This is a genomic window from Lactobacillus sp. WILCCON 0149, from assembly GCF_057197965.1.
The window spans coordinates 1,207,665-1,265,335 of record NZ_JBUBHO010000001.1 but is presented as its reverse complement, the minus strand read 5'-3'; the positions used below and the strand labels follow the sequence as shown (position 1 = coordinate 1,265,335).

The window sequence follows — 57,671 nt, the reverse complement described above, 5'->3', positions numbered from 1 at the left end:
GCAATTTTCTATAGAGATGACCAGTCCGTGGAGTTATCCACGGACCGGCGATATCACAGTGGTGCTTGACCGCGTCAAGCAGCGCCTCGAAGTTCATAAGCTGATCACTAGCAAACGCTACAGCAACGATTCAAAGAAGGCGATCGGCATTGACAAGGGGCTTGCCACCTTGCTTTCCTGCAGCAGCGGCAATGAATATGGTAAAAATTTCTGTAAGCTTGCAAATGCCATCGTTGACAAATATGGCAAGCGAAACGCAAATCGGCAGCCATATATGAGTCTGCGCTGGCTGCTCAATCAGCAGCTTGAGCAACTGGAAAAGGCAGATAAACCTTTGTCTAAGACAGCTTCGAAGAAGAAAAGAAAACTGCTTGGCAAGCTTAAGAATCTGGAGCAAAACAATATCGGCAGAAAGTCGTATGAAAAGAGCTACCGCTCAGCTCAAGAAACCGTCCGAAGCTTTATCAACTGTGCGATAAACAGGATGATTGAGAAAGAGCATCCGGCGGTCATTGCCAAGGAAGACTTGACATTCGTAAAAGAAAAAGGCGTCAAATCAGATAACAGCAGATTCGCAAAAAAGATGCGCAAGCGCTTGAATTCATGGACTAAGGGCCAGTTGGATGAACGCATTGAATATCTTTCAAGCAAGAACTCGATTGAAACTCATGATGTCAATCCGGCATATACTTCTCAGTACTGTCCGATCTGCGGGCAGCATTTTGAGGAAAGATACGGCAGTCATCATGAACTGACTAAATGCAAGAAATGCGGCGAGATGAATGCGAATATCGCCGCAGCAAAAAATATATTGAGTAGATTAACTGACGAAGAAATCACGCTTTACACGCCTTACAAGCGAGTTAAGGAAATTCTTGACAGTCGGATAAAAGAAGCATAAGCCTAGTAATACTACAAAGTTGAAGGCTCTAGCATGTAAGAGCAGTCAGCTTTAACGAACTCAGTTCGGGGTATTAAAATCGCGGCTTGACTGCTTCGAGAAGGCATCACGATATGCTTGCCTGCTTTTTTGCGGGCAAGATGCCTTCAAGACTGCCATGCTAAAAGTTTTCAGTGGGGCAGATAAAAAGCTATTGGATGACGCCATCCGGCGTTGTTTGACAGCCAACCGTACTCACTGACCTTAACTTCAAAAGGTTAAAAATCTGATTTCTTTTGCCAAGTTGAATCTACCCATAGATTTCACTAGAAAGGAATATCAGAAAAACTTACCAATACTGATGTGATTATCAAGATTTAGTAAGTTTTATGATTCGGGATATGTCCAAGCAGGTGCTGAACTCGAAGTTAAGAACCCGGTTGATAAGGTCGTTGTCATTGGAACCAAGGAAAGCAACTAATCTACAGAGAAGGAACTAATCAAACCATACACTAACAAACCGCATCCCACGCATGGGGTGCGGTTTTGTGTAAGCACCCAATAGCGCGGTATCTATCAACCCCCGGGCAATAGTCATATACTGTTCTTAACAATTGAATACGGAGGAACACGATATTATGACTGAACATCCAATCGTACCGCTCGAGCTGCCGAAGGGCAAACTCAGAACTAGGAATAAGCTTCCAAAGAACAGGCTCGTTCTCAATCTGAAGTCCAATGGAGTTGAGCTGTCATTTTACAGTGATGCCACTAACGAGCTTATGCTCGAAGTCGTGGACAGGTTCTTGAGCCATGATTAATCTGGCTGAATTAGGTCGAGTGTTCATTGTTTGCGGTAAGACCGACATGCGCCGGGGAATTGATTCGCTTGCTTACATAGTTAAGAAGAGCTTCCATCTCGATCCCTTCTCTGGAAGTGTCTTTCTCTTCTGCGGCAGCCGAAGAGATCGCTTCAAAGCACTTTATTGGGACGGCCAGGGATTCTGGCTGCTCTATAAACGCTTTGAGAACGGGAAGCTGGCCTGGCCAAACAATGAAGACGAAGTTCGAGAGTTGTCTGATGAACAAGTCATGCGCTTGATGCAAGGCTTTACCATTGATCCTAAAATTAATACCGCAAGAGCTCGTGAATTCTATTGATTTCACGAGCTTTTCTGGTATTCTTATGATTATGAATCAAGGAGGGACAGCGATCATGACCGAAAAAGAAACTTTAGCTTTAATTGAAACGCTTAAAGCTAATATCGAAGCGCTCAAAGCAAATAACGAAGAATTGCTCAAGCAGGTTGCCCTTCTTACTGAACAAGTTGCTTATTTGACTAATAAGCTTTACGGCAAGTCTTCCGAAAAGAGAGCTGTCAACCCAGATCAACTGAGCCTTTTCGAGGAAGACAATGCCTCTCAAGATGACGAGGACTTACCCTCGCGTTACCGAAACTATTACCTATAAGAGACGCAAGCAAGTCGGCAGAAAGCAAGATATCTTAGATTCTCTGCCGGGCGAGGAAGTTCATCATCGTTTGGATGATCTTACCTGTCCAGACTGCCAGCACGAGCTGAAAGAGATCGGCAGCTTCTGTGCTAGAAAAGAGCTGCTCTATATTCCAGCCCAGGTTAAACGAATCGATCACATCCAGCACTCTTACAAGTGCCAGCACTGCAGTGATGAGGCACCAGCTGACAAGATTATCAAAGCACCTGTACCCAAGGCACCATTAACCAACAGTCTTGGCTCAGCTTCTTTGATCGCTGATACGATCTATCAGAAGTATGTCCTCAAGGTTCCTGCCTACCGGCAAGAGAAAGACTTGCGGCGCATGGGCCTTCCGCTTGATCACAAGACGGTTTCGAATTGGCATATCAAAGTCTGCGAGTACTACCTCTCCAGCCTTTACGAGCTCTTGAGAAAAGAGCTGCTAAAGCTGGATGTCATTCACGCAGATGAGACGCCATATCGAGTCTTAGACAGCGAAAGAGCTAAAGACTACGTCTGGACCTTCTTATCAGGCAAGCATGCCGAGAAGCCGATTGTCCTGTATCACCATGGATCACGAAAAGGTGCCGAAGCGTGGGATTTCCTCACAGGCTTCAGCGGATACCTTCATTGTGATCAATATCCTGGCTATTTACGATTAAGCCAACAGGATGTGACTCTTGTAGGCTGTATGGCTCATGCAAGACGTAAATTCCATGATTCCTTGCCTAAAGACAAGGCTAGAGAATCAGACGCAACTTCAGTGGCTAATCAAGGGATCCACTACTGTAATCAAATGTTTAGCCTGGAGCACGCTTGGGAAGATCTTTCCGCTGAAGAGAGATACGAGAAGCGTCAGTCTGAATTAAAGCCTCTGCTAGAGAAGTTTTCCGACTGGTGCTCCAAGAAATCAATCTCCGTGTTGCCTTCCGGCAAGCTGGGGACGGCCTTCCAGTATTGCATAAAGCACATGGACAAGTTCATGAACGTTCTAAAAGATGGTCGCCTTGAACTGTCCAACAACAGAGCAGAACGAGCAGTCAAAGAGATCGTCATGGGACGCAAGAACTGGCTCTTTTCACAGAGCAGTTCCGGCGCCAAGTCCATGGCTATCATTATGAGCATACTCGAAACTGCCAAGCAAAATGGCTTGGATCAATTCAAATATATCAACTATCTTCTAGACAAGCTGCCCAATGAGCTGTCATTATTAGACGATCAACGTCTGGAAGCCTATTTACCATGGGCTGAGAATGTTCAGCTCCACTGCAAGTAAAGTCCCATAAACTGATTAATCCCATCTTAGCATTGCTAGGATGGGATTTTAATATACTCTGCTATTGGGTGCTTACGGTTTTGTAATCTAAGGGACTATACCTTTCATGAATACCAATATACAAGCTAAGTAATCGCCAAAATTATAGCTAAAGGCTACAATAATCATAAAGAATATTAGCGAATTTTTACAAGAGAAAGCGAGAAAAAATGAAAGCAGCATATTTCGTTAAAAAGGGCCTGGTTGAAGCCCGGGAAGTTGAAGACGCGACACTTGAACAAGACACCGACGCGGTGGTTCGCGTAATTAGAGCCTGCGTCTGCGGTTCAGACCTGTGGTGGTTCAGAGGCATCTCTGACCGGCCTGAAGGCACGGTTGGCCACGAAGCCATCGGGATCGTGGAAGCAGTCGGTGACAAGGTCGACAATGTCAAGGTTGGTGACTTTGTTATCGCTCCCTTTACTCACGGCTGCATGAAGTGCAAGATCTGCAAGGCTGGTTTTGATGGCAACTGTCCTAACGTAGAAGCCGGCGGCAACAAGGGCTACCAGGCAGAAAAGCTGCGTTTTAAGAACGCCAGCGCCTTGGTGAAAATCCCTGGCCAGCCAAGCGACTACACTGAAGAGCAATTGAAAGACCTGTTGACTTTATCAGACGTTATGGCAACCGGCTACCATGCTGCGGCTAGCGCGGAGGTTAAGCCGGGGGATGCGGTAGCAGTTATCGGTGACGGCGCGGTTGGCTTGTGCGGGGTTATCGCGGCTAAATTGCTCGGTGCTGAAAAGATCATTTTGCTCAGTCACCACGAAGACCGGGCAGCCTTGGGTAAGGAATTCGGCGCAACTGACATCGTTAGTGAACGCGGTGAAGACGCGGTCAAGAAGGTTTTGGAACTGACTGGCGGCTACGGCGCTGACGCTGTTTTGGAATGCGTTGGGGCAAGCAGCTCTATTGACCAGGCTGGTCAGATTGCCCGTGCTGGTGCGGTTGTCGGCCGGGTAGGGGTTCCGCAAAAGGAACCGGAAACCAACAAGTTCTTCTGGAAGAATGTCGGCTGGCGTGGCGGGATCGCTAACGTCACTACTTACGACCATGAAGTATTGCTGGACGCTGTTTTAAAGGGTGAAATCCACCCAGGCAAGGTCTTCACTAAGAGTTTTGACCTTGATCATGTGCAAGACGCATACGATGCAATGGACCAGCGGCAAGCAATTAAGTCATTGCTGGTTGTGGCAGACAAGTAATTTTTTTATGGGTGATAAAAATGGCAGAAAAACAAACTGCAGGCCGCGATCGTTTGGGCAAGTTAGCACCAAAGTTCGCGGAGCTGAACGATGACGTTTTGTTTGGGGAAGTTTGGTCAAGAGAAGACAAATTGTCGGCTAGAGACCGGAGCATGATTACCATTGCCGCACTGTTTTCCGCAGGCTTGTACCCGCAACTGAAGAGCCACTTGGAATTGGGCAAAAAGCATGGAATCACCAAGGAAGAGGCAGTGGAGATTGTCACTCAGCTGGCTTTCTACTGCGGCTGGCCTAAGGCGTGGAGTACTTTCCCTTTGATTGAAGAAGTTTACGGAGACTAAACCAGAATATGCAAAAAAGATCGTCAGACCACATGGGTGGAATGACGATCTTTGTTTTTGCTGATTACTTGTAGCGGGAAGGGATGACGAAGTACTTACTGTTGTATGCCGCGGCAATCCGTGGATATACATATACTTTTCCGCCCTTAAGAGTGTAATTCATCTTAGAAGCATGCGTGGTGCGTAAGTACTCATCGTCAGCCCCAAGGTCTACAGCGCCATAATAGAGTTGTGTGCCTATACTACTTTTATCGCCTTCCGCAACATCGAAAACAGTAAGCTTTTTTCCAGTCTTAAGGGAGTAGGTCCAACTACCTGTAAAGTAAGTAGCGCTTCCGCCAATATTATAATCTTGACCGTATCTAAAGGAGATAACGCCATTTTTATTGTAGGTTGCACGTGGCTTTACAATATCATCGTAGGTTGTATGAGTACCTACATGCTTGGAATCCCATTTTGCGAACTCAAATAATTCCTTCTTGTGCTTAAGTTCAGCCGTATAGCTTTTTCGTAAAGACTCATTGATTTTCTTGATGGCAGCTGAATTGCCTTTCAATTGTGGTAGTTTGTAGGCAAAAATAGCTTTAATCCCATGCTTGTATTTTCTAACTGTTTTATATTGCTTAAAGTAGTACTTCGCAGAGCTGCTAGCTTCTGCTTTGGAACTGGTAACTAATCCTACAGACAGAGCCAATGCAAGGGCACTAGCGACAACATATTTCTTTTTCATGTTATTTCTCCAATTAGCTATTACTTGTACCGAGCAGGCAGGGTGAAGGACTTAAGCATGGTTGGGCCATTAACTTGTGGGTACACATATACCTTGCCGTTCTTCAAAACAAAGCTCAGATCCTTTAAATCCATTGACTTAAAGTAGTAACTTTCGGCCCCAAACTTTTTGGCGCCTTTAACAAGCTTCTTTTTCACACTCGCACGACTGCCTTTAGCCACGTCATAAACGTTCAACTTCTTGCCAGTTTTAAGTGAGTAAGTCAAGCTGTCTAAGGTGTCTCGCCTGACACCGCCAGCCCACCATTTCTTATAAGTCCGAAATGATATAACTTTTCTCTTGTTATAGGTTGCCTTTGCGATTATCGTATCGAAATAGCTTTGGTTAGAAAAATCAGCCGCGTCTTGTTTAGCGAAGTGGAAGACCGTCTTCGAATTCTTCTTCTCGGTACTATAGCTCTTCTTCATGTCCTTGTTGATCTTCTTTACCGCGGCGGAGTTGCCTTTCAGTTGCGGCAGTTGGTAGGAAAAAGTCGCCTTCATCCCATGCCTATACTTCCTAACCGACCGGTATTGCTTGATCGTGTACTTAGCTGAGTTGGCTTCTGCCTTAGGAGCAGCCACCAAACCAAGAGTTACAGCTGCGACAAGTGCACCAGTTATCACACTTTTCTTCATAAACTCACTCCTCGTATGTTTGAAACAAATATTACCACTTCATATTGTACTACTGAAACTGAACTTAAAAAATCTAACTTACGAAAAAACGTCAGACCTCACATGAGAAGTCTGACGAAACTTGTTTTATCAACTTTTTCAAAAATCATCAAAGAGAATTAGTCTAACTTTTTGCATTTCAGCCAGCTCTTTAAAAGAAGGGCTGCTCTCTTTGACAAAGAAGTAGAGATGAGTTTTCGTGATGCCGAATTTCGAACTAAGCAGTGCCGCGCGGCTGCGCAAGGTATCTAGCATTTGCGGGCTCAGCTTCTCTGCCTTGCGCCACTTGCATTCACCAATAATCGCTTCTTTTTTGTCATAACTCACGGCAACCAAATCGACTTCTTCTTGTCGTTTAAGGGCAGGATTGTAGCCCCACCAGCTGCTAATTTCCTGCGGGTCGAAGGGGAGGTCGTCTTGTCTCCAGGTCCATTCCCTGCAGGCTTTCTCAAAAACTGGTCCTAAAAAGTTTGGCAGATCCGCCATGATCCTTGTTAAGAGACCACTTGTCCGGCCAAGTGAAATCTTATCCTGCTGGCCTGAAATATATTGGAACCAGAACTGAAACATTGTGTCTGAGATGTGGTAGATGGCATTCTTGGTATTTTTCTCAAGGATAGGCAACTTCCTTTCAACCATTTCTAGTTCTTGCAAGCGGCTGAGGTAGGGGCTCAAGCTAGATGCACTGTTCAAACCGATCGCTTTGTAAATTTCATTTGGCTTTGTTTTCCCTTGTGCTAAAGCAACCAGGATCGAATAGTAGGTTGCCGGCTTCCGGAGTTCTTCTTGCAACAGGACATTCGGCTCGTCTTGCAAAATGGCATTATTCCGCAAAAAAAGCCGGTTGATATTCTCTTCAATGCTTTTGTCTTGATCGATAAAGCTGAGATACTGCGGAATCCCGCCGGTGATGCCGTAGTAGGCTAGAAGGTCCTCATTCTTGACAAGGGGGAGCATTTTCTTAGTGTCAAAAATATCAAACGGCCGTATTTTAAACTGGCCAGTTTTTCTGCCGTAAAGTGGACTTTGATGGCCTAATACTTGGTGCTGCATAAAGGACATTGATGATCCGCACAGAATCAGCATGATGTTGTCATACTCTTTAAAAACGTGGTCAATGGCAAACTGGAGAACCGAGCTGATTTCTGGGGCTGATTGGGCGAAGTAGGGGAATTCATCCAGGACAAAAATCAATTTGCGATCTTGCATGTTCGCCAGGTCCTGTACCTTGCTAAAAATATCCCGGAAATTGCTATAGCTAAAACTGCGATCTAAACGGTTAGGATTTTCGAAGTCCAGAACCGCATTGGTCAGATAGTTTAAGTTGAGTTCTTTTGTTGCTTCAATTCCTTTTGCATAAATTGCTGGCTTGTCTTTAATTAATTCTTTGATCAGAGATGTCTTTCCAACTCTGCGCCGGCCATAGATAACCGCCATTTCAAAGCGAGGACTCTGATACATGTCAGCCAGGCTCGCAAGCTCTGCTTCCCGGGCAATAAAAGTTTGACTCATTATGTTTACCTCTAATCATGATTAATATAATCGTGTTTAGTCTAATCGTAATTATTATAATCGTAATTATAGTCATCAGCAAGAATTTTGCCGAAAACAAAATTTTTTTGCAAAAAGCTCTTGCACGTTTCTGAAAATCGTCTTAAAATGTAATCAACTTCAAAAGAAAAGACAAATTTAGAAAGGAACGATTAAAATGACTGTACGTAAACTTTGGCAAGACTGGCGTGACTAAGTGAGGCTGCATGTTATATGGTGTAGACTCACTGATTGCAATAATCTAGGGAGTCTATGCCAGGACAATCGTTTCTGAAGAAATCAAAGGACTGTTTGGCATAGTTGGTCAGACAGTCTTTTTTTGTACTCAAAATTAGATATACATGTATAGGCTCCAGCAAAACATAGTTAGAAATAAATTAAAAATAGCAAACTATCAAACAAGGAGAACTATCATGACTGAAGCAACTGCAGAAAAGAAGGAAATGTTTTACGGCGAATTTGGTGGCCAGTACGTGCCAGCTGAAATCCAGGCAGCACTTGATGAAATCGCGGATGAATTTGAAAAGGTGAAGGATGACCCGGACTTTAACGCCGAATTGAACCAGCTGCTTCGCGATTACTCAGGCCGGGCAACTCCGCTTTACTTCGCTGAATCATTGACCAAGCGCCTGGGCGGGGCAAAAGTTTACCTTAAGCGCGAAGACCTTAACCACCTGGGTGCCCACAAGATCAACAATGCCTTAGGCCAAGTCCTGATCGCCAAGCGTCTTGGCAAAAAGCGGATCATCGCTGAAACTGGGGCTGGCCAGCACGGTGTCGCTACTGCCGCTGTCGCTGCCCGCTTCGGAATGAAATGCACTATCTACATGGGGGCAAAAGACTGTGAACGGCAAAGATTGAACGTCTTCCGGATGCGCCTTATGGGGGCTGAAGTAACTCCAGTCACCGCCGGCACCCAAGTTCTGGAAGATGCAGTTGCCGCAGCCTTCCAAGACTTGGCCCAAAACCTGGACACTACCTTCTACCTGGTCGGTTCAGCCGTTGGTCCATACCCATACCCGCAAATGGTTGAACGTTTCCAAAGAGTCATCAGCAAGGAAGCAAGACAACAATTTCTGGACCAGGTCGGCCGCCTGCCGGATGCCGTCATTGCCTGTGTGGGCGGCGGTTCCAACGCTATCGGGGCCTTCGGTGAATTCATCCCTGACAAGGAAGTCCGCTTGATCGGGGCAGAAGGGGCCGGCAAGGGGGCTGACACCCCGGAAAACGCCGCAACCTTGACCAACGGCAAGGTCGGTATCAACGACGGGATGAAGAGCTACGTTTTGCAAGATGATGAGGGAAAAATCTTGCCGGCTTACTCAATCTCAGCCGGCCTGGACTACCCAGGCATCGGGCCAGTTCATTCCTTCCTTAAGGACAGCGGCCGGGCAGAGTACTACCCAGTAACTGATGATGAAGCAGTCGCTGCCTTCAAGCTGCTGTCTGAAACGGAAGGGATCATCCCCGCTTTGGAAAGCTCCCACGCCTTGGCTCAAGCTATCAAGATGGTGCCAGAAATGGATCCTGACCAGATTGTCATGGTCAACCTGTCAGGCAGAGGGGACAAGGACGTTAACCAAGTTGCTGCCTACCTGGGCGAAGAAATTTAAGTGAAATAATATATAAGACCGGAAAGAGTCAGCATTCTCTTTCCGGTCTTCTTTTTGCCTGAAGATACGCAAGGAATTATATTGTTATCACTTTTTTCTCCTAAAGATTAGAGCAATTTTTCTATAGGTAAAAACTGGTGAAAGGTGTATTTTCGCTTTATATCGACTTTGACTAACAATTTGATAATTTATAATCTATTCTAGTTCCCTAAAAGTGCTTATTTTCCGTTAGTAGAATAACTACAATCTAATAATATTATTATTGACAATCCAAACATTCTTGCTTTATGCTAAAGATAGATATACGAATAAATAAGTATTATAAATTAGCAATAAAAGAGGGAATGAATATGTTGGTGCCTAAGGCAAAAAAATTCAATGCTCGGCAAACAGAAGATGCCAAGCAACGGTTTAGTATCAGAAAGTACAGTTTTGGTGCTACCTCAGTATTGCTGGGCTTCTCCTTCATGCTGATGGGGGCGGGCAGCGTTTCCGCCGACACGACCACTCCAGCAGAAACCAGTACAGAACTGGTTGCTGACGCCGCGGCAAACAGCGGATCCCAGCAGACAACGAGTGAATCAACTGAAGACAGCACGAAGACTGACGCGGCAAGCACGACTGCTGCAATTACCAGTACGGAAAACTCTGCAGCGACTACACAAACTGCTTCTGCTACTGAAAGCACAAATGATGCGGCATCTACTCAGACCGCAGAAAAGAGCAGCACAGACAGCACCAGTTCTGACAGCAGCGCAACTGAGGCAAAGGAAAGCACTGATTCAAGTGCAACCGCGGCAAGTACTGAAACTGCAGAGTCAAGTGCAACTTCAGCAAGTACGGAAAGCACTGACCAGGCAGCGGCAACTACTGCTAGCCAAAGCACTGAAGAAGAAAAGGCAGCATCTACCACTGACACAGCTTCTACTACTGCAGAAAAGACGGAAGACGAAACTGCGGTACAAGCCAAGCAAACGGCTACTGTAAGCAATAATTCAGAAGACCGCCTGGTACAAGGCAAGTCTTTGACCTTGTCCAGCGACAAAATCGGCTATACTTCTGAAAATGGAGAAACTACTGGTAATAGAAGCTCAATTACAGCTACTATTTCCTTCACTGGGGAAGTAGGAGACAAGTTCACGTTAACGGTCCCAGCAAACGTTACTGGTGAGGATATGTCAATTTTGTATGGCATCAATTCTTACACCAAGTCCAGTATCGCGGATACCACTGTAACGCAAGACAACGCAGCAGGTTACTTCTACATTACCAGTGTCTTAAAGGAAGCCGGCAGTCTGACTCAGAACGTTGTCTTTACATCGGTAAAAAGCCAAATGACCACTATCGGCGATAAGATGGTGGACTCTGATTCAATTGGCAGCCGGGAGATGCAGATGATTCTGTCGGCTGAAGATGCCGATGGCAATAGTTTGGGCTCAGTCAGTGAGACTTTTACCCAAATCATGAAGCCAACGGTTGATCCGCAGCTGACCCGTACCCCAGACAAGAAATATCAGGCAACTATCCAGCCAAACAAGGACTACACTTACTCCTTGAGTCTGAATGAGCTGCTTGGTATCAATAATGCCAGTGACGTCGGATCATTCTCCAGCAACCGGGTAATCAGAAGCATTAACTATGGCACTGAAATCCGAATCCCTGTACCGGCCCAGTTTGAGTTGAACGCTTCAGATACTGCAACCAAAAATGCTTTTAGCGATCAAACCACGATTACTCAAGATGGGATTGGGGCAGATGTTGTAATCACTGTGCCTAAGGGTTCGGGTAACAATGTTGATACATACGATGCTCGGCAGACGCCATACTACATTGTCGGCAAGTATGTTTTTGACGGCAGCGTCAATCAAACAGTTACTGCAGACAAACCTATTACAATCACTCAGTATCTTGATGATGCACAAACCAAGACCTTGACCGGGAACCTTGACATTACCTGGAGCGAAAACGTCAATTCAGAAATCACAAAAGGGAACGCCAGCCTTGGGGGCTACGGTGCCTGGACTGGCAACGAACTGGTCTTAAAGGATACGGCTGACAGACTGACTACTTTTGCATTTGGCAACCTGTCCAGTTATGACTTGACCGACGTATCATTTGATATCAAGGTAGCCGATGGTTTTAACGCAACTGGTATTACTACGCCTAAAGTAGATGGCACTAACAGTTACAGCTATGTTTTGACCTACGCCGATGGCACTACCAGCACTGGTACAGTGACCGCGGGTGAAGCGATCAAGGCTACGGGCAACAGCCCGATCCGGGAAGCCGTTTTGACGGCAGACTATTGGAAGGCAGGAGCCAAAACCGATGGTGCCGGCGTGGCAATGGATCCGAATACCCAGCTGCAGCGCTTTACGATTACTGGGAACTTGTCTGATACTTATGACGATGGCAGCGCGGTGAAGACTGGCGACAGTCTGACCAACTCCATGACGGTTTCTTCTGACTACTTGAAGGGGGCGACGCAGAAAGTAACGCAGAATATTGTCCCAGAGTACATGAGCAGCTTCCGCATCTATGAAGATGGGGGGATCGGCTTGGCAGGCGAAAGCCAGAAGCTGACTATTCTCAGCAACACGGACTTGAGCTTTGTTAAAAATGTCAATCTGGACAAGCCAGTCATTTATGTGGTTTTGCCGCAATACGCAGTCTACAATGAAAACGCATCTACCTTCTATGGTGATCCGACTGTCTCAACTTTCTACGTCAATGATGGGGCAAATCAAGTAGTTAAACTGGACTACAGCCAATCAGAGTATCAATACAATATCCGTAACAATAATTACAAGATTGTCGCGGACATCAGTGACGATGCTTTGCCAGGAACATATACCAGTCACTTCTTTGTCAGAACTACGACAAAGATGATGTATATGACGTCCGTCAACTACAATCAGCTCTACAAGCCAGAATACACTGAAGGCGATTCAACGAATGTCTGGACAAACGGGATTTCAACCAACAAGTTTAGCTTGACCGTCCTCACTCCAACTGAAGAATTCACCATGGGTGCCATGAGTCAAGGTAACCTGGATACAACTTTCCAGAATACTGGCAAATCCTTCTCGACTGATTTTGAGGACATGCAGTTCAAGATCACGCCGAAGAATTTGACCAAGGGTGATTTGACCAATGTCCGCATCTACTCCAACTTGCCGACTGAAGGGGATGTACAGCTGACTGGACCGGTAACGACCACCGATACTAATGCTAAAACTTACTATTCAACCAGTCTAGTCGACCTCAGCAGCAATGAAGAAGACAATGTTACTTGGCTGAGCGAGGATGAAGTGACTGATTGGTCAACAATCAAGAGTATCAAGGTCCAAGAAGATACGCTGGCTCAGTCAACGCCGTCCAACCTGTTTTCAATCGTTATTCCAGCCAAAGATACCAGCTTAACAGGCGATGTGGGCAAGTACTTGAATTTAGGCTACAAGGCATATGCTGACCAGTTTGTTACCCCAATTAAAAAGTCCATTGCGACCAGCATTCTGGTTTTGGGGCCGACGGTAGAAAGCAGAACGGTTACTAGAACCATCAATGTCCATCTGCCATCTGGTGAAGTGCAGACCACTAAACAGGAAGCAACAATTACCAGAACAGGGGTTGTTGATAAGACTGGCAACACGACTTACTCAGACTGGACCACGTCTTCATGGGATGAATTTAGCAATGTCCCAGAAGTTGCCGGTTTTACCCCAAGTCAAAAAGTGGTTGAGGAAGCAAGGGTTGATTCAACTACTAGCGACGTCACGATCGATATTACCTACACTGGCAATACCCAAAAAGCCCTGGTTAACTATGTCGATCAAGACAAAAACAATGCGGTGATTGAAAACTCTGGTGACTTAACTGGCGCTTCAACGACTGCAATCGGCTACAGCACTGCTGATACGATCAAGAAATTGGAAGAAGCTGGCTATGTCTTTGTATCAAGCGACTACCCGTCAGATGCAACGTACGACACTGACGACAATGTTGATCAAGTCTACACGGTTGTACTTAAGCACGGCCAAGCAGCTACTAGCCGTGACCAAAAGGTAACCCGGACGGTTGTTTACGAAGTACCAGCTGGCTTTGATACTCCAGCGTCAGTAGAAGAGACTCTGTCCTTCACTCAGAATGGTGATCAAGACCTGGTAACCAAGGAAATCACTTGGAACCCGGTTGACTCACAGAGTTTGCAAACTGTAACTAGTCCGAAGATTGCTGGCTTGACTGCTGACAAGAAGGAAGTTGCTTCTGAAGAAGTAACGCCAACTTTTGATGGTGACAAGTCAACTACTGTCGTAGTTGTTTACACGCCAAACGTTCAAAACGCTTTGGTCAACTACGTGGACGAAGACAAGAACAACGAGTTGATTGAAGACTCTGGTAACTTAAGCGGTCTGTCCAAGGACACTATTGCTTACAGTACTGCGGACACGATTCAAAAACTCGTTGATGCTGGTTACGTATTCGTATCAAGCGATTACCCAACTGACGCCGCTTACGACACTGATGACAACACTGACCAAGTTTACACTGTGGTTCTGAAGCACGGGCACAAGTCTGTTGATCGTGACCAGAATGTAAAGCGGACTGTAGTTTACGAAGTGCCAGCCGGTTTTGAAGCGCCAGAATCAGTAACTGAAACTGTATCCTTCACTCAGACTGGTGACCAAGACTTGGTAACCAAGGAAATCACTTGGAACCCAGTTGACTCACAGAGTTTGCAAACCGTAACCAGTCCAAAGATTGCTGGCTTGACTGCTGACAAGAAGGAAGTTGCTTCTGAGGAAGTAACTCCAACTTTTGATGGTGATAAGTCATCAACTGTCGTAGTTGTTTACACTCCAAACCTGCAAAATGCTTTGGTCAACTATGTAGATGAAGATAAGAATAACGAACTTATCGAAGATTCAGGCAACTTGAGCGGCTTTTCAAAAGATATGATCGGCTACAGTACTGCCGACACGATCAAAAAGTTGGTGGACGCTGGCTACGTATTTGTATCAAGCGACTACCCAGATGATGCAACCTACGATACTGACGACAACACTGACCAAGTTTACACTGTAGTTCTGAAGCACGGTCATAAGACTGTTGACCGTGACCAGAATGTAAAGCGGACTGTAGTTTACGAAGTTCCAACAGGTTTTGATACTCCGGCATCAGTAGAAGAGACTTTGTCCTTCACTCAAACTGGTGACCAGGACCTAGTAACCAAGGAAATCACTTGGAATCTAGTTGATCCTAAGAGCTTGAAGACTGTGACTAGTCCAACTATCTCTGGTTTGACTCCAGACAAGGACGAAGTAGCTTCACAAGAGGTTGTACCAACTTTCGACGGTGACAAGGAAACCACTGTGAAGGTTGTCTACACTGCCAACAAGCAGAAGGCCTTGGTAAACTACATTGACCAAGACAAGAACAACGAATTGATCGAAGACTCTGGTGAACTTACCGGTCTTTCAAAGGACTTGATTGGCTACAGCACTGAAGATACGATCAAGAAGCTCGTTGACGCAGGTTATGTATTCGTATCAAGCGATTACCCAACTGACGCCGCTTACGACACTGATGACAACACTGACCAAGTTTACACTGTGGTTCTGAAGCACGGGCACAAGTCTGTTGATCGTGACCAGAATGTAAAGCGGACTGTAGTTTACGAGGTTCCAGCAGGCTTTGACACTCCAGAATCAGTAGAAGAGACTTTGTCCTTCACTCAGACTGGCGACCAAGACTTGGTAACCAAGGAAATCACTTGGACCCCGGTTGATTCACAAAGTCTGAAGAGTGTAACTACTCCAACCATCTCTGGCTTGACTCCAGACAAGGACGAAGTAGCCTCACAAGAAGTTGTTCCGACCTTCGATGGTGACAAGGAAACCACTGTGAAGGTTGTCTACACTGCTAATAAACAGAAGGCCTTGGTAAACTACGTTGACCAGGACAAGAACAACGAAGTAATCGAAAACTCCGGTGATCTTACTGGCCTTTCAAAGGACTTGATTGGCTACAGCACAGAAGACACAATCAAGAAGTTGGAATCAGCAGGTTACGTATTCGTATCAAGCGACTATCCATCAGACGCCGCTTACGACACTGATGACAATACTGACCAAATCTTCACCGTTGTATTGAAGCACGGCCACCAGAGCGTTGACCGCGATCAGAATGTGACCCGGACTGTTGTCTACGAAGTGCCAGCAGGCTTTGACGCTCCAGAATCCGTAGAAGAGACTTTGTCCTTCAATCAGACTGGTGACCAAGACTTGGTAACGAAGGAAATTACTTGGAACCCAGTTGATTCTAAGAGCTTGAAGACGGTCACTAGTCCAACTATCTCTGGTTTGACTCCAGATAAGGACGAAGTAGCTTCACAAGAAGTAGTTCCAACCTTCGATGGTGACAAGGAAACCACTGTCAAGGTTGTCTACACTGCCAACAAGCAGAAGGCTTTGGTAAACTACGTTGACCAAGACAAGAACAACGAATTGATCAAAGACTCTGGTGAACTTACCGGTCTGTCAAAGGACTTGATTGGCTACAGCACTGAGGACACCATCAAGAAGTTGGAAGTAGCAGGCTACGTATTTGTATCAAGCGACTACCCAGATCACGCTGTTTACGATACTGATGACAACACTGACCAAGTTTACACTGTAGTTCTGAAGCACGGCCACAAGACAGTTGACCGTGACCAGAATGTAACCCGGACTGTTGTTTACGAAGTGCCGGCTGGTTTCGAAGCACCAAGTTCAGTAACTGAAACTGTAAGCTTCACTCAGACTGGTGTTCAAGACTTGGTAACTAAGGAAATCACTTGGACTCCGGTTGATCCTCAAAGCTTGAAGACTGTAACTACTCCAACCATCTCTGGTTTGACTCCAGACAAGGACGAAGTAGCTTCACAAGAGGTTGTACCAACTTTCGACGGTGACAAGGGAACCACTGTGAAGGTTGTCTACACTGCCAACAAGCAGAAGGCCTTGGTAAACTACGTTGACCAAGACAAGAACAACGAATTGATCGAAGACTCTGGTGAACTTACCGGTCTGTCTAAGAATTCAATTGCTTACAGCACTGAGGATACGATTAAGAAGCTCGTTGACGCAGGATACGTATTTGTATCAAGCGACTACCCATCAGACGCCACTTACGACACTGATGATTCAACTGACCAAGTCTACACTGTAGTACTAAAGCACGGCCAGGCAACTGTAAGTCGTGACCAAAAGGTTACTCAAAACGTTGTCTACGAAGTGCCAGCCGGTTTTGAAGCACCAGAATCAGTAACTGAAACTGTATCCTTCACTCAAAGCGGTGTTCAAGACTTGGTAACCAAGGAAATTACTTGGAACTCAGTTGACTCCCAAAGTCTGAAGAGTGTAACTACTCCAACTATTTCTGGTTTGACTCCAGACAAGGACGAAGTAGCTTCACAAGAGGTTGTACCAACTTTCGACGGTGACAAGGAAACCACTGTGAAGGTTGTCTACACTGCCAACAAGCAGAAGGCCTTGGTAAACTACGTTGACCAAGACAAGAACAACGAATTGATCGAAAGCTCTGGTGAACTTTCAGGTCTGTCTAAGAATTCAATTGCTTACAGCACTGAGGATACGATTAAGAAGCTCGTTGACGCAGGATACGTATTCGTCTCAAGCGACTACCCATCAGACGCCGCTTACGACACTGATGATTCAACTGACCAAGTCTACACTGTAGTACTAAAGCACGGCCAGGCAACTGTAAGTCGTGACCAAAAGGTTACTCAAAACGTTGTTTACGAAGTGCCGGCCGGTTTCGAAGCACCAAGTTCAGTAACTGAAACGATTTCCTTCACTCAAACTGGTACTCAAGACCTGGTAACCAAGGAAATTACTTGGAACTCAGTTGACTCTAAGAGCTTGAAGACGGTCACTAGTCCAACTATCTCTGGTTTGACTCCAGACAAGGACGAAGTAGCTTCACAAGAGGTTGTACCAACTTTCGACGGTGACAAGGAAACCACTGTCAAGGTTGTCTACACTGCTAACAAGCAGAAGGCCCTGGTAAATTACGTTGATGCAGACAAGAACAACGAATTGATCGAAAACTCCGGTGATCTTACTGGACTTTCAAAGGACTTGATTGGCTACAGCACTGCCGAAACGATCCAAAAACTCGTTGACGCAGGTTACGTATTTGTCTCAAGCGATTACCCAACTGACGCTGCTTACGACACTGATGACAAAACTGACCAAATCTACACTGTTGTATTGAAGCACGGCCACCAGAGCGTTGACCGCGATCAGAATGTGACCCGGACTGTTGTCTACGAAGTGCCAGCAGGCTTTGATGCTCCAGAATCCGTAGTAGAGACTTTGTCCTTCAATCAGACTGGTGACCAGGACCTAGTAACCAAGGAAATCACTTGGAACCCAGTTGATCCTAAGAGCTTGAAGACTGTGACTACTCCAACTATCTCTGGTTTGACTCCAGACAAGGACGAAGTAGCTTCACAAGAAGTTGTACCAACTTTCGACGGCGACAAGGAAACCACTATCAAGGTTGTCTACACTGCTAACAAGCAAAAGGCCTTAGTAAACTACGTTGATGCAGACAAGAACAACGAATTGATCGAAAACTCCGGTGATCTTACTGGCCTTTCAAAGGACTTGATTAGCTACAGCACTGAAGATACCATCAAGAAGTTGGAAGCAGCGGGCTATGTATTCGTCTCAAGCGACTACCAAGATGATGCAGCTTATGACACGGACGACAACACTGATCAAGTCTACACTGTAGTTTTGAAGCATGGTCATAAGACTGTTGACCGCGACCAGAATGTAAAGCGGACTGTATTTTACGAGGTTCCAGCAGGCTTTGACACACCAGAATCAGTAGAAGAGACGTTGTCCTTCACTCAGACTGGTGACCAAGACCTGGTAACTAAGGAAATTACTTGGACTCCAGTTGACTCCCAAAGTCTGAAGAGTGTAACTACTCCAACTATTTCTGGTTTAACTCCAGACAAGGACGAAGTAGCTTCACAAGAAATTGTTCCAACCTTCGATGGTGATAAAGAAACTACTGTAAAGGTTGTCTACACTGCTAACAAGCAGAAGGCCCTGGTAAACTACGTTGACCAAGATAGTAACAATGCAGTGATCGAGACCTCCGGTGACTTGACCGGTTCATCTAAGGACGCAATTGCTTACAGCACTGAAGACACGATCAAGAAGCTGGAAGCAGCGGGCTACGTATTCGTCTCAAGTGACTACCCATCAGACGCCGCTTACGACACTGATGATTCAACTGACCAAGTCTACACTGTAGTACTAAAGCACGGCCAGGCAACTGTTAGCCGTGACCAAAAGGTTACTCAGAACGTCGTCTACGAAGTACCAGCTGGTTTTGAAACACCAAGCTCAGTAACTGAAACGATTTCCTTCACTCAAACTGGTACTCAAGACCTGGTAACCAAGGAAATTACTTGGACTCCAGTTGACTCCCAAAGTCTGAAGACTGTAACTACTCCAACCATCTCGGGCCTGACTCCAGACAAGGATGAAGTCGCTTCACAAGAAGTCGTTCCAACCTTCGACGGTGACAAAGAAACTACTGTAAAGGTTGTCTACACTGCCAACAAGCAGAAGGCCTTGGTAAACTACGTTGACCAAGATAGTAACAATGCAGTGATCGGGACCTCCGGTGACTTGATCGGTTCATCTAAGGACGCAATCGCTTACAGCACTGAAGACACGATCAAGAAGTTGGAAGCAGCAGGTTATGTATTCGTCTCAAGTGATTACCCAACTGACGCCGTTTACGACACTGACAACAACACTGACCAAGTATACACGGTTGTTCTTAAGCACCAGACTCAAGAAAGAGTCAACACTAAGGACGCTAAGCAGACGATCCACTACGTTGGCACTGACCAGCAGCTGCCTGACAAGGTTCAGACTGAAAAGGATGCCTTTAAGCAAGTTGTTGTAGTTGACCTGGTAACTGGCAAGGTGGTAGAAGAAGGTCCATGGACTGGCCAGAAGACTTTTGGCACGGAAACTGTAGCAGTAATCAACGGCTACCACTCCAATAAGAAGATCGCCGGTGGTTTGACCGCGACCCCAGACCAGCCAGAAGTTGAAGAAACTGTCACTTACGTTCCAAATGGTCACGTCATCTTGGTTGATAAAAATGGGCAGCAACTGCCTGGAACTAGCTCAGACCAGTACACGACTGATCCAGAAGACCCAACCAAGGTACTCGACGTTGTTGTTCCGGAAGTGAAGGGCTACCAGCCGCAAACTGTTCAAGTAGGGCAGAAGCTGACTCCGAGTGACCCATCTGGCGACACTTACATTATCTACGATGTTCCTACTCAGCCAGTCGAGCCATCTAAGCCAACGACTCCAACTGAACCGACTAAGCCGGGAACTCCAGTAGAACCGACTACACCGGATCAGCCAACTGTACCGACTAAGCCGGAAACTCCAGTAGAACCGACTACACCGGATCAGCCAACTGAACCGACTAAGCCGGAAACTCCAGTAGAACCGACGACACCGGATCAGCCAACTGTACCGACTAAGCCGGATACCCCAGTAGAACCAACTACACCGGATCAGCCGACTGTACCGTCTAAGCCAGCAACTCCGGCAGAACCAGCTCAACCTGATCAGCCAAGTGAACCGACTACTCCAGAGACTCCAGTTGAACCGGCAACTCCGGATCAGCCAAGTGTACCTTCTAAGCCGGCAACTCCGGCAGAACCAGCTCAACCTGAGCAGCCTATCATTCCTTCTAAGCCAGCCACCCCGGCAGAACCTAAGACTACCGAGAAGACGAATACTCCGGCTTCTCCAGTCGCAACTGCTTCTCAGACTAGCCAAAAGACCAGTCCAAGCAAGAAGATGACTGCCGCTGAATTGCCACAAACTGGCAGCGATAACAAGCAAAGCAGCGAAATGACCCTGATGGGTGCAATCCTGCTGGCTCTGTCCGCCGCAACCAGCTTTGTCACTGGCAAGAAACGGAAGAAAAATTAATTTTTAGGCAAAAAGAAAGAGCCTGATAAAGAGGCTCTGAACGAAAATGGTGAAGTTCGATCTGATTCGGACTCCACCATTTTTTGATAATGATAAGATATTAGAAAAGGGGGAGGGACCATGAACGGGGGATATTCCGTAACTCAGCGAACAAAAAATGTGAAGCAGCCTAGGGGTGGATACATCAACCCGAAAGAGCTTAAGGCAGAGTGCTATAAGAAATGTGGAAGAATGTGCGCTTGATACCGGCTGGTTCACATTATGGTCAAGATATTCAGCTTTGCGACTATCACATCATCGATATCTCTACTTCCAGCACCGACATGCCTGGCTGGAACATACCCAGCACATAACATAGGACTCTGCCGGCTTCCATTTCTCTCACGAGCGTTCACTGCCAAGCTTTCGCATTGACAGCGTGGGCGATCTCTGCACTCGATATGCTCACATCACCTGTACGGCTGAAGCCGCAGACAATGCCTTTATCCGAAGATGAGCAACCGAACTGTCTCACGAGTTCTGAACTCGCTTCTCGCATGTTCTTCCATTTGAGGAATTGCATGCGCGGTCGTAGAAACCGATTTGCTGCCAAAACAACTTATCGGCTTCCCGTCCGGTGAGCCATCTGCACCGAAACAGCCACTTACGCAACTGCTCAAGTAACAGATGGCATTCCGGCCATTAGCCTGCCCGCATGGATCCTTGTGGATCCTTCAATTCTTTACAATGCTTTATTGTATCTTGGATGATCAATCAAAAAAGTAAGATTCATCATTGCATTCATGTCCCGATCTACAACCTTATTGTAGTTCGGGCATTTTTTGTTGTAGCACACGTATTCATTGTGCTTGGTGCCATGCTTCTTATTGCCAGAAAGAGTAATCTTCTCATCGTCCTTCTTGACGTTGCCGCACGCTGCACAGCGCTGGGTGCTTGGATAAAAGCGATTGGCAATCACCAATTTGACCCCGGCAGACTTGCACTTGTATTCGAGATAGCTGCGAAAGCGTCCAAACAGCGCACGGTGCACGCCTTTTGAAGCGACATGGCTCATAAGCATGCCCTTGACGTCCAGATCCTCAATGCAGATTGCATCATATTCTCTGACAAGGTGAGTCGTGTACTTGTGCATCGCGTCATCCTGCATGCGGTGAGCACGCTCGTAAAGCTTCTGAAGCTTGATTCTCGCTTTTTGATAGCTTTTTGAGCGCTTCCCGGCAATCTGGCCATTTTCTTCCAGCTTTCTTGCCAGAATCCGCTGCTGGTGCTTGATGTTCTCATAGACTCTTGCCAGCTTGACGGCGCCATTGTTTCCTTTGTGCAGAAAATAGTGTTCCCCCTCTGCATCATTGAAATGGCTGACATTGACATCGATCCCGGTCTTCTTACCCGTATGCTTGTGAATGTATGGTGGCGTCTCATACTTGTAAGGAACCGCCATGTAGTAATGGCCGTGTTCACGGTAAAAGCTTATCGTCCCAAATTCGGCATTTTTGGGGATTTCAGAAAATCTTATGCTATGCCACTCACCCTTATAAGGTGCTGGGACGGGCAAGGTTAGCTTTCCGTGATTGCCTTCCTTTGCGAGAACCACGCCTTGATTCAATTTAAAGCCTTGGCGTTTGGCTTTCTTGGATTGAAAAACGGGGTGTCCGGCACCATTTTTAACTTTGAGTGCCTTATCTTTGGCAAACTTCTTGAACGATTTGCCCAAGTCAGCACATGCTTGCTGCAGGATACGCGAAGAAATCTGCTTTTCCCATGACTGTTTGTTTGCCGTAAGCTTTTTCTGAATCAGTGCTGCGGTTGGGTAGTATCTAGATATAAATAACTTCTGCTCTTCAGTAAATTGCCGTTCTTCTTTTGGCTTCTTGAATTCCGCCAGAATCTCTGGACTGACTAGCATACGGTATTCCGAATAGGTCGCATTCCACAGTTCTAGGGCCTTATTGTAGCAATAACGGCGATAGTCACACCACTGATCCAAGACGTGAGCCATAGTAGCATCTGGATATAAACGATATACGTGAGTTCTTTTGGTTGCCATTTGTCTTCACCTCTTTTCGACAAGCATATTTTAGCACGTATTCCAGCTTATTTCCAAACATGCGTTTGAAGAAGGACAAAAATCATAGGTGCAACACACTTAATTTGTATTAGGATAGAAGTTGTTTTCTTTCGCAAGCACATTAAGCTATATTTTTCGATATAGTTCTATATTACTTGTTACTAATTAGTAGCTCTTTGGGCCCTGGTATCGAGGCGCTGAATCCGGTCGAAAACATCAGTCCAAACCTGGTTGGTTTAGCTGTCGATTATCTGACCCGCTTTATGTCGGGAGCAAGTGGGCCAGAAGCTTTCAAAATTTCGCTGCTAGGAGCACATAATCTTGGAGAAGATGCTTTAGCCACAAAATTGCTGGATGATGTTAAAGGACTGGATAATATCTCGATCACGAATGCTATTAAGCTTACTGGATTTGATGTTGGTTACCGGGCTGGCTTTGGTTATAAGCCGGTTAGCGAGTTCAAGCCGGATCAAGCAACGATTCAGAACGTGAGGACGATGGTTGAACGCTCACTGCATTTTCTTGAGCTCTATGGCCCAAAAGTTCTGGATGGATTTACTTTTGAAGGTGGCTATACAGATACGGTAAGCACGGGGGACGGCGACTTTACTACGGCAGATACTCTCTGGGACTTCAAGGTGTCGAAGAGAAAAGTGCAAAAAGAGCACACTCTGCAATTGCTCATGTACTGGCGGATGGGTCTGCATTCGGTTCATCCGGAATTTCAAAGCATCAAGCATCTCGGCATTTACAATCCCCGCCTAAATCAAGTCTACTGTATTGCCGTTGCTGACATTTCGGAAGATGTCATTAGGGAAGTTGAAGAAAAAAGTGATTGGGTATGGGATGTAGCAATGCAAAAAGAAAATGGTGGTCCAGAATGGATCACCATTTTTAGTCTAAAGCTCCTTGATAAAGAAGTATTGGTCATAATCCTTGAAGGCTGGGGCGATTTTGAGCAGCTTTTTGTAGCCCATCTTCTTATAAAAATTTGGTGCTTGAAAGCTGTAGGTGTTAAGGATGATGCGTTTGATTTGCTTTGCCGCGGCCACTTTTTCTACCTTATTGAGCAGCTGCTCGCCGTAGCCATGGCCCCGGTATGCCTCTGCCACACAAAGATAGTCGATTTCAACCGTATCAAAAACAGCACTGGCAACAATGCCCGCAGCAATTTTTCCATCCTCTTCGATGTAAAAGCTGTAGTCACCCGAATCCTCCATGAACTGAGCATTGTATTCTTGCAGCATCTGGTGCACTTTCTCGTTGACTTGCCTGCTGCTTTTCTTGATTTCCATCTTGTCTGCCTCCTTTTTTAGATTTTAGCAAAAGGAAAGACGAAAAAATAGGTCTGCTGGTTAAGCAGGCCTATTCTTCTTAATATACAGGGCGGGTTAAACCGTCAGTATCTGGGTCAGCGATCCCCAGGCTGTCCCGGCTGCCGAAAGTCGGATCAGCTACGATCTTCAAGACTACGTCAGCGATGCTCCGTCTTGACCCAGATACGCCAACAAATTTGTCATGGCGGTGGGTAATGGAGTACTTAACTTCTGGCCGGTCGTTCAGCCATGGCAGGCGCAGAGTGGTGTAGTCAAGGCCGGATTCTTCTAAAAGCAGGTCAGCATTGACTGGAGAACTGCCTTCTGGGTTGCCGCCAAAGCAGAAGTCCCGGTTCCACTTGCCGAATTCACCTGGAACTTCATCGTACAAGCCCAACAGGCTGGTTTCGATCACCCGGCTGATCTTGTTTTCCTTAGCCGCCGCGATGATGTTTTTGGTTGGGCGATTGTTACCGGCATCGTCATGGTCAACGACAGCTGAGAAGATCATGTCACAGCCCTTAGCAGCGTCAACTACGTCCTGCTTGTTGTTCAAGTCCCCGTCGATCAAAGTTACCCGGTCCGGGTAGCGGTCCTTCAAGCTTTGCAGGCGGCTGGCCCGGCGCAGGAATAAGACCAGGTCGACATCTTTGAACTTGTCTTCAGTCAAAATTCTTTCTTCAATAATGCGGGCAATTTGGCCGTTAGCTGCCAAAATCAATAACTTCATAATAATTTTTCCTTTCTGCTTGCTCTAATCAATATTCAATCGTTGCTTTAATGATAATGGGCCAAAAGCAATTTGAAAAATGCTCTTTCCGTAATTTACCATTCGCTTTGAGCATAGCGCCGGCTTGCATCCCGCGTATAGCACAATGCACCGCTTGTAATGTACAAGGGCGCCGCAATAGTTTACGCTAATGAAAATAATATGTAGAAAGAAGTGACATTATCAATGAAAACATGGTTGATTACTGGGGCATCGACCGGCTTGGGCCGGGGAATCGCGGAAGCCGTTCTGCAGGCAGGCGACCAGGCAGTCGTTACTTCAAGAAAAGCCAGCCGGGTAGCCGACTTTGAAGACCGGTACCCAGGCCGCGCTCTGGCCTGCAGCCTTGAGGTATCTGACCCCCGGCAGCGCCGCGAAGTGGTTGCTAAGGCACTGGAACGGTTCGGCAAGATCGACGTCTTGGTTAACAATGCTGGCCGGGGCCACTTTGGCTCAGTGGAAAGCAGCAGGGAGCAGGACATCCGTGACCTATTTGAGATCAACTTCTTCGGTCAGGTCGGCATGATCCGCCAGGTTTTACCGGCAATGCGTGAGGCAGGCCGCGGTTTGATCATCAATGTTTCCTCGATGGGCATCATGTTTGAAAACTCAACGGGGAATTCCTATTATGTTGCCAGCAAGCTGGCCCTGGAGGGCGTCAGTGAAGTGCTGGCCAATGAAGTCAAGCCTTTGGGCATTGATGCGATGATCGTTGAGCCAGGGGCCTTCAGAACTGAATTCCGGATCGCTGCCACTAGCGACTTGGAACATGAGAATCCGGCTTATGCCAAAACAGCCAAGGCCAGCCGGGAATTCCTGCGCAAGCACCCGCACGATCAGCCGGGCGACCCAGCCAAGGCTGGTCAGGCAATCTATGAGGCCAGCCAGCTGGATGACCTGCCAAAGGTGCTGATTCTGGGCAAGGGAATGATTGAACTTGCCCAGAAAAAGCTGGCCGACCGGTCTGTGGAAATCGCCAAATGGCATGACTTGGCTGAAAGCACTGATTTTTAGGCTAATATTCCGGATGGTACTTGGCCATGACTTTCTTTTCAGTGCCGTCTTTGACGGCCAAGGTGTAATACTCGCACTTTTGATCGATAGTCTCAAGTGTCTGCTCAAGCAGCGCTATCTGTTGCAAAACAGCTTCGCGCTGCTTTTTAAACATCTCCAGACGCTGGGGCAGGGTGGCATCGCCTTCCACGCACCAGGTCATGAAGGTGCGGATGTCGGTAATGGACATGCCGGAATTTTTCAAGAATTCGATGATCTTGACCGCGTCAATGTTGCGCTGGTCAAATTCCCGCACCCCCTGTTCCGTCCGCCGCAAGCCTGGAATGAGGCCCTGGTTGTCATAATAGCGGAGGGTGGAAACCGGCAGCTGGCACATTTTTGAAACTTCTGTGATTGACAAAGTGTTTGTTTTTTCTTTTATAGCTGGCATAAAAAGTTCCTTTCATTTTTTTGAAAAAAAGGCTTGCGCTAAAGTTAACTTTAGCCTATATAATCATTATAACATCAACAAGCAAGCAGACACAGAAAGGAAAATTGCAACATGAACACTTTAGCAAACGACAGCAGAGTATTTAAGATCGACCCATCCATCAGCGTGCAAGGCGTCCGCTTCCGCAACCGCTTTGGCATCGTTCTGGCTGGTCACCTGTACCTGCCAAAGGACTTTGACGACAAGCAGACCTACCCGGCGATTGTCATCAGTGGTCCCTTTGGCGCGGTCAAGGAACAGTCAAGTGGTTTGTACGCTCAGACGCTGGCGCAGCGCGGCTTCGTGACCATGGCCTTTGACCAGTCATTTACCGGTGAAAGCAGCGGCGAGGTGCGCAATGTTGCTTCTCCAGACGTCTTCACCGAAGACTTCAGCGCGGCGGTTGACTTTGTCGGCCTGCAAAAATTTGTTAACCGTGACCGCATCGGTGCCATCGGCATCTGCGGCCTGGGCAGCCATGTCCTGACGGCAGCGGCAATCGACAAGCGGATCAAGGCCGTGGCCACTTCAGTAATGTATGACATGTCTTCTTCAATCTGGGACGGCGTTGGCAAGACCATGACTGATGAGAACCGGGAAAGCCTGAAGGACTACCTGGCCCGCCGCCGCTGGATCGACGCAGAAAACGGCACTTTTGCAGCCGGTGCTCACGAAGTGATGTTTGATCAAAATGGGGAGGTTATTTACATGGACAACCTGTTCCCGGACAAGTTGCCGGAAAACCCGAACCCGGTGCTGAAGGCCTTCTTTGACTACTACCGCGGCCGGGCTTACCACCCGCGGTCCATCAACTCTACCGGGGCCTGGACTTCAACAACTCCTTGGTCATACTTCAACTTCAAGCTGGAGCAGTACATTGACCAGATTTCCCCGCGCCCGAGCCTGATCGTCACCGGCGAAAACGCGCACTCACGCTACTTCGCTGAAGAAGCTTACGACAAGCTGAAGGATCCTAAGGAAATCGTGATCGTGCCAAACGCTGACCACGTCGACCTCTACGACCAGATGGACAAGATTCCGTTTGACAAGTTTGACGAATTTTTCAAGGAAAACCTTTAAAGGCAATTTTGGGCAAAAAATAGCTGGAAAGGAGAGACAGGATGTCTGTTAAAGATAAAGTAATCATCATTACCGGCGCCTCCAGCGGGATCGGCCTGGCCACCGCGGAGCTTTTGGCAAAAGACGGCGCCAAACTGGCGCTGGCTGCCCGGCACGTTGACAAGCTGGTTGAATTCAAAAAGTATGGCAGCCAGGTCCTGGTCAAGCAGACTGATGTTGCTGAGGCTGACCAGGTTCAAGAATTGGTTGACCAGACCGTGGCCCGGTTCGGCCGGGTGGACGTGATCTTCAACAATGCCGGGATCATGCCAGTCAGCTACTTGAGCGAACGCAGAATCAGTGACTGGCAGCAGATCATGCAGACCAATGTCATGGGCGTTTTGAATGGGATTGCGGCAGTTCTCCCATACATGGAGGAGCAAAACAGCGGCCACATCATCACGACTGGTTCGACCGCGGCCTACAAAGTCTTTCCTAAATTCGCCGTCTACAGCGCCAGCAAGTTTGCCGTCCGGGCCGTGATGGAGGGGCTGCGATTTGAAGAGCGGGAGCACAAGATCAAGTCGACTTTGATCAGCCCGGGAACTACAGTGACCAACCTGGTCAATACCATTCCGGGCGAAGCCGACCGGGAAGACGAGCGCCGGGTTCAGCAGTCCGCCTCCTTGACGGCTGAGGAAGTGGCTGAGGTAGTCAAGCAGGTGATTGACACGCCTGACAACCTGGCTGTAAGCGAGATTCACGTGCGGCCCGTCAAGCAGCTGGCTTAGCCATTTGACCAGCAAGAATTGCATGCACATTAAACAAGTTACTAAAAAGAGCTTGATTTCCGTTAATGGAAGTCAGGCTCTTTTTGCTCGAAAAATTACTTTTGGCCAGATTCATAGTTTTGGCACAGGAACTCGTCGGCATGCGGCAATTTGTCGTGCTTCATCAGCTCTTTTTCGGTACCGGCCTCCACCGCGCTCTTGTAGTAGGCGCACTTGTGGTTGATCACGTCCAAGGTTTTCTGCAGGTCGGCAATCTGCTCTTCAACGACCTCCTTGCGCTTGAGGAAGAGATCGTAGCGCTCTTGCAGGGATGAGTCGCCCTCTTGAGCCCACTTAGAGAACTGCTTGATGTCCTTGATTGGCATGCCGGTGCTTTTCAGGCAGTCGACGATCTGCAGCATGGTCAGGTCGGATTCGTTGAAGACACGGTAGCCGGATTCGCGCCTCTCCAGGTAGGGGAGCAGGCCCTCTTTGTCATAATAACGCAGGGTCGTTGACGGGATCCCGGTCATTTTGGAAACTTCTTTGATTGTGTATCCCATAAGAAAAAATCTCCTAAAAAGTTTGACTTTAGAGTTAACTCCAATGTTATATTCTATTCAGATGAAATGCAAGAGAAATAAGCATTTTTTTAGGAGGCAAATCAAATGAGCAAAGTTATCGTAATTACGGGTGCGTCCAGCGGGATCGGCGAAGCCAGCGCTAAGGTACTGGCCGAGCAAGGCAACAAGGTCGTGCTTGCTGCCCGCCGGGAGGACCGGCTGCAAAAGCTGGCAGACGAGATCAAGGCAGCTGGCGGAGAAGCCATTTACGTGCTGACTGACGTTGCAAAGATGGATGAAGTTCTTGCCTTGGGCAGCAAGACGGTCGCGACTTATGGCAGAATCGACGTCTGGATCAACTGTGCCGGTTTGATGCCATTGTCTGAGCTGGCCAAGGGCAAGACAGACGAATGGGAGGCAATGATTGATGTCAACCTTAAGGGGACCCTGTACGGCATTCACGCGGCCTTGCCGGTTATGAGAAAGCAGCAGTCAGGTCAGATTATCAACATTGGCTCTGTTTCCTCTCACATTCCTACTCCGGCAGGCGGCGTGTACGCGGCAACCAAGTTTGGCGTCAGAGCCTTGTCAGAATCACTGCGCCAGGAAGAAGCTACTGCCGGCAGCAACATCCGCGTGACGCTGATTGCTCCGGGCGCGGTTGACACTGAATTGCCGCAGCACGTCACCGATCCAGAGCAGCGCAAGGGGATGGATGCCTTTTACGCAAGCACGGCTATTCCCGCAAAATCGGTTGCTGATTCAATTGCCTTTGCGGTCAACATGCCAGAGCACACGGCAATCAACGAAATCTTGCTTCGCCCGACTGCCCAGGTTTTGTAAAATCAATTCAGTTGTTGGACTAGATGCATGTACATCAAACAGTTACTGAAAAAGGCTTGATTCCTGCTAGGAGTCAGGCCTTTTTTGGCGTAATTATGTGCGCTTTGCAAGCGCTTAGTAGCTTGAACATAAAACCAATATCAGCGGTTACTCGAGATGTTACATAAAACAGTGTATCAACAGCCCAAAAAGGTGCATTTAAATAATACGGCTTGTCAATCGTTTTTGTGGCCTATACCAATTGTATCAACATCTGATAATTTGTCATTAACACTCAACATATAACCACCTGTGCCATAAACTGGTATTTTGCCTTTCTGGAATTTATTTCAACCACACCCCCCAACTTACACTCTCCCATTAAATAATCCGCTTAACTTTGCCGGCCTTTGTAGAAGTGAAATCTGATATAATTTAAGAGGCAAGTTTTAAGGGCGGTGACTATCTGAATCCTGGAGGTGGTTCTATGGAGAATTATTATAAAGGTAAGGTAGTCATGAGCGTATACGAAGCGCTGAGCTTGATGCTCACTTTTGGAATGTTCGTTATTGCTTTGTTGACTTATGTTGACAAGCATGGCAAGTAAAAAAGTCGTCCCTCATAACTTTGCGCAGTTAGGGACGACTAATTTGTTCTGATACTGTCACCGCCTTTGAAGCGGGCCATCTGAGAGAGTCTTGCGCCAACAAGACTCTCTTTTCTTTTAGTATTATAGCATATTTGGCTCAGATAAACATCATTTGTAGCAGTGAACGCTTTACCTGATTCATTAGTTTTATTTTACGATCGTTTTGGATACAGATAAAATCAATTTCCTTGATCAGCTTTCCGATTTGGTCTTGTTCTTCAAGAGTTGGAAATCGAATCTGTTGTTTATAAAAGTCTTTTGCAACTAAAGAATTTATCATTCTTGCTGCAGTAGTTGAGTTGACTAATGGATAATACATTGCCTTTTTTATTAAAAAAATTCAGCAGCAAAGTGTATATGATATGACCCCCGAAATTAGGACACTAATTTCGGGGGTCATATCATAGAGTCTACAATGTTGGACCTTTTTTGTTAAGAAATTGAAACTATATTTCAACTAGCACCACGCGTACTAGAATATATTCTCCATCATGTGTATAGCTGTCAACAAAATCTTGTATTCCATTTGCCCCATAATACGGAGTATCACCATTTTTTCGTAAATTAGCTGTAACTGGTACGCGCAAGTTGTCAAATCTATCAGCCACATCCCCCAACTTACACTGCTCCCAAGCAAAACTACATCCCTTCCGCCTGTTCCTGCATGACCTGGCAGAAGGCGAGGACCAAGGGATCTGCTTCATCTTTCCGGCAGACCAGGCCATAGTCCAGCGGGGCAGGGTAGTTCAACTTTACCGCCTTGATCTCATCTGCTTTTTCGATCGCCACAAAGCTCGGCATCACGGTGATTCCTAGACCCGCCTTGACCATTAAGCTGACGATCTCAACGTCGTTAACGTAGCTGATGTCCAAGTCATCGACCTTCTTTCTGATCGTCTCTTGGAGCTTCAGTTGTTCCGGCGGGCACCAGTTGTTGTCCATCAGCAAAATTTTTTCTCCTGCCAAATCATCCAGGTCAAGTTCCTCTCTGTCACTTAAATGATGGTCTGCAGGTACGAGTGCCACAAAGTGTCCGCTAAAAAGCTGGTAGTAGTTCACCTCAACCTGATCAGCGATATCGTCGTGAGTCGTAAAAATCACATCACTGTCGTGGTCGATCAAGTGGTGCTTGAGCCGGTTGTGATCAAATCCCTCAAGAAAAATCTTGCAATTCGGGTATTCTTGGTGAAAAGCTTTGATCATCTCTGGCAGAATTGCTTGCTCTAGCGGTGTATCCGTAATACCAATCGTTAAGTTGCTTTGCTCCCGGTTGAAAGAATTTCTGGTCCGCTGCAGGGCCTTGTTATAGCTGTTGATCAAGCTCTTGCTGTCATCATAAAACAGCTTCCCATTCTTGGTCAGCTGGACTTCCCGGTGGTTGCGGTAAAAAAGGGTGACGCCAACTTCGTCTTCCACGCGCTGAATGATCCGGCTAACGGCCGGTTGAGAGAGGTGCAGGTTTTCCGCGGTCTTTGAGTAGTTCAGGCTCTCCGCCAAATTGATAAAAACTTCCAGCTGTCTCAAGTCCATCTTTGTCTCCTTATGCATTTCCGGTATAACCGATACCGACTTGATATTTCTCAACTCAATTATTGCATGATAAATTAATAGTTGAAAGCGGTACAGTTGATAAAAAAGGAGAAAAAATAATGACTAAGATCTATGACAATGTTGATCAATTAGACGTTAATGCATCTGCTGCATATACTGTTGAAACGGACGTCCTAGTTGTGGGCGCTGGCAACGCGGGCATGGAAGCCGCTGCGGCTGCCAGAGAAGCTGGGGCTAACACCATCTTGATTGAAAAGGAAAAGACTATTAACCTGATGCGGGTAGGTTTGGCCAGTGTTGACTCCCGGGCGCAAAAAGCCGCCGGCGTGATCATCAACAAGCAAGAACTGGTAGAAAGCCTGGCAGCTTTTGCTCAGCACAACGTGGACCAGCGACTTTTGGAAACCTGGGCAGACAACAGCGGGGCAACCTTGGACTGGCTGGAAGAAAAGGTCCTCAAGCCACACGGTGCCCACCTCAGAGCTGAAGCTGATGCTATGGTAACCAATAAGGCTTACCAGGCTTTCCCAACCGAAAACGATCCGACTTTTGACAACCAAAGCTTTACTTCATACGGCGACTGGTTCCTGGAATACCAAAAAGAGCACGGAGTCGACCTGCGCTTTGAAACCAGCCTGGTCAAGCTGCTCAAGGAAGACGGTCGCGTAACCGGGGCTTTGGTCAAGGATCTTGTCAAAAATGAGTACTACCAGATTCTGGCTGAAAAAGGGGTAATTTTAACTACTGGCGGATATTCCGCTAACACCGACCTGCTTAAAGCATGGAATCCTCTGGCCTTGAAGAAGAACGTCTACAACGACTCACCGCGCTCCAACGGGGCAGGGATTACTTCAGCCTTGAATGTCGGTGCCATCCGCGATGAAGAACCAGCTGAAACGATTTTTGACCGCGGCCTGGTTCCAGTTGGCAAAAAGACTGAAGACATGTACTACCAAACCGCCACTTACGACCACTGGCTCTGGATCGGTTCATACCCATTCCTTAAGGTTAACCTGCGCGGTGAACGTTTCGCCAATGAATCTGTTCCTTACCAATTCATCGTCAACGCCGCTGCTAAGGAACCTGGCTACCTGTACGCTATGATTTGGGACGATGACTACGCTGAAACTCTGGAAAAAGTTCACATGCTTGGTTGCGCCCGCTACGGTTTCCCAGGCTACATGAAGGATAAGGAAGCTTTTATCGCTGACACTGAGCAACATGTCAAGGATGGTCTGGTCGTAAAGGCTGATACTTTGGAAGAATTATCTGAAAAATTAAATCTGCCAGCTGACAAGCTAAAAGAGGCTGTTGCTAACAACAACCAAGCCGTGATCGATCACCAAGATAAGGAATTCGGCAAGGAAGCCTACCGGATTACGCCAATCAAGAAGAAGCCTTACTACGGCTGCATCCTGGGCGGCCGGATCCTGTGTACTTTTGACGGGCTCAGAATCAGTACCAAGATGGAAGTCTTGGATGAAAACCATGACCCGATTCCTGGCCTGTACGCGGCCGGCAATGACGCCGGTGGCTTCTTCTGGGGCAGCTACAATGACCGGGTTCCAGGCCTGGCTGCCAGTCATGCGCACACCTTTGGCCGCCTGGCTGGTCAATTTGCTGCTGGATTGAAAGCAGATGAACCAAAGAAGTCCGAAGATCAAAAAGCGCACGTTGATGCGGCTAGCGGGGCAAGCCACATCTAATAAGCTAATTCAAACAGTTCTATAAATACTACCCAAGCTGCATCTATCATTTTGATGGATGCAGCTTTTTTGATCAATATAATGAATTAGTTATTTTATTTGTGCCTAGTAGTTGCGAAATGTAAAAACACTTATCAGAAAATAATTAAAAAGCTCTCGGAAATACATCTTGAATAAATTGAAAATAAGGTATGTAACCGTTATTATAGAGGTAGGAAATTGACCGCATATAGTTTTAATGAGAAGATGCTGATAATTTCAATTTTACGTAACTATTTCTGTTTAGTAATCATTAATATTTTTTGCGAACAATGTTCTAAATCTTTGCGTGTAAATAAAAGGGGAGAAGTTTGACATGATCGAAGCGAAAAAATCTGCGAGAAACAAGCTTCAGAAGATGGAGCGAAAGGAACAACACTACAGTTTCAGAAAGGTCAACACAGGTTTGGCCTCTGTTTTGCTCGGCTTTTCATTAGGCGGGCTGGCAATTACATTTACGCCTGGCAAAGTAGCTGCGGCTGATAATACTGCTGAGGTGACGGCAACTCAGCAAACGAGCAGTGCAAGCACTACAACGAGTTCAACTACTGAACAAACGAAAAACACGAGTTCAACTGCTGATTCAACCGCTGCAACTAGCAGCCAAAGCAGTACTGACAGTACAGGTACGCCTACTGGCAGCCAAGCAAGTACAAGCACAAATGCTACTACTGCTACTACCACTACTAACAATACCAGTACAAATACTGCAGCAACTACTAATGACACCAGCAGCCAGACTGAAGCAGTTTCAACTGAAGTCAAGACTCAGGTCTCTTACACCGGTTCCGACCAGAATCCGGCAACCCAGGAGACCAAGACAATTTTTTCTGGCAAAAAGACGGAAGACAGCTACGACTGGACTAACAAGTCTGCAACCGTGACAACCACTGTGCCAGTTGTTTCGGGTTACGTTGCCAATACGAACCAAGTGACGCAGACTGTTTTTGCCAACAGTGACGGCAGCTTTACTGGCAGTGACAATACTACTGGAAAAAGCAGTACCGTCTCCAATGATACCTACACTAGCCAAGTAACTTACAAGGCCGTAGGCCGTATTGTGCCGGTTGACGAAAACGGCAATGAAATCACGGCCGATATCAAGGGCAACTACGTGGCTCCAGTAGCTTATAGCAACAGCACTACCAGAGCTGACCAGGTCGTTGCAACTGCCGCGCCAACCATCGACGGCTACATTTTGGCTGACAGCGCAAATGAAACTGTCACTCCATCCAGCGCGACGGAAGATACCAAGCTTATCTACCTTTTGGTAACGACAACTAAGGGCGTCAAGCAAGTCGTAACCTACACCGGTGCTGGTACTAAGACTCCAGCTGAGAATAGCCAGACCATCACTTTTTCTAAAACTACCAGCCGGTCCAGCGATGGCAAGACCACGACCAGTGACTGGGACAAGAGCAGCGCAACTTTTGAAGATGTAACCGTGCCAACGATCGAAGGCTATACTGCCGATGTCACTACTGTAAAAGGCCAGACGGTAACGGCTGATTCTGCTGACATCAACGTTCCGGTAACTTACACGGCTAATGACGCCAAGGCGACCGTCAACTTCAAGGACGATGATACCAACGATCCCCAGGATCTTTCTGCCAACAGCATCAGCTTGACCGGTAAGACCGACGAAAGCATCGACTTTACTACGGCCGAAGACCAGGTTAAAAATCTGCTGGCTGCCGGCTACGAACTAAGTCAAGCCAATGACGCTGTGATCGATCCGGCAACTGGCAAGTTCAAGGTAACCAGCTACGATACTAGCGATGACGCGAGCTCGGTCAGCCAGGTCTTCACAATCCACCTTAAGCACAAGATTACGACAAAGGCGACGAGCAAGAACGTCACCAGAATGATCAACTACCAGTCTACTGACAGTGATTTTACGGCGCCAAGCAGCCAAACTCAGACGGCGACCTTTACTGAAGAAAAAGTTACTGATGACGTTACCGGCAAGACCTTGTCAGATAGCTGGACGCCAGACACTGCTGCTTGGGCTGAAGTGGCGACTCCAGAAGTTGCCGGCTACGTGGCTGACCAAGCCAGCGTCAGCAAAAAAGACGTGACTAAAGACAGCGAAGATGCCACGGCTACTGTTAAATACGTCAAGATTGGCCAAATCACCAGCCAGAAGGGGACTAGCCAAAACGATCTGACATACAGCCAAGATGCTACTTCTGTCAGCTTTGAGCTTCCAGTAGAAGCAGGCTATACCGCTACTTTAAACGGGAAGGCTGTCAGCCAAGGCAGCATGATCACTTTGACAGGGGCAGATGCTGCAGTTGATCAAGCGCTGGTCTACACAGCAAACGAGCAAAGCGCTACTGTTGCTTTTGTCGATGACCAAGGGCAGACTCTGTACACTAGCAGCTTGACTGGGCAAACCGACGGGAATGTTTACTTTACCAGCGCTAACGATATTTTGGCAAAGTTCATCGCTGCCGGCTATCAGGTCTCCAGCAATAACCCAAACTTGACGGAAAGCGAATTCACTGCCGCAACATACGCGGCTAACGGCGGGCAAAGCTTCACCGCTTATTTGACACACCCGGAAAAGACTGTCAGCTTAACTGCCAGCTACCAGGACGCAAGTGGCAATAAATTAGCTGATGACCAGACTAAGTCGGTTACTTTTACTGGCCTGGGCAAGTACGACAAAGACAGTGATGCGGTAACAATTACTTGGACGGCAAAAGATGGGGATGCAGAACTGGCAAACCCAGTCATCACCGGTTATGTCAGCCCAGCTGCAAAGGTAACTATCAGTTCAAACGCTACTGGCAATATCAGCCAGACGGTTGTATACCAAGCGGTCGGAAAACTAAAGGCAGTTGACAAGAACGGCAAGGTTCTTGCTTCTTTGTCATACGCTAACAACCCAGCTGATGCCAGCCAGGCAATCGTCAATCTGCCAACTGTCGCAGACTACACGGCAACACAGACTAGCGTGACGGCTGCTGATCCAACGAAGGATACTAGCCTCCTCTACGTGCCAAGCACTCAGACTAAGGTCTTCACCCAGAAGGTGACCTTCACTGGTGCGGGGGCTAAGACGCCAGCTGAGCAGAGCGAGACTATTATTTTTGTCAAAAATGGGGACAGCTGGACGCAAACTTCTGGCCCAGCTAACGGCACATTCAGTTTCACCTTCCCAGATATCGCTGGTTACAGCAAGAAAGTTACCGGAGAAGCTGCTACAGTTACGCCAGATACAGACTCTGTCTCAGATATCAAAGTTACTTACACGCCACTTGAGCAAAAAGCAACAGTAACTTTTGTCGATGACGATGCAAGTGATTCAACGAAGCAGACTCTGACTACTGTTGACTTAACGGGTCAAACCGATGCTGCGATTGACTTTACTGATGCCAAAACTCAGCTTGCGAGCTATGAAGCAGCTGGATACGTAGCTAATGGCAGTGCTTTGCCAACTGACGCGGTTTACGATGACGATACTGAAGCTACTCAAGCATATACCGTTCACTTGAAGCACGGCAAAACTGTCTTGACCAGCAATAGCGACCTCAGCAGTCTTAGCGAGCAAACGAAAGCCAAGATTTCTACCGAAAACTTGACGACTCTGCAGAACTCAGACTCTTACAAAGAAAGCAAGTCTGCCAACCGGACAGTTAAGTATGTCTTCACATCAACCGATTCAACTGACCTGCCAAGCGTGGCTGACCAAACTGACAACGCAACTTTTTCACGTCCAATCACGTATACCGTTGACCAAGTAACGGGCGCGGTGACCAAATTAGAAGGGGATTGGACGGTTACTGATGGCCAGGCAGATATTTCTGCCGTTTCCCCGCAGACAATTGACGGCTGGTATCTGGCTGATACGGCTAATGGTGAATATCTGGCAGCAGAAACTTTAATGCCTGGGGACAGCCAGACTGTTACCTTGACCTACAAGCGCCTGCAAAAAGCTGCTATTCAAGTTATCGATGGCAGTGACAATGACAAGGTCCTGGACAATTACAGCCAAACTGGCCAGCAAGGGGCAGCCATCAACTTTAAGCAGATCGATGAACAAACCACTTTAACTACTAAAGATGCCTCCGGTAAGGAAAGCACGGTTACGATTAATTCTGTCAGTGATGCTAATGCTCAGCTGAACGCCTACATCAAGGCTGGTTATGTTTTGGACACGACTGGTGCAACTACGAGTCAAGTAGATGCCCAAACTGTCCGCTACCAGCTGGCAGATGGAGCTATTATTGATGTCGTTAGCGATGATCAAGGCAATAAGACTTACTCATGGGCTAACAGCTTTGATAGCAATGATACGGCTGACCAGACTATCAAGCTTAAGCTTTTACATGGCACGACTACCCAGACCAAAAATAAGACGGTTACACGGAAGATTACCATCAATCCAGTTAAGGGCAACAGCTACACGACTACACAATCTGTAAAATTGACCGAAACGATCGTTACGGATAACGTTACTGGTAAGATAACTAGCGATACCTGGACGACTGGGACCTGGGATAAATATGATGTTCCAACCGAAACTGGTTATGACGCCAGTGTCACCAGCATCCCTGAAGTGACGGTCTCAAACACCACGTCAGACGCTGATATCGTGGTCAACTACCTGCCAAAGGCAGCCAGCGCCACCATCAAGATCATCGATGACGATGAAAACAAGGCTGAATTAGACGAATACCTGGTTTCCGGAACTACTGCCGGCCAGATCAACTTCTCTAACGCGATCAAGCAGCTGACCAGCTACTTGGATGGCAATTACGTTTTTGCCTCCAGCAACAACTCAAAGATCGTCATCGCCTACAACAAGGACGGCGACTTGTCCAGCATCACGGCAGAAGACATCTACGCGGGCAGTGACGCCAGTCAGAACTACGAGATTCATTTAAAGCACAAGACTAAGACCGGGACGATCTACTCTTCTGTCAACCGGACGATCAGCTACCAACTGCCGACGGGGACGCAGACCTTGGTCCAAAAAGTAGTCCTTACTTCCAGCACGGTAACTGACTTAGTAACCGGCAACCGTAGCGATGGTGCCTGGAAGGCGACCGGCTCATGGAGCGCGGAAACTGTTCCAGAAGTAACAGGCTACACGCCAAGTGAAACGAGTATTGAAGCTGAGAGCGTCAATGTTGAAACGCCAGACAAGGCAATTACGGTTGTCTACACGCCAGATGTTGAACACGTGCAAGTCAACATTATCGATGACACGACTGGTAAGATTCTGGCAGAAGCTGACTTGACCGGGGACTACGACAGCAGCGTTGACTTTGACAAGCCGGCCAAGTCCATGGGCAATGTCAGCCCAAACGGCAAGCTGCAGTCCTACCTGGCTAACGGTTATGTTTTGGCCGCTGACAAAAATTCTGCTGTAGACATTACAGCTTCTCCAGTAGTCTTTAATGCAGTTAAGTACGGCACTCAAGGCGTGACTCTGGAAGCCCACCTGGTGCAAGGCACTAAGGAAACTACTGAAACCGCAACGTCCACCAGAACTATTCAATACATTATCAGCGGGGCAAGTGCACCATTTAAGACTTTGACTCAGCCAGTAACAGTTACTCGGACCAAGACGGTCAACCTGGTAACTGGCGAAACAACATACACTGACTGGACCACTGGCACTTGGGAAAAAGCAGTTTCACCAACTCATGAGACCGATTCGACCGATGTCCCAGATGGCTACTACCCAGACAAGGCAACTGTAGCAGAGCAGACCGGGATCTCTAAAAATACTGGTGACCAGGTAGTCCTGGTGCTCTACAACAAGCCAGGCGATGGGATCAGCGGCACGGTGCAAATTTACGATGAAACTACAAAGACCAACTTGTATTCAGTCCAAATCAACGGTAAGTCTGGGAACGATATCGATTTCTCAGCTGCTAACAGCCGTTTGACTGAGTACTTGGCAAAGGGCTATGTCGCTGATACGACCGACACTTTGGCTGACCAAGCCATCAATGAAGCCGGTACGGCTTTTGCTGAGAAAAAATTTGCGACTGATGGTCAAAACTTCATCGTTTACTTGACGCACGGAATTGATGAACAAGATCCGCAGACCAAGTCAATTACCCGGACGGTCAACTACAGCTTTCCAGACGGGACGACCAAGACTTTTGTCCAAGCGGTCAACTACACGCGGACGGTCAGCCTGGACAAGGTAACTGACAAGACCAGTTATGGGGAATGGACATTAGCTAAGAGCACCACTTCGGTTTCAGTCAACGGGGCTGATGCTACCACAACTGAAGGTGACGTGACTGCTATTTGGGCAGCCTTAGATACGGCTACTGTGGCCAAGGATGCCGGTATTGACACGACTGGCTACAAGGCAAGTCTTGACAGTGTCGAAGCAGTCAGCGATATCAGAACTGACGCGACCAGTCAGGTAATCAATGTTTCCTTCCCAGCCATTGTGCAAAAAGCCAGAATAGTCTTCCTCGACAGCAACTCAAGCGCGCCAACCAAAGATGCAAATGGGCAAATGATCACGCCGGAATTTACATACGCCAGCTCATATGATGGTCAAACTGCCGGAGTCTACAAGAAGGCCATCGACTTCAGCAATGCCAACCTGTATCTCAAAGACCTTTTGAAGCAGGGCTATGAGATTGGGGTTGATGACTTTGTCAATCCAAATACTGGCTCTTACATGGCTCAGTTGACTTCATCAAGCACTGTTACGGCAGATGATGGAACGGTGAAAGAAATCCGGATTTACACGCCGAAAGCAACAGGCGCTGGAGCAATCACGGAAACTATCACGACTTTCCCAAGCACGACGGAAAACGGGCAGACCAAGCAAGTAGTTAAGTATGCTTTTGTCCAAGGGGATAAGTCTGGCGAAATCACCGCGACGACCACAACTGTTGATAGCACTAGCACGACCGTTTACAGCCTTTCTGATGCTACTTTTGCCGCGACTGACAAGACCTTCCTCTTCTTCTTGAAGCATGGGCGGATTCACTACAGCTATGATCCAGACAAGAGTAGCAATAACGCTTCAACCTACAAGGACACCACCCGGACGATCAATTACCACCTGCCAGACGGCAGCACTTTGACCCTCCTGCAGACCGTGCGGATGACCCGGACGACTGACATTGACCGGGTAACTGGCGGTGTCATCTACACTCCTTGGACCACTGGTGAAAACAATTACTCATGGATCGATCAAAGCCTTACTGACAAGGATGGCAAGCTTTTGTCTACTAGCCAGGAAAAAACGGTTCACTCATCAGACTGGAGCCAGCAGGCAAGTCCAGATGAGAGCAATACCCAAGTCATTAGTGCTGATACGACTGTCGGCAGCGTGGTTAAGGGCTACACGGCAACGCGGGCTAGCGTTGACGCGCAAACTGTAACTTCCAGCACGCCAAATTCAGTGGTTGACATCAGCTACAAGGCAGACCACCAGGTAGCTGATATCCAAATCATTGACGATACAACCAAGACTGTTTTAAGTGAATTCAATCCAAGTGGGGTTACCGCGGGCAAGATTGACTTTACTGCCGCCAACAGCAGTCTTAACTATTACTTCCAGCATGGCTACTTGCTGGCAACCGGAGACGGCATTGACAACAGCGATGTTGCTACGACTGATGGGGTAACTAGCTTTATCGCCGCCAACTTTGACAATGAAGATGACACGGATCAAAGCTTTGTTGTCCACCTGGTTCACGATACGGCTACCACTGATAAAGCAATTGACAAGAACGCAACGACTATTACAGACAAGAACGGCAATACGATTACTTATGTCGATCAAGTCGTTGACAACTCTAAGGTTACTAACCCAGCCAGCTACAAGCAGACGGTAACTTCCGTCCGGACAGTCAAGTACGTCTTCAGCGGCGACTCATCCAGCAAGCCGAAAGTGGCAGACTTTGTGCAAAAAGTTACCTGGACCAGAGATGTCAGCTTCAATATCGACTTGGTAACTGGGAAAGAAACGCCGATTTACACTGATTGGACTTATGTTGCTAGTGGTCCAAACGCCCAGGCTGGGCAGAAAGCTACCAGCACAAGTGATAACCAGGTAACTTTGACGTCGCTTGCTTTGACTGACGATGAAGTAAAGCAGGGCTACATTGGTGCTGTCAGTGGTGAATTCTCCGGCTGGTACTTGGTCAGCTCTGCTGATAATGCTGGCCAGCAGCTGCTTAAGGCTTTGGACAACGGGTCGGCCATCAATGAAAATGTAGTTTTGGAATACCGCAAGTATGCTAATGCGACGATCCAGATCATTGACGATACGACTGGTACCGTGCTTAAGGATGATAAGGTTACTGGCTACAGCCCAAATGGCAAGCAGGGAGAACAGATTGACTTTAGTACTGCCAACACAGACCTGGCTGACTACTTAGCTCATGGTTATGCTTTGGCAACTGATGGCAATAGTCAATTGACCGGTAACGTCTTTACTGCTACTGCTTTTGACAGCAAGGACAATGATACGCAGACCTTCGTGGCTCACTTGATTCACGACACGGCGACTGTATCTAAAAAGCTGACGAGTGACAGCCAAATCACGGCTAAGTCAGGCCGGACGGCATACTTAGGAAGCGCTTTGACTAATACAACTCTGACGAGCGATGCTTCATACAGCGAGCAGGCAACGTCTACCCGGAAGGTAACTTTTGCCTTTAGCAGTAATGCGGCATTGCCAGCAGGTGTAAAAGATGTCAATGGAACGACCGTGACCCAGACCGTTACTTACACCCGGCCAATCGTTTACACGGTCGACTTGGTAACTGGTAAAGCAAGCAGAGACTACGAAGCATGGAACTCTGCAACCGATGGGACTAGCGGCGCGGGCACGACGACTACGATTGATAAAGATGGCAATGTCAGCCAAAGTGCTGAAAGCAGCTTTACTGATGCTGTCTTCCCGGCGGTAACCGGGACTGTGAGCGGATGGTATCTGGATAGCGGGGATGCATCAAGCAAAGCCGCACAGACTCCATCTACTGACAAGGCAGCTGCCGAGAACAACGTTGAAACAAGCGTCACTTTAACCTTCAAGAAGCTGCAGAATGCCTACATCAAGATTGTTGACAACAACGCTACTGACAACCAAGGCACCCTGTATGACGAAAGTGGCAGTGACGCCAACAAGAATAATGTTGCCCAAAAGCAAGGCTTAGCGATCAACTTTACAAGCGCGCAAGCTAAACTGGATGAACTGCTAAAGAGCGGTTATGTCGTTGATACAGAAAAGACGAAGTCATTGACTGGCAGTACGTTCATGGATGCAACGTTTGACTCTGATGACACTAGTGATCAGACTATCATGGTTTACCTCAAGCACGCATCAGCAACCTTGCAGGCTGGAAATACCAGCAACACAGTAGCTACCAGTGATGGCAAGACGGTGACGATGACCAGCCAGATTAACCCAGATTCAACAAGCAACAAATTGCTGTGGACTGGAGTGAAGTCTAATTCGGATTTGATTGATATGGCAAGTGATGAGTCGGCTTACCAAAGTCTGACCCGGCAAGCAGTTCAAACAATCAATTATCTTTACAAAGATACTAATCAAAAAGCATACGACAGCAGTATCAGCCAAAAGACTTTGACTAGAACGGTTACGGTCGACCGGGTTACTGGAAAGATTTTGGCAATCAGTGACTTTGCTTCAGTTAAATTTGATGATGTCAAGTCGCCGGTCGTTAACAACTACCACTATGTCATGAGCAAGGATGCCGTAGTTGCCGGCTACACGGTTAGTGATACGGTAGCTAATGGCGCTGATAGCTATACCGCAAGCAATAAAGATGGTGACTTACAGGCAACGTTGACCCCGGTTTACACGGTTTACTATGAAACTGATGGTCAATGGAAGAAAGTTAATGAACCAGTTTATGGGAGTGATGGCAGCTTAACTAGCAACACAGGAACTAGTGCTGAAGTTTCCTACGTAACTGATAGTGAAGACCCAAGTAAGGTTACAATTACTATTCCTGCCCACCAGGGTTACACGGCCAAGCTAGACATTGGTAATGATGGCACTATCGACCAAACCAGGGATTGGAACGGCAGTGCCGAAAAGACGCCAGCAAGTGTGGTTTACCAATTTGATACCAGCCGGGCTAGCGAAAACTCAACTGTTACTTACTCTCCAGATGCTCAGACTTTGCGCTACAAGGTTCTTGACTTAGATGAAAGCAGCAAGGATGTTACAGCAGCATCAAGCTCCGTACTTAAAGAAAACAACGGCAATATTCTGGCTATCGGTGTCAGCGACCAGGCAATTAGCGCTGGGACATTCATCGGCAGCTACACTAGCGTGGCCGATGAATTGGATGCTTTGAAGGCTTACTACCAGAGCCAAGGCTACCGGATTGACAGCGTTGATACGACTCCAACTGTTTTTGACCATGATGATACTGCCGACCAAGTCGTGACGATCAAGCTGACTCATGAGAAGCAGACTTTTGCCTCTTCCGAAGCAGCAGCAAATATGGAAAAGGCTGGTCAGGTCACGGACAATGGGCAAACCATCACTTACAAGTGGACGAGCGAGAGCAACAAACCAAGTGACGGCAAGTTAGCCTCAGCACATGATTACAGCGACTCAACGACTGCAAAACGGACGGTTACTTATCAATTTGAAGTGCCAACTGGTGAACAATTAGATAGTCAGTTACAAGGAATTCATGATAAATCAATCGAGCAAACTGTAACTTACACGCGGGCCGTCGAATGGACGATTGACCTGGTTACTGGGAAAATTACCCGGGACCACCAAGACTGGCAGTTCAAGGAGAGTAGTTCTGGCAATACTAATACGACGACCACGATCAGCAAGACCGACGGGACTAGTACAGTTACTTATAGCAACAGCTCTGTTTCGACAATAGAAGAGATGCCAGCGGTTACCGGTGACTTTGATGGCTGGTACTTGGATCCAACCAAAGCTAATAATGTAGCTGGCACGATTAGTGCTGATAACAGTCTGCTTATGCCGGACGCTGCTAAGGAAGGCAGTGCTGCAAATCAAAGTACGGAAGTTACGCTCTACTACTTGAAGAAGCAGAATGCTTTTGTCAAGATCATCGATGACAATGGCACTAACAAGCAGGATCTGAAAGACGGTAAATTGGTCTCTGGGACAGGCAACCTCTACTCAGAAACAATTGCTGGCAAAGAACAGGGGGCAAACCTTGACTTTAAGAATGCCAGTGCATTGCTGAAGAAACTGCTGGCTAGTGGCTACAAGATCGAAAAATACACGGTTTCCAAGACTGATGGCAAGACTACTACTGAGACCAGCAGCGACAATAGTGCTACTGACTTTGCGGCAGCAACTTTTGACAATGATGGTCAAAGTGACCAACTCTTTGCCTTCTATCTTGTGCACGATACGGTTACTGTAGATGGTGATACCAAAGCTGCTACTGGACCGCAGACGCAAGGGGATAAGATCAACAGCAGCACCGACAGTCTGTCAGATGCCATTTGGCCAGTCGAAGCTACGGCTACTTACCTGCAGCGGCAGGTTGGCCAGACGATCAAATACGTTGATGCTAATGGTAATGAGATAAGTTCATCTGCAACTCAAAGTGCTACTTTGACCAGACAAGTTACGATTGACAAGGTAACGGGGCAAGCAGTTAGCGATACGTTGACAGACTTTACTAGCGTGACCTTTACGGATACCAATGATCCGGTTGTTGCTGGCTACCATGTGGTCAGCGCTGATCAAGATGGAACAGCTTTGACGAATACGGAATCAATCGCCGCATTTGTCCCAGTTGTCAATAATGTTGCGGCTACTAGCAGCGATCAAGACAAGCTGAAGACAGTCTTTACTGTGACCTACCATCCAAATGGCTCACTCAAGATCGTTGATGAAGATGGCACTTTGCTAGAAGATGATAAGAAGGACATTGCTTACACAACTACCAAGGCTGATACGGTAACCGTAACGGTGCCAATCATCCAAGGTTATACTGCAGTCTTGACTGATGGCAGTACATCAACGGCAATTGATGCACGCAACAATACCTTCACCTACACTACTTACGCGGGTGACAGCGACCGGACGGTAACTTATTCAGCCAAGGCACAGACGATTAGCTACCAAGTCTACGATGAGACTGATAAAAAGAACCTTGCCGTAGATGGTGACAAGACTTATGCAACCTTGGCAACTGGGAAAACTAACCAGAAGGTCTATTTGACTTCAGCTTACCAGGCAATTCTGGATAAGTATGAGAAGCTGGGCTACAAGTTCGTCAAGAATTCCGGTTTACCAACTGCTTTTGACGACCAAGACGACTCAAGCGATGGTGTTTCTACTCAGAATGTGGTCATCACTCTGGCTCACAACACTGCTACCTTGACCGGATCAGTTACGGACCTAACCAAGGTTACGGATGATTCTGGCAAGGAAGTAGATCTTCCTGACGAAGTCAAGAAGAATACAACTCTGACTACTAGCGACAGCTACGTTCAAAACGCTACAGTCACGCGGACGATCAGCTATGTCTTTGACAGCAAGTCAAGCCAAAGCAAGCCGCAGGTAAACTCAGTAGTACAGAAGGTTAACTTTACGCAAGCGGTCAACTACCAGACTGACCTGGTTACTGGGAAGGTTCTGAAGACCATTTACCAAACCCCAAGCTTTGTGTCTGCGGAGTCGACAGACACCAGCGCGGTAAGCGATGGCAGTCAAATCAGCTACAGCGGGAGCAATAGCAGTTTGAGGGATGCCAATTTGCCAGCAGCCAGCGGGGACTTCATCAAAGCCGGCTGGTACCAGAGCAGCAGTAGGAATGCAGACTCTGCAACAATTACGGCTGTAGTAGATGAAAACAGTAAGTTGACTGATCAATCACAAACCGGTGAAATTCACTATCTGAAGTACCAGACTGCAGTTATCAAGATTGTTGATGACAACCCAAGTGATAAGATGACGCTGCAAAATGGCGTCTTAACTAGCGATAGCAGCAAGCAAGGAGAACTTTTTGTTCAAAACATCGGCTTGGCTGACCAGAAAAAGCAAGGGGATGTTGTCAACTTCAGCAGTGCTAACACACTTTTGGCAGACTTGCTGAAGAGCGGCTTTAAGTTCGAAAAGTCGGACGTCGGGACTGCCAGTGGCTTCAATAAAGCTTCATATGACAGTGATGATGATACAACTCAAGAATTCACGATTTACCTTGTTCATGACACCATCACTTTAGATGGTCAAGCAACTGGGGCAAATGGTCCACAGACTGCTGGCAGTTCGATTAATACTGGCAATGCGGCTACTGCAAAGTATCCAAGTGAAGCTACGGCGGACTACTTGACCAAGGCAGCAAGTCAAACGATTAAGTTTGACGTACCTGGTGGCACGGCTTCAGCAGATGACGTACAAACTCAGACTTTGACCAGAACTTCTGCTTTTGACAAGGTAACTGGCAAGCTCCAATCAACTGGTGATTGGAGAATCAATTCATTTACTGCTTTGACCGCTTACCCAGTCGTAGCGGGCTACCATGTAACGAACGTTGATGTAAAGAAGACGACGGACCAAAGCAGTCAAACGGTTTCCACTGCTGGAGGCTACACGCCAACAGAAACCGATCCGACTATCGTCTACACGGTCCATTACGAACCAAATGGCTCTGTAATTGGTGAAAATGAACCGGGTGGCAATACTTCGGTTAAGTACACGACCAATACTGACGCCAAGACGGTGACTGGCCAAGTCAACTTGTATCCAGGTTATACGGCGACGATCACAACGAAGTCCGGAACTAAGACTTTTGATCCAGTAGACCAAAAGATGACAGAAACCATCACTCCTGAAGATGCTGGCATGGACACGACCGTGACATACACAGCTGACTTCCAGCAAGCAGTCGTCAAATTGATTGATGATGATGACAACACCAAGACAGTTACCTTCACGATTGATGGCGACACAGGCAAAGCTATCAACTTTACAGATGCTAATGCTGAGTTGAAGAAGATGCTTGGCCAAGGATACATTCTGTCTTCTAGTGGTAACACCGATCTGGCTACCGACTTGCAAAGCTTTGCTGAACAAAAATTCGATGCAACTAACAACGCGCAAAAGTCTGATGCGGTAATTCAGTACTTCCAAGCTCATTTAAAGCATGACACCGCCAAATTGACAGGTGTGCCAGTTACTGGTAGCAATACCAATGCAGATAAGTTTGTGCCAGCAACAACGCCGATCGTTGACATGCTTAAGAATGAAGCAAGTTATACTGATGCAAGCACAGTAAAGCGGACAGTCAACTATGTCTTTGCTGGTGATAGCACTAATGAGCCAAGCATCGCTGGCGTTGTGCAAACAGTCACTTACACTCGGCCAGTCACTTATACAATTGACTTGGTAACGGGGACAATTTCGAATGTTAGCTATGGGGACTACAGTTTCTCAAGCAATGTATCAACAACGACTAAGCGAACTGCACAAGCAGATGGGACGATAGTTTCTGAGCCAGAGAGCTTGGGTAAGGATGCAATTGTACCAGTTGTTAGCGGTGATTTTACTGCAATAGGTTGGTATCTTGATCCAAAATCTGCAACAGCCAATGCTACAGAATTGAAACAAGGCAGCAACGATCAAGAAGTGAACTTGACCTATCTGAAGTACCAGAAGGCAATCGTTCAGATCATTGATGAAGACAGTAAGGATACAAACAAGGCAATCTACTACGATGATCAGATCAATGCTCAGAAAGAGCAGGGGAGTAACGTTGACTTTGATGCTGCTAATGCTAAACTTCAAGATCTGTTGAGTCATGGTTATATCTTTGCAACTAATAAGACTTCAGATGGCGATCAGTCCGGATTCACTAAAGCAACTTTGGATTCCAAGGATGACAGCGACCAGACCTTCACGATCTACTTGAAGCACGACATAGCAGTGATTACCAGTCAGCCAACGGTTGGCGGAAAGGTAACTGACGAAGATGGCAAGCAAGTTGACTACAATCCAGAGACCGATAATTTGGTGGACAAAGCCTTTACGGACACGAGTACCGCAATTCGGACGGTCAGCTACGTCTTTGATGGTGACAGTAACGATAAACCGCAAAAGGCAGACCTAGTGCAAACTTCCAACTTTGAAAGACCAGTATCTTACAAGGTTGATTTGGCAACTGGTGATATTCTGGCTGGACCGACTTATGGTCAATGGACTTCAAAGGATGACAAAATTTCAGCAGCTTCAACTGATGTTGCTGGATGGTATCTGACAAGTTCAACTGATGCCGGAGATATGACTCTGGTGCCGGGGCAAAATGTCGTTGGCAGTCTGCACTATTCAAAGATTCAGAAGGCAGTTGTTCAAGTAATTGACGATACAACTAACGCTGTTTTGAACAGTAAAGACTTGACCGGTAAACAAGGCAAGGCAATTGACTTTGACGAAGCTAACGGTTGGCTTAAAGGCTACTTGGCTAGTGGTTATGTTTTAGTCAGTGGTAAGTCCGATATTACGGATGGCGCCTTCACCCCTGCCACCTTTGATAAGTTGGATAACAGCAACCAAAGCTTTGTTGCCCACTTAATTCACCGGATCGTGATTGTTTCTGGTGTGCCAACTACAGGCGAGAGCGACAATGTTCATGATGAAAATAATCAACCTGTTATTTACACTCCAAAGAAGATTGACACCCAACTGCAAAACAGTTCTAACTTTAGTGAGAACGCAACTGCTACACGAAAAGTGCGCTATGTCTTTGAAGGCAACAGCACGGCAAAGCCAGTGGTATATGACGTCACCCAAACAGTCAACTTCAATAGAAGTAAGAGCTACAAGGTTGACATGGTGACTGGCGAGATTAAAGACGATCCAATCTACGGAGCATGGACATTTGTATCTGGATCTACAGGCAACACGTCGGCTGAAACTTTGAAAGAAAAAGGCTCAGTAATTGTTAGTGGAGCAACAAATAGTCTTACCTCAGCTGAGGTTCCATCTGTAACTGGTAGTTTTGCTGGTTGGTACCAGACTTCTGCTAACGTTGCCGCTAAGACATTGGCAGCCAGTGACGATTTGACGGTTGATCTTACCTACAAGCACTATCAGAATGCAAAGATTCAGATAATTGATGACACAACTGGAAAGATCTTGAGTGAAAACTCAATCACTGGCAAGCAAGATAACCCAATCGATTTCACCGAAGCTGAGCAAAAGATGGCGACATACCTTAAGCACGGCTACTTCTTAAAGACTGATTTTGGTTCGAGCACATTTGATAAAGATGACACAACGGACCAAGTCTTCCAAGCTCACTTGATCCACCAGAAGGTGACGGTCAACAGCCTGCCAGAAGTTGGCAAGTCCTTTAATGATATCAATGGCACGAAGTATGACTATCCAACAACGACGGCTGTGAAGATCCCAGATGTATTTACAAATGAAGCCACCGTCAAGCGGACAATTAGTCATAAGTTTGAAACTACGAATCCTAATGAACAAGTTCCAGTAGCTAGCGATATCGTACAAACTGTTATCTACCAGCGCGGAATCACTTACACGATTGACCTTGTGACAGGTGACTACACGACCAATCTTGGTGTTTGGACGGTTAAGGAAAACAGCACCGAAACTGGTGGGGGACCAGATGAACTGGTTCCGGCGGTTTCTGCCGGAAACTTCGCTGGCTGGTACCGGTACGAAGCAGATAACCAGAATATTGGTCAGACGAGTTTGCTTCTGGATGACCAAGGACAGGCAATTGATCAGACCGGCGTTTTAGCTTACAAGAAGTACCAGAAGGCAATCGTTCAGGTCTTTGACCAGACCAAGGATAAGTTGCTTTTTGTAGATGCAAAGAGCAACGAGGCCAAGAAGCAAGGCGCGGATGTCGACTTCACTTTTGCTAACCAGGAACTGGCAAGTTTGCTTAAAGCTGGTTATGCCTTAGTAGATGGGCAGACCATTGTAAGAGGAACTACTTTTGTTCCAGCCAAAATGGATAGTGATGATACAGTAGATGAAGTCTTCACGGTTTACCTGCAGCATACTTATACTAAGTCAAGTGAAGATATTCAAATTACACGAACGATCAACTACCACCAGCCAGATGGCAAGGTTGACACAATAACTCAATCTGTAAAATTGAGCAGAAAGGTTACAACTGATAACGTTGATCAAACCAAGGACTATGGTTCTTGGGCAACTGGAAATTGGGATGAAAAGATAACACCAGCAATCGCTGGCTACAAGGTGGTTCAACCAAAGGTTGATAAAGTGGCGGTTACTGTAAATACTCCAGATCAAACCGTCGATGTATACTACTTTGCTGATACGCAACAAGTAACGGTTAATATCATCGATGACAAGACTGGGAATACTTTGTTCACTACCAGTCTGTCTGGCAAGACTGACCAAGCAGTCGACTTTGCCTTAGTCAACAAGGAATTGGCAGGCAAGCTGGCTAATGGCTACGCGCTGGCTAAGGGCAAGAACCAAGCTCTTGAAAACAGCGAGTTCAAGGCAACTAAATACTTGCCAGATGACAAGCGGACTTTTGAAGCTCACCTTGTTCACACTTATTCTGAACAGACTGAGTCAAAGACCATCACCCGGACGATCAACTACCATAAGCCAGACGGCAGTATTGAGACTGTAAAGCAGCCGGTTGAACTGACCAGAGTTGTAACGACTGATAATATTGATCAGACGAAGACCTTTGGCACTTGGACGACTGGGCAATGGAATGAAGCAATCAGTCCACTTGTGCCAGGCTATAAGGCTAGCCAGACTAGTGTTGGTCAAGCTGCGGTTGATGAACACAGCCAGGATCAAACGATTGATATCACCTACAGTGCTAATGGTCAAACTGCTAAGGTTAAGATCTTTGACGATAATTCTGGTGAGATGATCCGGCAAATGGATTTGACCGGCAAGTCGGATCAAATGATTGACTTTAAACCGGCCGATGACCAGCTGGCAGCTTACCTTGGCCAAGGCTATGCTTTAGCGAAAACCGGCAATGGTGACCTCGCAAGCGGAAGCTTCATTCCAGTCAAGTTTGACAATGATGATGAAGCTACCCAGGAATTCGTAGCTCACTTGGTACATACCTACGCAAAGAGCACCGAAACTAAGACAGTTACCCGGACGATCAACTACAAGCAACCTGATGGCAAGATCGATACGGTAACTCAGCCGGTTAAACTGACTAGAGAGGTGACGACTGATAAGGTAACTAAGCTTCCAAGTTATGGTGAATGGACGAGCGGTCAATGGGATGCAAAGGACACTCCAGTGATCGCTGGCTACACTCCAAGTGAGAGTTCTGTTGGCCAAGTCTTAGTCAATGGAGACAGCCAAGACACGACGATTAACATTAGTTACACGGCTAATGGTCAAAAGGCTGTCGTGAAGATTTTTGACAAGACGACTGGCAAAGATATCTACCTGGAAAACTTATTAGGCACTACTGATGGGAAGATCAACTTCAAGAATGCCGACGACCAGCTGGCAGTCTTCTTGACAAAGGGCTATGCTCTGGCAGACGGCAATAGTGATCTCACTGATGGGCAATTTACGCCAAGCAAGTTCGATAATGTTGACAATGTCGACCAAGTATTTACTGCAATTCTTGTTCACACTTACGGTAAGGAAAGTGAAAACAAGACGGTCATCCGGACGATCAATTACCACAAGCCAGACGGCAAGATCGATACGGTAACGCAACCGGTTGAACTGACTAGAGTGGTTAAGATCGACAATGTTGATCAGAGCGAGGAGTTTGATCCGTGGACGAGCGGGCAATGGAGTGAACAGACAACTCCAGAGATTGCCGGTTACACTGCAAGTCAAGACTTAGTTGGTCAAACTTTTGTAGATGGCTCAACTCAAAACCAAGTGGTCGAAGTCTTCTACAGTGCGAATGGTCAATCCGCAGTTGTAAAGATCTACGACGACACGACTGGAAAATTACTTCGTCAAGAAACTTTAATGGGGAAGACTGACGAAGCCGTCGACTTCAAGCAAGCCGATGCGTCCCTGCAAAACTACTTGCTTAAGGGCTACGCCTTAGCTGAAGTAGGCAACAGTGATCTGACCAACGGTCGATTCACTTCAGCCAACTTCGACAACGCGGATGAAGCTACTCAAGAGTTCGTGGCTCACCTGGTCCACACTTACGCTAAGAGCTCTGAATCAAAGACGGTCACTCGCACAATCAACTACCACAAGCCAGATGGCGTTGAGACAGTATCTCAACCAGTTCAGCTGACAAGAGTAGTTTCGACCGACAATGTTGACCAGAGCAAAACTTTTGATCCGTGGACGAGCGGTCAATGGAGTGAACAGACAACCCCAGAGATTGCCGGTTACACTGCAAGTCAAGACTTAGTTGGTCAAACTTTTGTAGATGGCGCAACTCAAAACCAAGTGGTTGACATCTTCTACAGTGCAAATGGTCAATCCGCAGTTGTAAAGATCTACGACGACACTACTGGGAAGTTGCTTCGTCAAGCTAGATTGATTGGTAAGACTGGCCAAGCGATTGACTTTACCGAAACCAACCAGCAACTGACTAGTTATCTGGCAGGCGGCTACGCATTGGCAGAAGTTGGTAACGGTAATCTGACCAACGGTCAATTTACTTCAGCTAACTTTGACAATGCAGATGAAGCCACTCAAGAATTCGTGGCTCACCTGGTTCACACCTACAGCAAGGGCAGTGAGAAGAAGGTAATCATTCGGACAATTAACTACCACAAGCCAAATGATCAAGTTGAAACTGTAACTCAACCGGTCGAACTGACTAGAGTGGTAACGATTGACAACGTTGACCAGAGCAAGAGCTTTGACCCATGGATTAGCGGTCAATGGAGTGAACGGACAACCCCAGAGATTGCCGGTTACACTGCAAGTCAAGACTTAGTTGGTCAAACTACTGTAGATGGCTCAACCCAAAACCAAGTGGTTGACGTCTTTTACAGTGCGAATGGTCAAGTAGCGGTTGTGAAGATTTACGATGACACAACTGGAAAATTGCTTCGTCAAGCAGGTTTGAGTGGTAAGACAGGTCAAGCAATTGACTTCGGTGAAGCTGGTGCAACGCTGAAGAGCCTCTTAGCCAAGGGTTACGCCTTAGCAGAAGTAGGTAACGGTGATCTGACCAACGGCCAATTCACTGCAGCCAACTTCGACAATGCGGATGAAGCTACTCAAGAATTTGTGGCTCACCTTGTTCACACTTATTCTGAACAGACTGAGTCAAAGACCATCACCCGGACGATCAACTACCATAAGCCAGACGGCAGTATTGAGACTGTAAAGCAGCCGGTTGAACTGACCAGAGTTGTAACGACTGATAATGTTGATCAGACGAAGACCTTTGGCACTTGGACGACTGGGCAATGGAATGAAGCAATCAGTCCACTTGTGCCAGGCTATAAGGCTAGCCAGACTAGTGTTGGTCAAGCTGCGGTTGATGAACACAGCCAGGATCAAACGATTGATATCACCTACAGTGCTAATGGTCAAACTGCTAAGGTTAAGATATTCGACGATAATTCTGGTGAGATGATCCGGCAAATGGATTTGACCGGCAAGTCGGATCAAATGATTAACTTTAAGCCGGCCAACGACCAGCTGGCAGCTTACCTTGGCCAAGGCTATGCTCTAGCGGAAACCGGCAATGACGATCTGTCAAACGGCAGCTTCATTCCAGTCAAGTTTGACAATGATGATGCGGCTACCCAGGAATTCGTAGCTCACTTGGTACATACCTACGCAAAGAGCACCGAAGCAAAGACGGTTACCCGGACGATCAATTACCAGCAGCCAGATGGCAGCGTGGTGACGGTAACTCAGCCGGTTGAACTGACTAGAGGAGTTACGACTGACAATGTTGATCAGAGCAAGGAGTTTAATCCGTGGATTAGCGGTCAATGGGATGAAAAGACTACTCCAGCAATCGCTGGCTACACTCCAAGTGAGAGTTCTGTTGGCCAAGTCTTAGTCAATGGAGACAGCCAAGACACGACGATTAACATTAGTTACACGGCTAATGGTCAAAAGGCTGTCGTGAAGATTTTTGACAAGACGACTGGCAAAGACATTTACCTGGAGAACTTGTTAGGTAATACTGATGGGAAGATCAACTTCAAGAATGCCGACGACCAGCTGGCAGTCTTCTTGACTAAGGGCTATGCTCTGGCAGACGGCAATAGTGATCTCACTGATGGGCAATTTACGCCAAGCAAGTTCGATAATGTTGACAATGTCGACCAAGTATTTACTGCAATTCTTGTTCACACTTACGGTAAGGATAGTGAAAAGAAGACGGTTACTCGGACGATCAACTACCACAAGCCAGATGGCAAGGTTGAGACTATTACTCAACCAGTCGAACTGACTAGAGTGGTAACGACTGACAATGTTGACGAGAGCAAGGCATTTGATCCGTGGACTAGCGGTCAATGGAGTGAGAAAGTGACTCCAGAAGTAGCTGGTTACACCGCAAGTCAAAGCTCCGTAGCAGAAGTTACTATAGATGGTGCAACCCAAAACCAAGTGGTCGACGTCTTCTACAGCGCAAATGGTCAAGCTGCTGTAGTAAAGATCTACGATGACACTAATGGCAAATTACTTTGTCAAGCTGGATTGACTGGTAAGACGGGTCAAGCAATCGACTTTACCGAAACCAACCAGCAACTGACTAGTTATCTGGCAGGCGGCTACGCATTGGCAGAAGTTGGTAACGGTAATCTGACCAACGGTCAATTTACTTCAGCTAACTTTGACAATGCAGATGAAGCCACTCAAGAATTCGTGGCTCACCTGGTTCACACCTACAGCAAGGGCAGTGAGAAGAAGGTAATCATTCGGACAATTAACTACCACAAGCCAAATGATCAAGTTGAAACTGTAACTCAACCGGTCGAACTGACTAGAGTGATAACGATCGACAATGTTGACCAGAGCAAGGCATTTGACCCATGGACTAATGGTCAATGGAGTAAAAAGGCAACTCCAGAAGTTGCCGGCTACACTCCAAGTCAAAGCTCCGTAGCAGAAGTTACTGTAGATGGTGCAACCCAAAACCAAGTGGTTGATGTCTTCTACAGTGCGAATGGTCAATCCGCAGTTGTAAAGATCTACGACGACAGGACTGGGAAATTGCTTCGTCAGACTGGTTTGACTGGGAATACTGGCCAAGCAATTGACTTTAACGAAGCTAACCAGCAATTGACTGGTTACTTGAATGGTGGTTACGCCTTAGCAGAAGTTGGTAACGGTAATCTGACCAACGGTCAATTTACTTCAGCTAACTTTGACAATGCAGATGAAGCCACTCAAGAATTCGTCGCTCACCTGGTTCACACCTACAGCAAGGGCAGTGAGAAGAAGGTAATCATTCGGACAATTAACTACCACAAGCCAAATGATCAAGTTGAAACTGTAACTCAACCGGTCGAACTGACTAGAGTGGTAACGATCGACAATGTTGACCAGAGCAAGGCATTTGACCCATGGACTAATGGTCAATGGAGTAAAAAGGCAACTCCAGAAGTTGCCGGCTACACTGCAAGTCAAAGCTCCGTAGCAGAAGTTACTATAGATGGTGCAACCCAAAACCAAGTGGTCGACGTCTTCTACAGCGCAAATGGTCAAGCTGCTGTAGTAAAGATCTACGATGACACTAATGGCAAATTACTTCGTCAAGCTGGATTGACTGGTAAGACGGGTCAAGCAATCGACTTTAATGAAGCCAATCAGCAACTGACTAGCTACTTGACTAGCGGTTATGCCTTAGCAGAAGCTGGCAACGGTGATCTGACCAACGGTCGATTCACTTCAGCCAACTTCGATAACGTAGACGAGTTTACTCAAGAGTTCGTTGCTCACCTGGTCCACACTTACGCTAAGAGCTCTGAATCAAAGACGGTCACTCGTACGATCAACTACCACAAGCCAGATGGCGTTGAGACAGTAACTCAGCCAGTCGAGCTGACTAGAGTTGTAACGACTGACAATGTTGACCAGAGCAAGACTTTTGATCCGTGGACTAGTGGTCAATGGAGTGAACAGACAACTCCAGAGATTGCCGGTTACACTGCAAGACAAAGCTCCGTAGCCGAGACTCCTGTAGATGGTTCAACCCAAGACCAAGTGGTTGACGTCTTCTACAGTGCAAATGGCCAATCTGCAATTGTGAATATCTACGATGATACGACCGGGAAACCTATCTCTACCGCATCCCTTGCGGGCAAGACGGGAGAAGCGATCGACTTCAGTCAGCCTAATGCATCGCTGAAGAGCCTTTTAAACAAGGGCTACGCATTGGCAGAAGTTGGTAATGGTGATCTGACCAACGGCCAATTCACTTCAGCCAACTTTGATAACACGGACGAAGTTACTCAAGAATTCGTGGCTCACCTGGTTCACACTTACGCTAAGTCAAACGAGACCAAGACGGTTACTCGTACGATCAACTATCACAAGCCGGATGGTGTTGAGACTGTAACTCAACCAGTTCAGCTGACTAGAGTAGTTACGACCGACAACGTAGACCAGAGCAAGACTTTTGCTCCATGGACTAGCGGTGAGTGGAGCGCAAAAACAACTCCAGAAGTTGCAGGCTACATTGCAAGCCAAAGTTCTGTAGCTGAGATTTCTGTAGATGGCTCAACACAAGACCAAATGGTTGACATCTACTACACGGGCGAAAACCCAAAGGCTCTTGTAAATATCTACGATGACACGACTGGCCGGCTGCTCACTACTGCATCCCTTGCAGGCAAGACCGGTGAAGCAATCGACTTCAACTTTGCTAACGCGTCCTTATTGAACTACGTGCGCATGGGCTACCTCTTCGCGGCAAGCGGCAACAGAGACCTTTCCGGCAGAAAGTTTGCCTACGCCATCTTCCTTGATGCACCTACCCAGCTCTTCGAAGCACACTTGGTGCACTCATACGCTAAGAGAGACGAAAAGAAGACCATCACCCGGACGATCAACTACCACATGCCAAC

The 57,671-nt window shown here is 47.0% G+C and carries 26 protein-coding genes (2 of these 26 cut by a window edge); 16 read left to right on the top strand and 10 right to left on the bottom strand.

The window, feature by feature from the left end; translation table 11 throughout:
• The 7 genes from ACYVUV_RS05820 to ACYVUV_RS05790 form a co-directional block, all read left to right on the top strand.
• On the top strand, positions 1 to 901 hold the 3' portion of the coding sequence (locus tag ACYVUV_RS05820; RefSeq protein WP_484499372.1) for an RNA-guided endonuclease TnpB family protein. The gene continues 596 nt to the left of window position 1, outside the view; only the last 901 of its 1,497 coding nucleotides appear in the window; its start codon lies beyond the left edge, outside the window; the stop codon is at positions 899 to 901.
• Between the two features lie 617 nt (positions 902 to 1,518).
• On the top strand, positions 1,519 to 1,701 hold the full coding sequence (locus ACYVUV_RS05815) for a hypothetical protein (RefSeq protein WP_484499170.1): 183 nt from the start codon (positions 1,519 to 1,521) through the stop codon (positions 1,699 to 1,701).
• A complete protein-coding gene (tnpB, locus tag ACYVUV_RS05810) occupies positions 1,694 to 2,041 on the top strand; it encodes an IS66 family insertion sequence element accessory protein TnpB (protein ID WP_484499044.1) in 348 nt (115 codons plus the stop codon). The genes ACYVUV_RS05815 and tnpB overlap by 8 nt, the downstream gene beginning before the upstream one ends.
• Positions 2,042 to 2,096: 55 nt before the next feature.
• Positions 2,097 to 2,351 carry a transposase domain-containing protein gene (locus ACYVUV_RS05805; protein WP_484499045.1) on the top strand — a complete coding sequence of 85 codons (255 nt, stop codon included), beginning with the start codon at positions 2,097 to 2,099 and terminating at the stop codon, positions 2,349 to 2,351.
• Positions 2,308 to 3,651: an IS66-like element short variant transposase gene (locus ACYVUV_RS05800; RefSeq protein ID WP_484499046.1), complete on the top strand. Its 1,344-nt coding sequence runs from the start codon at positions 2,308 to 2,310 to the stop codon at positions 3,649 to 3,651. The genes ACYVUV_RS05805 and ACYVUV_RS05800 overlap by 44 nt, the downstream gene beginning before the upstream one ends.
• 209 nt (positions 3,652 to 3,860) lie before the next feature.
• A complete protein-coding gene (locus ACYVUV_RS05795; protein ID WP_439774990.1) occupies positions 3,861 to 4,895 on the top strand; it encodes a zinc-dependent alcohol dehydrogenase family protein in 1,035 nt (344 codons plus the stop codon).
• 20 nt (positions 4,896 to 4,915) lie between these two features.
• The gene (locus ACYVUV_RS05790) at positions 4,916 to 5,236 is read left to right on the top strand and encodes a carboxymuconolactone decarboxylase family protein (RefSeq protein WP_439774991.1); all 321 of its coding nucleotides are present in this window, start codon (positions 4,916 to 4,918) and stop codon (positions 5,234 to 5,236) included.
• Between the two features lie 64 nt (positions 5,237 to 5,300).
• Here ACYVUV_RS05790 and ACYVUV_RS05785 read toward each other — a convergent pair whose 3' ends face one another.
• From ACYVUV_RS05785 to ACYVUV_RS05775, 3 genes are all read right to left on the bottom strand, one after another.
• Positions 5,301 to 5,966 (bottom strand): hypothetical protein, encoded by a 666-nt coding sequence (locus ACYVUV_RS05785; RefSeq protein ID WP_439774992.1) that lies wholly within the window; start codon positions 5,964 to 5,966, stop codon positions 5,301 to 5,303.
• A 20-nt stretch (positions 5,967 to 5,986) separates the two neighbouring features.
• On the bottom strand, positions 5,987 to 6,643 hold the full coding sequence (locus ACYVUV_RS05780; RefSeq protein WP_439774993.1) for a hypothetical protein: 657 nt from the start codon (positions 6,641 to 6,643) through the stop codon (positions 5,987 to 5,989).
• A gap of 138 nt (positions 6,644 to 6,781) precedes the next feature.
• Complete coding sequence (locus ACYVUV_RS05775; RefSeq protein ID WP_439774994.1) at positions 6,782 to 8,194, bottom strand: ATP-binding protein; 1,413 nt, start codon at positions 8,192 to 8,194, stop codon at positions 6,782 to 6,784.
• Between the two features lie 452 nt (positions 8,195 to 8,646).
• Here ACYVUV_RS05775 and trpB point away from each other — a divergent pair, with 452 nt between their 5' ends.
• Together trpB and ACYVUV_RS05765 are read left to right on the top strand one after the other, a co-directional pair.
• Positions 8,647 to 9,846, top strand: a complete 1,200-nt coding sequence (gene trpB / locus ACYVUV_RS05770; protein WP_439774995.1) for a tryptophan synthase subunit beta — start codon at positions 8,647 to 8,649, stop codon at positions 9,844 to 9,846.
• A 350-nt stretch (positions 9,847 to 10,196) separates the two neighbouring features.
• The gene (locus ACYVUV_RS05765) at positions 10,197 to 20,894 is read left to right on the top strand and encodes a mucin-binding protein (protein WP_484499169.1); all 10,698 of its coding nucleotides are present in this window, start codon (positions 10,197 to 10,199) and stop codon (positions 20,892 to 20,894) included.
• 721 nt (positions 20,895 to 21,615) lie between these two features.
• Here the strand turns inward: ACYVUV_RS05765 and ACYVUV_RS05760 are convergent.
• The 3 genes from ACYVUV_RS05760 to ACYVUV_RS05750 all read right to left on the bottom strand — a co-directional run bounded on the left by ACYVUV_RS05760 (position 21,616) and on the right by ACYVUV_RS05750 (position 25,008).
• The gene (locus tag ACYVUV_RS05760) at positions 21,616 to 22,941 is read right to left on the bottom strand and encodes an RNA-guided endonuclease InsQ/TnpB family protein (RefSeq protein ID WP_484499168.1); all 1,326 of its coding nucleotides are present in this window, start codon (positions 22,939 to 22,941) and stop codon (positions 21,616 to 21,618) included.
• A 920-nt stretch (positions 22,942 to 23,861) separates the two neighbouring features.
• Positions 23,862 to 24,182, bottom strand: coding sequence for a GNAT family N-acetyltransferase (locus tag ACYVUV_RS05755; RefSeq protein WP_439775514.1), 321 nt, complete (start codon positions 24,180 to 24,182; stop codon positions 23,862 to 23,864).
• A 154-nt stretch (positions 24,183 to 24,336) separates the two neighbouring features.
• Positions 24,337 to 25,008 (bottom strand): NAD(P)H-binding protein, encoded by a 672-nt coding sequence (locus ACYVUV_RS05750; RefSeq protein WP_439775513.1) that lies wholly within the window; start codon positions 25,006 to 25,008, stop codon positions 24,337 to 24,339.
• Positions 25,009 to 25,233: 225 nt separating this feature from the next.
• On the opposite strand from ACYVUV_RS05750, the gene ACYVUV_RS05745 reads away from it, so the two are divergent.
• Positions 25,234 to 26,061: an SDR family NAD(P)-dependent oxidoreductase gene (locus ACYVUV_RS05745; protein WP_439775659.1), complete on the top strand. Its 828-nt coding sequence runs from the start codon at positions 25,234 to 25,236 to the stop codon at positions 26,059 to 26,061.
• A gap of 1 nt (position 26,062) precedes the next feature.
• On the opposite strand, the gene ACYVUV_RS05740 is transcribed toward ACYVUV_RS05745, so the two are convergent.
• Positions 26,063 to 26,491, bottom strand: coding sequence for a MerR family transcriptional regulator (locus tag ACYVUV_RS05740; protein WP_484499167.1), 429 nt, complete (start codon positions 26,489 to 26,491; stop codon positions 26,063 to 26,065).
• 111 nt (positions 26,492 to 26,602) lie between these two features.
• Here ACYVUV_RS05740 and ACYVUV_RS05735 point away from each other — a divergent pair, with 111 nt between their 5' ends.
• Positions 26,603 to 27,610, top strand: a complete 1,008-nt coding sequence (locus tag ACYVUV_RS05735; protein WP_439775657.1) for an alpha/beta hydrolase — start codon at positions 26,603 to 26,605, stop codon at positions 27,608 to 27,610.
• Positions 27,611 to 27,651: 41 nt separating this feature from the next.
• On the top strand, positions 27,652 to 28,380 hold the full coding sequence (locus ACYVUV_RS05730; RefSeq protein WP_439775656.1) for an SDR family oxidoreductase: 729 nt from the start codon (positions 27,652 to 27,654) through the stop codon (positions 28,378 to 28,380).
• A 95-nt stretch (positions 28,381 to 28,475) separates the two neighbouring features.
• Here the strand turns inward: ACYVUV_RS05730 and ACYVUV_RS05725 are convergent, their stop codons facing one another.
• Positions 28,476 to 28,922 (bottom strand): MerR family transcriptional regulator, encoded by a 447-nt coding sequence (locus ACYVUV_RS05725; RefSeq protein WP_439775655.1) that lies wholly within the window; start codon positions 28,920 to 28,922, stop codon positions 28,476 to 28,478.
• A 105-nt stretch (positions 28,923 to 29,027) separates the two neighbouring features.
• Between ACYVUV_RS05725 and ACYVUV_RS05720 the strand changes: the two genes are divergently transcribed.
• Both ACYVUV_RS05720 and ACYVUV_RS05715 read left to right on the top strand, forming a co-directional pair.
• Entirely contained in the window at positions 29,028 to 29,765 is a 738-nt protein-coding gene (locus ACYVUV_RS05720; protein WP_439775654.1) for an SDR family oxidoreductase, read from the top strand.
• 466 nt (positions 29,766 to 30,231) lie between these two features.
• Positions 30,232 to 30,351 carry a putative holin-like toxin gene (locus ACYVUV_RS05715; RefSeq protein ID WP_484499166.1) on the top strand — a complete coding sequence of 40 codons (120 nt, stop codon included), beginning with the start codon at positions 30,232 to 30,234 and terminating at the stop codon, positions 30,349 to 30,351.
• A 488-nt stretch (positions 30,352 to 30,839) separates the two neighbouring features.
• On the opposite strand, the gene ACYVUV_RS05710 is transcribed toward ACYVUV_RS05715, so the two are convergent.
• Together ACYVUV_RS05710 and ACYVUV_RS05705 are read right to left on the bottom strand one after the other, a co-directional pair.
• Complete coding sequence (locus ACYVUV_RS05710; protein WP_439775653.1) at positions 30,840 to 31,097, bottom strand: restriction endonuclease subunit S; 258 nt, start codon at positions 31,095 to 31,097, stop codon at positions 30,840 to 30,842.
• Positions 31,033 to 31,923 (bottom strand): LysR family transcriptional regulator, encoded by an 891-nt coding sequence (locus ACYVUV_RS05705; protein ID WP_439775652.1) that lies wholly within the window; start codon positions 31,921 to 31,923, stop codon positions 31,033 to 31,035. Before ACYVUV_RS05705 ends, ACYVUV_RS05710 begins: the two co-directional genes overlap by 65 nt.
• 119 nt (positions 31,924 to 32,042) lie before the next feature.
• Between ACYVUV_RS05705 and ACYVUV_RS05700 the strand changes: the two genes are divergently transcribed.
• Positions 32,043 to 33,650, top strand: coding sequence for an FAD-dependent oxidoreductase (locus tag ACYVUV_RS05700; protein ID WP_484499165.1), 1,608 nt, complete (start codon positions 32,043 to 32,045; stop codon positions 33,648 to 33,650).
• 355 nt (positions 33,651 to 34,005) lie between these two features.
• A protein-coding gene (locus ACYVUV_RS05695; protein ID WP_484499164.1) for a mucin-binding protein crosses the window boundary here: on the top strand, positions 34,006 to 57,671 show its 5' portion. It continues 775 nt past the right edge of the window; the window shows 23,666 of its 24,441 coding nt (coding positions 1-23,666); its start codon is at positions 34,006 to 34,008; its stop codon lies beyond the right edge, outside the window.

Bases quoted from the DNA above. Each gene is read 5' to 3' on its own strand.
- ACYVUV_RS05785 (WP_439774992.1), bottom strand. From the start codon at position 5,966: ATGAAAAAGAAATATGTTGTCGCTAGTGCCCTTGCATTGGCTCTGTCT.
- ACYVUV_RS05780 (WP_439774993.1), bottom strand. From the start codon at position 6,643: ATGAAGAAAAGTGTGATAACTGGTGCACTTGTCGCAGCTGTAACTCTT.
- ACYVUV_RS05720 (WP_439775654.1), top strand. From the start codon at position 29,028: ATGAGCAAAGTTATCGTAATTACGGGTGCGTCCAGCGGGATCGGCGAA.
- ACYVUV_RS05765 (WP_484499169.1), top strand. From the start codon at position 10,197: ATGTTGGTGCCTAAGGCAAAAAAATTCAATGCTCGGCAAACAGAAGAT.
- ACYVUV_RS05740 (WP_484499167.1), bottom strand. From the start codon at position 26,491: ATGCCAGCTATAAAAGAAAAAACAAACACTTTGTCAATCACAGAAGTT.
- ACYVUV_RS05755 (WP_439775514.1), bottom strand. From the start codon at position 24,182: ATGGAGGATTCGGGTGACTACAGCTTTTACATCGAAGAGGATGGAAAA.
- ACYVUV_RS05815 (WP_484499170.1), top strand. From the start codon at position 1,519: ATGACTGAACATCCAATCGTACCGCTCGAGCTGCCGAAGGGCAAACTC.
- ACYVUV_RS05805 (WP_484499045.1), top strand. From the start codon at position 2,097: ATGACCGAAAAAGAAACTTTAGCTTTAATTGAAACGCTTAAAGCTAAT.
- ACYVUV_RS05745 (WP_439775659.1), top strand. From the start codon at position 25,234: ATGAAAACATGGTTGATTACTGGGGCATCGACCGGCTTGGGCCGGGGA.
- trpB (WP_439774995.1), top strand. From the start codon at position 8,647: ATGACTGAAGCAACTGCAGAAAAGAAGGAAATGTTTTACGGCGAATTT.
- ACYVUV_RS05775 (WP_439774994.1), bottom strand. From the start codon at position 8,194: ATGAGTCAAACTTTTATTGCCCGGGAAGCAGAGCTTGCGAGCCTGGCT.
- ACYVUV_RS05790 (WP_439774991.1), top strand. From the start codon at position 4,916: ATGGCAGAAAAACAAACTGCAGGCCGCGATCGTTTGGGCAAGTTAGCA.
- ACYVUV_RS05760 (WP_484499168.1), bottom strand. From the start codon at position 22,941: ATGGCAACCAAAAGAACTCACGTATATCGTTTATATCCAGATGCTACT.
- ACYVUV_RS05730 (WP_439775656.1), top strand. From the start codon at position 27,652: ATGTCTGTTAAAGATAAAGTAATCATCATTACCGGCGCCTCCAGCGGG.
- ACYVUV_RS05705 (WP_439775652.1), bottom strand. From the start codon at position 31,923: ATGGACTTGAGACAGCTGGAAGTTTTTATCAATTTGGCGGAGAGCCTG.
- ACYVUV_RS05750 (WP_439775513.1), bottom strand. From the start codon at position 25,008: ATGAAGTTATTGATTTTGGCAGCTAACGGCCAAATTGCCCGCATTATT.
- ACYVUV_RS05700 (WP_484499165.1), top strand. From the start codon at position 32,043: ATGACTAAGATCTATGACAATGTTGATCAATTAGACGTTAATGCATCT.
- ACYVUV_RS05725 (WP_439775655.1), bottom strand. From the start codon at position 28,922: ATGGGATACACAATCAAAGAAGTTTCCAAAATGACCGGGATCCCGTCA.
- ACYVUV_RS05710 (WP_439775653.1), bottom strand. From the start codon at position 31,097: ATGAAGCAGATCCCTTGGTCCTCGCCTTCTGCCAGGTCATGCAGGAAC.
- ACYVUV_RS05735 (WP_439775657.1), top strand. From the start codon at position 26,603: ATGAACACTTTAGCAAACGACAGCAGAGTATTTAAGATCGACCCATCC.
- ACYVUV_RS05800 (WP_484499046.1), top strand. From the start codon at position 2,308: ATGACGAGGACTTACCCTCGCGTTACCGAAACTATTACCTATAAGAGA.
- tnpB (WP_484499044.1), top strand. From the start codon at position 1,694: ATGATTAATCTGGCTGAATTAGGTCGAGTGTTCATTGTTTGCGGTAAG.
- ACYVUV_RS05795 (WP_439774990.1), top strand. From the start codon at position 3,861: ATGAAAGCAGCATATTTCGTTAAAAAGGGCCTGGTTGAAGCCCGGGAA.
- ACYVUV_RS05715 (WP_484499166.1), top strand. From the start codon at position 30,232: ATGGAGAATTATTATAAAGGTAAGGTAGTCATGAGCGTATACGAAGCG.